Origin of the sequence: Fibrobacter succinogenes, assembly GCF_902779965.1 — a bacterium.
GTDB lineage: Bacteria > Fibrobacterota > Fibrobacteria > Fibrobacterales > Fibrobacteraceae > Fibrobacter > Fibrobacter succinogenes_F.
Map to the genome: position 1 here is coordinate 114,014 of NZ_CACZDK010000001.1, position 57,671 is coordinate 171,684.

The following is a 57,671-nucleotide window of genomic DNA, read 5'->3' on the forward strand; positions in this document are numbered from 1 at the left end:
ATCTTGAACGAAGACGGTACAATCCAATGGGCTTGCCGCCGTTCGTTCCCGACAATTGTTTCTGCTGTGTCGAAGACGATTGGCCTTGCGGCAATGTTCCCGAAGAGCAAAACTCTTGCCAGCTATAACATGACGTACGCCGATCCGGACGAGATGATTGAAGTCGATGCCATTAGCGGCTCGTTCTTCTGTATCCGTCGCGACGTTTTCGAAAAACTGAATGGCTTTGATGAAGATTATTTCATGTACGGTGAAGACTTGGACCTCTGTTTCCGTACAAAGAAAATGGGCCTCAAGAACTACTACACGCCGGTCACGAACATTTTGCATTTTAAGGGCCAGAGCTGCCGCACGCGCCGTTGGGGGTCCTATGTGGACTTCTACAAGGCGATGCTTATCTTTGTGAAAAAGCACAGGGATCTTTATTTTGTCCCGAATTTCATCGTGTCTTTCGGTATTTTGTTCGCAGCGTTCGTGGGCATGTTCTCTCGACTCATCCCGAAGTTCTGGAAGATGTTCCTCGATTTGGGCGTGATTGCCGTGTGGGCGTTTACATTCTTGAATGGCAGTTCTGTGATTTCTCATGCTTGTTTCTGTGATGGAACAAACCCTTGCCCGGAAGAATTGGTCGTCAGGTATCCAATTTCTGATTTCGCACAGTTCCAAGACTGGTGGCTTGTAGGTTTGGTTGCCATTATCAATATGGTATTCCTTATTTTCCGTGGAGAATATACAGCATCAAGTCTCAAAGGTGAAAAATTCCTGCGCTATCTTGTTCCGCTGAACTTGCTTACCGTGGGTGGATATTCTGCATTCCGTTATTTTACCCAGATGCCTGTCGTCTCTGAAGATGGAATCTCTTATTGGCCGTATGATTTGCAATGGATTACCCTGTTCCTTTGCTCCAGCCTCTTTATCCCGTTTGCACTTTTGGCCTGGCGCCGCATTGCGTTCTGGATAAATTATTTCTACCGTATTTTTGCAAAAAAACGTCATCGTTCCATCTTGCTTGGTGGCCGCGAAGATTCCCTCAACAACTGGTTCGACAGCTACAACGTCATCCCGGGGATTGAAATCCTCGGTTGCGTGAGTTCTGAACCCGAGAACTTGAGTGAAGAAAACCGCAAGCATTTGTTAGGCCCTCTTTCTCAAATGGAAAATATCTGTAACCGCACCGGTTGTCGCGAGCTTCTCGTTGTTTCGAATTTTTCCGGTTATCGCGAAAATTTCGACATCAACTGGCTCGATAAACTGGGAATGTGCGTCTATTTGTTGATTGGAAATGGCAAAAATGGCAATTTTGCCCTCGTAAACCTTAAATATCTTCGTTAAAAACGCCCTTTTTTGTAAAAATTGTGTTATTTTTTTTATGAAAAATCGCAATAAAAAGGTTTTATGCTCGATTCTAAATTGTTAAGTATTCTTTGCTGCCCGGAAACGCGTCAGCCTCTTTCGCAGGCTGATGCGGATACCATCGCTCTTGTGAATAACGCTATTCAGGCGGGTTCGGTTAAGAACGTTGCCGGTGAAAATGTGGCCGATATTTTAACGGAAGCCCTTGTGACACCAGACGGATCTCGTCTCTATCCGGTTCGCGAAGGAATACCTGTACTTTTAGCGGATGAAGCTGTTCTTCTTCCATTGGAGAAATGATGGCTGTAACGTTGGATTCTCTCAAAAAGGCTATAAAAAAGAATAAGGGGCGTTCTCAGGCTATGGCCTGGCTTGCCGATATGGAACGCGCTTCTGGTGATTATGAAGCTGCCCTTAAAACTGTCGATGCTGCTCTTGCGGCGTATCCGTCCGATGTTCCGGCTATGTTGGTCCGAGCCAAAATCTTGGCCGGTCAGCAGGATTTTGCGGGAAGTATCACCGAATACAAGAAGGTGATTGCCAAGGATCCTTTCTGCCTCGCTGCACACAAGAGAATGGGCGAGTCCTACGATAAGCTGGGCAAGGAAACCGAACGCAATGCCTGTTTCCGCCGTGTTCACGACATGGATCCGCTGGACACGTTCTGGAAAGATGAATACGATGTACAGATCGAAGAAGATCAGTCTGTCGCTACTATGGCTCCGCCACCGATGGACGATGAAAGTTCGTTCACGATGGATTTGGGCAATGAACCTGAAAATACGGAAACGTCTGAAGAAGAAGACAATGTCTTTGCCGATCTGGCTTCGTCACTTTCGAATGCGGACGATGAAGACAGTTCTTCAATGGATGCTTTACGCGATTCCTTGGATATTGCTTCGGATGAACTCGCTAAGAGTGGTGCTGTTTCTGAAACCTCGAATTTTGACGACAATGCCCTAGATTCAAGCGAAGTGACTTCGGCTATTTCTGGAATTTTGGGAGGGGACGAAGATTTTGATTTGTTAGGAGGGGCTTCCAAAAAAGAAGATTCTGCTGCGTCATCTTTGTTCTCTAGCTTCTCGGATGACGAGGAAAAAAAAAATCTAGATGAACCGGCTGAGTCCGATAATCCGTTTGAAAGTCTTGTAGAAGATAAGCCTAGTGAAGTTGTCGAAGAAGCTCCAAGTGAAAATCTTTTTAGCTTGGATAGCTTGGACGAACCTCAGGTGGCAGAAGAACCTGCGGAAAAGCCTGCTGAAAGCGCTGCTTCTCCTATGCACATGGAATTTTCGGATGAAGAAGCCGAAACTGAAAGTGCGGAAGCCAATCTATTTGATTTAGATGATAGTTTGGATGAAACGCCGAAGACCGAAGAACCTTTGATGTTTGAAGAAACTCCAAAGGTCGAAGAATCTCCGGTGGTTGAGGACGCGCCTAAGGTTGCGGAAGCTCCGAAAGCTGAAGAACCTGAGACAAACGTCAATGACGCATTTTCTTCCATTTTCGGAGAAGATGATCTTCCGGAAGAATCTATACCGGTAGCTGAAAAACCGGTAGCAGATAAACCAGCATCCGAGGATTCTGATTTCAAATTTGAAGAACCTGCTGCTGAACTTGCTGAATTTGCGGCTCCGGCCGAACCGGCTGTAGAAGAGCCTGTCGCTGAAAAAGCTGCTCCAATATCGTTGGATGAACTTGCTGAAGAAGACTCCTTTAGTAGCTTGTTCGAAAAGTCCGCAGATGCAGACTTTAGTATGGATGAAAAACCTGCTGAAGAACCGTCCGTTACTGAAACTGTAGAAAGTGTAAAACCGGCAGCTCCTGCCGAAGAAGAATCGTTTGGTGGTTTGTTCGAAAAGTCTGCTGATGCAGATTTTAGTATGGACGAAACTCCTGCAGAAAAGCCTGTAGAAGCAGCACCCGAGGAAAGTAAACCTTCGGAAAACGATGTGCCTGCAACGCACATGGCTTTTTCCGAAGAGGAATCTCCATCTAAATTAGATGATAACTTTGTTCTTGATTTAGATGAACCGGCAGAAGAAACTGCTATTGAAAAAGCTCCAGTCTTTGAAAATCCCGCTGCAGAAGTTGCCGTCGAAAAGAGCCCTGTAGTTGAAGAATCTGTTGTTGAAAGTGCTGCTCAAGCAGCTCCTGCAGCGGCAGAAAGTTCTGCTGATAATGTGGATGGCGCTTTTGATGCTCTCTTTGGTGAAGACGAACTCTTTGAAGAGCCGCCTGCAAAGGCTGCTGCTGTCGAAGAACCAGTTGCAGAAGCTCCAGTGATTGAAGAGGCTGTTTCAGAAAAGCCAGTCATAGAGGAAACTCTTGCTGAACCTGCTATTGCTGAAAGTGCAGCGCCTGCAGAAACCGTTCAAGAACTAGCTCCTGCTCCAGCTGCGGCAGAAAGTTCTGCAGATAATGTGGATGGTGCTTTTGATGCTCTCTTTGGTGAAGACGAACTCTTTGAAGAGCCGCCTGCAAAGGCAGCTGCTGTCGAAGAACCTGTTGCAGAAGCTCCCGTGATTGAAGAGGCTGTTTCTGAAAAGCCAGTCGTAGAGGAAACTCTTGCTGAACCTGCTGTTGCTGAAAGTGCAGCGCCTGCAGAAACCGTTCAAGAACCAGCTCCTGCTCCAGCAGCGGCCAAAGAAGAAGATGTCGCTAAGGAAATGGGGGGCGCCTTTGCCTCCATGTTTGGCGATGAAGATGACTTGGATTTGCCTGAAGAAAAAACTTCGTCCAGTTCTGCTCCGTCGTCGGAACCGGCTGAAGTTGCCTTGGCTGAAGAACCGTTGAGCCAAGAAGCAACTGGTGCCGAAATCGAAGAAAGCTCTGTAAAAGAAAGTGCAAAGGATAACGTCGAAGACACTGTTGAAGAATCTTTTGAAAACATTTTTGGTGCCGATGCCGACGACGATCTTCCTGAAGAAAAAGTTGAAACGGTAGCAAAAGCAGCGCCTGCCGCAGCACCGGCTGAAAAACCGGCTCCGGTAGAACATCCTGTTGAAGCCGAAAAACCGGTTGATGAGGTCCAGAAGCCGATTGAGGAATCTTTCGACAACATCTTTGGAAGCGCTGACGACGATCTTCCTGAAGAAAAAGTTGAAACTGTAGGAAAAGCAGCGCCTGCCGCAGCACCGGCTGAAAAACCGGCTCCGGTAGAACAGCCTGTTGAAGCTGAAAAAAAGGTTGCCGAAGTCGAAAAGCCTGCTGAAAAGGCTGAAAAAGCTCCTTCTGCAGAATTAGATTCCATAGACTCCGAAGTTTCAAACGCTTTCGCAGGCTTGTTTGATGAAGATGATTCTTTGCCGGAATCGGATGTGCCGAACAACAAGGGCGTTGATTATCTGATGTCCGGTGATTCTGATGATGAAGTTTCTGCAAGTCTTGTCAATAATGCTGAAGCTCCGTTGTCTCGCGGTGCTCCTGATTTGGACGACAGCCTGAATACACGTACGCTTGCCGACATTTATATGGAACAAGGTGTTTACAACAAGGCTCTTGAAATTTATGCGGATCTTGCAAAGAAGGATCCGAACAATGCTGAAATCAAATCGCGGTTGAGCGAAATAGAAAAGCTTTGCCGTGAAAAGTTTGGAGAAGGCTAATATGGCAGAACTTCGCATTGAACAGCTCTTGCGTGAAATGGTGAACCGCAAGGCGTCTGACTTGCACTTGCGAGTTGGCGTTCCGCCGGTTTACCGTATCAATGGTACATTGCAGAAAATTTTTGACGTGCGTATTGATGGTGCCATGATGGATTCTTTCTTGGATGATATCATGAACCGCGACCAAAAGCAGCGTTTCGAAACGAACAAGGAATGCGACTTTGCTGTGGGCGCCCGCGATATGGGCCGTTTCCGTGTGAACGTGTTCCGTCAGCGTGGTACGATTGCCGTTGTGATTCGTCATATTAAGGCTACGATTCCTCCGTTCGAAGAATTGCATTTGCCCGAAATCATTCGCGAGTTGGCTTTGACAAAGCGCGGTCTTGTGCTTGTTACGGGTACGACGGGTTCTGGTAAGTCGACGACGCTTGCGTCCATGATTGACTACATCAATCAGAAAGAATCCGTGAACGTCATTACGGTTGAAGACCCGATTGAATACCTTTATAAAGACAACGTAGCGATTATCTCGCAGCGTGAAATCGGCGTGGACACTCTTTCGTATGCAAACGCACTTCGTGCGGCGCTTCGTCAGGACCCGGACGTGCTCCTTGTGGGTGAAATTCGTGACTTGGAAACGATGCAGATTGCTTTGACTGCTGCTGATACGGGCCACATGGTGTTTGCGACCATCCATACGACGAACGCTGTAGAAACAATCCATCGTGTGCTTTCGATGTATCCGCCGCACCAGCATGACGAAATTCGTCTCTTGCTTGCTGAAGTTCTCGCGGGCATTATTTCGCTTAGACTTTTGCCGACCAAGGATGGCAAGGGCCGTGTGCCTGCTGCTGAAATCCTCGTGAATACGGGTGCCATCAAGGAATATATCCAGGACAAGGATAAGATTGACATGGTGGAACAGGCTGTTGCCGAAGGCCACATCCAATATCATAGCCAGACGTTCGACCAGGCGCTTTTGGAACTTTACCAGAACGAACAAATCTCGCTCGAAACGGCTATGAATGCTGCAACGAATCGCGATGACTTTGATCTTAAGATTCGTGGTATTTCTGGTACATCTGACCGCGGCTGGATGTAGTTAGTAGACAGTAGGCGGTAGGCAGTAGACAGAAAATTGCAATAAGAAATTTTTTGTCATGTCGATTTAAAAGATGTTTGTAATTGAAAAAGGCGAGCAAAAATGCTCGCCTTTTATCTTTAGTCTTTCGTCTGTAGGGCCTCTACGGCCCGTTCTTTCGTCTACTTCGTATAAACGCATCTGTCGTTACTGTTTCCGAAGCAGGTCTTGTTCATGCCGCTCACGCTGTTTACGACACTTGGCTTACCAACGCTAGACACCATCTTGCTTCCGGAGAAGCTTGGCTTGAACGCGATTTCGGAAGTGCCATAGTAGTCGTTAGCTGTGAAGTTTACGCTATACTGCGTGCCTTCTTCGGAGTTGTTTGTGCCGAATCCGAGAAGTTTTGCGTTTGCAGAAATGTTTGTGGTTCCGTCGGAATCGACCATGCCGCCCATACCGCCGTTCATGCGGCATTCCACGACGATTACACCGCCAGAAATCGTAATGTCACCATTGCTGTCGACACCGTCTGTATCGCCTGTGCCTACGTAAATGTAGTGGTAACCGCCCGTAACCGTGAGTTTGCCGGTGCTTCCGCCACCGGGACCGAAGCCTCCGCCGCTGAATCCGCCTGGGTCGCCGCGACCTGTGTTGCCACCGGTCGATGTAGACGTTCCGCCAGCAGCATTCCAGCCATCATCCGTGGTGATGACGCTTGTAATGCCGCCTTCAAGGTGCATGTCCGGGGATTCCATGCCTTCGTAGGCGAGGGTGACGCTGATGTTGGCTTTGTCCTTGACATAGAGCGCTTTTTCGGCATGGACTCCATCGTCATCTGTAGCAACGGTAACGGATCCGCCTGAAACAGTAATGGTTCCGCTGCTGTGGAGGCCGTCATCGCGGCTGTTGATATCGATAATGCCTGCGCTGATGGTGATGCTCGAATCGCCCTTGATACCCTTCATGCTTTCGGTCGGAGAGCAGGAACTGCCGCCCATTCCGCCTGGGCCACCGCGACCAGAGCTGTTTCCTGCGTTGTTTGTGGGATCGCTAAGGCAGCTGTGGCCGCCGCCTGCTGTAACCTTGATTGTCGGGGATGTCGATTCGCCATTAGCAATGACAACTGCATTGGCAGCGGTGATGCCGTCGAATGCAGAATTGATGGTGATTTCGCCACCCGTGATTTCGATAGAACCCTTGCCGGATGCTAAATCTGTAGCATCTTCGGTATCGCTCTTGATGCCATCGCCTTCAGTCGTAGTGATATTGATTGTGCCACCGCTAATGGCTACAGTTTCTTTGCCTTTAAGACCGTTGTTCTTGGCTTTGACCGTAATGAGGCCGTTCTTGATTCTCAAATCGTTGCTGGTGTGGATGCCGTTATTGTAGTTGCCGTTGACAACGAGCGTTCCTTCGCCTTTGATGGTGAGGTCGTCCTTGGCGTAAATGCAGGCTCCTGTTGTATCGATTTTGACTTCGCCGTTGTCGTTGGTGTAGCTGTAATTTTGGGTTCGGGTGGCGGCATCGCTGAAGGTATTGGTCGTGCCGTTCTTTGCCACAACGAAAGCTTTGTTTGCCTTCTGGATGTAAATTGGAGCGTCTACCGTATTGGTGAGCGTGAGTCCTTTCATGTTCAGGTAAACGGTGGTATCGCTTTTTGCGGTTGAAACTAAAATTTGTGCATCGCTTCCGGAATAGCTTCCGCTAAAGTCGTATTCACCGCCGCAGGTGATTTTTACGGAACCGCCCTGAATGTTTACGCAATTCCCGCCGTTGGCAACTGTTGCGCCGCCTGCGGCGTAGGTGATGACCGGGCGCTCGCCGGTATTTTTGTTAATTTGTTCGCTTTGCTCGCTAGAGGAACTCTGTGCCGTGGGCGTTGCGGAACTGCTGGAATTTATGCTTGGAGTTACGTTGCTCGAAGAACTCTTGCCGCTCGGCTTTGTGCCGTTGCTGCTTGAAGATGCCGTGGTTGCGCTGCTTTCCGGTGATTCTGTTGGCGTGCCGGTTTCGGAATCGCTAGAAGTAATATCAATGTAGCCCTCGTCTGCTGTAGAAGAGGAACTTTCGCTATCAATCCCTGCGATGGGGTTGCCTGTGTTGTATAAATCAGAATTCGAGTCAGAACAGCTCGTGAGCATTCCTAGCGAAAATCCTGAAATGCAGCCCATGATCAAGATTCTTTTATTCATGTTTTATATCTCCCATTCATCATTTCTTCAAAACATATATTTCGTCAAGGAACATTAGAATAGAGGATTTCTGCTTTTTGGGTGACGTTTCTTTTTAAAACGGAACAAAAGGTTCCGAACGGGACGAAATGGGTCAAAATTTTCATTTTTCGCGGAGAATGCGTATGAAAATGCTACATTATTGCAATGGATTTTAAGAAAATTATTCCCTTTTTATCATCTTTCTTTCTTTTTGCTGGCGTAAGCGGTTCTATGGCTGCTTCGCCGGTGATTGAACCCGAACGCACGTTCAATTTGCGGACGCTCGAAACGGCACCGATGCTGTTCGAGTACCACCGACAGACGGTTGGAAACGAGCGCCAGTATTTTACCTACCCGCGTAGGGATACGACGTTCCGCAAGAACTTCGTGAAGACTGAAGGGAATGCGCTCTTGTACTATGATAACTTGCGCGGCGCAGGTATTTTAGGCAACGGACTCCAGTTCAAATGCGACTCTGCGGATACCGCTTGTGCGGCAAAGGCAACTGCTCTTGAAAATGCCATTCCGCGTGCTGCTATTGCGGCAAGCATTGTCGGTGGTATTGATTATCGCGGTGGCGAGCATATCAACGATGTGGATCATAGTAGCAGCAGGGTGGGGAAGACTGCCGGCGACACGATTTGGCCGGGAATTGACGGGGGCCTTTATGTGCGTGGCTTTGTTGATTCTGTTGACTTCGTTTTGGATGCCCGTATTTATAGTGAAGGTCATTCTGCGAAAAGGCCTCGCTCTTTTGACCGGGAATTTTTGGAAATTCAAAATGATGATAAAAAGTCCGGTGCAGACTACACAAGCTATGCTCGTTATCGTACGCATTTTGCGTTTAACTACGATTGGCTGCGTCTAGACTTTGGCCGTGACGTGATGCATTGGGGCCCTGGTTATTACAACAACCTCTCATTAAACCAGTTTGCGATTCCGTACAATATGATGAGCTTGGACTTGATGATTGGTCCTTTGCGCGTGATGAGTTTTTATGCGGACTTGCGTATTTATAGTAGCATGGATCTTCGAAATAAGGATAGTACGCGAAATCTCTTTGGTCACCGCTACGAACTTGCTGTAGGGAACGCTACGTTTGGTATTAGTGAACTTACGGTACTTCATGATGATATGAAACCATGGCTGTTTGTTCCGACGGCTCCGCTGTTCATGGAAAAAGGGAATTATGCGGAATCCAGCAACAATGGTTCAATATCTTTTGATTTCAACTACCGCTTGTTTAATTCTGTTCGTCTTTATACAGAATTTTTCTTGGACGATATGGATTCGCCGATTAGCCTAATCAGAAATGACAATATCGAAGCGAAGTGGGCTTGGATGGCGGGTTTCCAAGCAGGGCATGATTTTTATATCAAGGGGCATAAGCTTGAAACGGGAACGATTTTTGAATATGCCCGTGTAGAACCTTATGTTTATACGCATTTTAAAAAGAATACCGCTCAAGTGGCTCACTTAGGTTATCCGCTTGGAAATCAGGGCGGGCCGAACAGCCGCACGATTGACTGGAATCTCTTTGCTCGCTTGGATGGTCACATTTTTGCATCGGTCCGTCAGACTTGGTTCTGGAAAGGGACTGATTATGGCAGTTCCGTGAACGATACGACTCCGGATTCGGGTCATATGTTAAAGCATAAGAGCTTTTTGAAGGGTGCTAAGCTCAAGTATTCGCTCACTCCTGCAATCAGCTATGACGGACAGCGTTTCTCGTTTATGGGCGAGTTGACATTGATTGACGACCGTAAAACCTACATCCGCGCCGGATTCAAATTCTAGACGATAGGAGTAGACTGTTAACAGTAGGCAGCCCTTCGACAGGCTCAGGGAACTGATTAGGTTGGTGTGCTTGCCGAACCATGCCGCGATTATAAAACTTTTCACTTTCTACCGACTACTTCCTACTGTCTACTAATCACTAACCACTAACCACCAACCACTAGCCTTTGTTTATGAAAAAGCCTGAACTTTTAGCACCTGCGGGTGACCTTGTGCGAATGAAGTATGCGTTTGCTTATGGTGCAGACGCTGTATATGCAGGGCAACCTGCTTTCTCGTTGCGCGCTCGCGAAAATGGTTTCAAGAACTTGGACGACCTTGCCGAAGGCATCGCCTATGCGCATGAACATGGCAAAAAGTTTTACCTTACAAGTAACGTCATTCCGCGAAATGTGAAGGTGGAATCGTTCCAAAAGGCTTTGAATGCAGCTTTGGAACTCAAACCTGATGCGCTTATTGTTGCGGATCCGGGCTTTGTGGGTTGGCTTTTGAAGGAACATCCCGAAACGGAAGTGCATTTGTCTGTGCAGGCGAATACCACTAACTACTTGGCCGCTTCGTTTTGGAAAAATCTAGGTGTTCGTCGAATTATTTTAAGCCGTGAACTTCGTCTATCTGAAATTTTAGAGATAAAGAAGCAAGTTCCAGACCTTGAACTGGAAGTGTTCGTCCATGGCGCTGTTTGTATGGCAATGTCTGGCCGTTGCATGCTCTCGAACTGGGTGACGCACCGTGACGCCAATCAGGGCGCCTGCGATAACAGCTGCCGCATGCCGTATCGTTTGTACGCGAACTCCGGTCCACAGGTTGAGGACTATCGTGAACACGAAGGCTCGTTTACGCTCCAGCGCACGGATCGCCCTGAACTGGACCCGATTGCGCTCGACGAAGACACTTGGGGAACGTACTTTATGAGTAGTCGCGACCTTTGCGCCTTGGATGTAATCCCGGAACTTGTGGCGGGCGGGCTTGATTCGTTCAAGATTGAAGGCCGTACGCGCTCGGTTTACTACTTGAGCCAGGTGGTTCGCGCTTACCGTATGGCTATTGATGCGGTTGCTGCCGGGAATCCGGTGCCCGAAGAAAGCCGCCGTGCAATTCGATTTGTCGATGGGCGAGGCTTTATGCCGGGATTCTTGCGTGGTCCCTTGCCGCAGAATTACGAGGCAACGCATGTGGATGCCGAAGGCGGCTGTGTTGCAGCTCAGGTCAAGGATTTTGATGCGGCTACTGGCGCATGCCTTGTGAACGTGAAGAACCCGTTTTCGATGGATGATACCTTAGAACTCATGACTCCCGACGGAATGAACCCTGTTGAGGTCGAAGAACTACTAGATTTTAGGGGCGCTGCCGCTGATAGATTGAATCCGGGAACTGAAGGGCGAGTTTTTCTGGGAAAAAATACCTTAAAAAACGAAAAAAACGCCAAATTCAGCTTTCTTGTGAAAAAATCGAAGGCTTAGCAGTGCATTAATAAAATAGATTTGTGTTATGGCTGTCGATGAGGCGACAAAAAAGCAGGACGAGTTAGAACTTTATCAAATTGATGATAAAGCTATCGTCCCATTCTTCCAGAAACATCTGGAGGAATTACGGCAGTTCATTCACGATCACGAACACAACAATCTTTGCTTGTTGGTGTTGCTGAAACAATTTATTCGTACTTACCGCATGCCGTTCAATATGCAGCGCTATATGGAAGTCCAGAGGACTTTTATCCAGCGCTCTTTGCACGACAAAATTCAGGACCGCCAGCAGGCGGTAAGCCATTGGATTCAGGAATTTGCAGGCCGGCACCGCAACCGCATGATCCAGCTGCAATGCTTGTATCTTGATCGCGTTAAGGACCGCTTGCTTCCTGAAATCGAAAAACTGCTCGAAAACCGGATTGACCATCTGCAAGAAAAACTCGGTGAACAAGGTTCTGAACAAACTTCGCACGATTCCACGAATCCATAAATGAAAAAAATATGGATTCCTGCCAGTTTATCCTGGATTTGTTCCGGGACGGGGATGATGTTGTTTTATGCTAGTAACATAAACTAGTTTTGTTCCACAATCCGCTGCGCTCTTTCGACTGTAAATTACGTTCTATGATACAGCATGTAACTCAGTGAAAATCAACAAGTTACATTTTTCTTATTCGTAAAAAGTGCCTTTTTTACGCAAAAATCGCCGTTTTGTGTAAAGTTTGTATGTTTAATGTAAGAAAAATCTTGTCAAGGGATGTTTGAAAAAATACCTGTTGATAACTTGTGCTAATAATAAGTGATAATTTTGTTGCACATACGTTCGTAAGGATGGTGTAAATTGGAAAAATTTGGATAAAAATTGTTTTTAAAAAATTATTGCCGATTTTGAACAAAAAATGGACATTTAATTTTTTTTTCGTTTGTGGCGCTTGTTCTTGCAAAATCCTTTCTTATTTTTTGCTTGCTCTTTTATAATCTTGACTGGTTTTTTAGATCGTGGATAATACTGTTTCTTTGTTGGATATTGCAGAGTCGCCCTGGCAACAGGTGCTCGACCGCGTGCGTTCGGAATGTAAGGACTTTTTTGGTGCCGTGATTCTTGACGCTCTTGGTTACGAGGGAATGTGCAATGGCTATGCCATGCTTACAGTTCCTGACGAGCTTCGCGAAAATTGGGTAAATTCCCATTATGGGGATTTATTGCGCAAGTCCTTTACGACTGTATTCGGTAGTGAATTTGTTGATTATCGCATTCGCCAGATTGCGCCTTCGGATCCGATTCCAGAAATCAAGCTCACGATGCCTGTTATCCCGAAGGTTGTACAAGCTCCGAAACCGGTAAAGCGTCCGAAACAGGCTTTATCGCTTTATGCACGATATACGTTTGAAAACTTTGTCGAAGGGGAGTGCAATTCTACCGCATTCCGCGCTTGTCAAGCGGTTGCCGAAAATCCGGGCGATCCGTCCTTGAATCCGTTGTTCGTGTATGGCGAAAGCGGCCTCGGCAAGACTCATTTGTTGCAGTCTATTGCTGCTAAGATCCAGAAAAGCCGCCCTGAAGCTTCTATTGTTTATTGCCATGCTTACGATTTCTTGCGCGATGCTACTGCGATGGCTTCTGCCTTGCACAACAAGACGGGCAATGTGCGTGAACTTGCTCAGAAGTTCCGCGAACGCTATGAACTTTGCGATGTCCTTTTGCTCGATGACGTGCAACTCTTGGAAAAGGGCCTCTGGACGCAGGAACGCCTTGCCATATTGATTAGGCATTTGCGTGCCGAAGGCAAGCAGGTGGTGATTTCTTGTGACCGTCATCCGTCCAAGTTCAAGGTTGTCGATACGGATTGCGATCGCAGTGCTTCGAAATCTTCTATCCCGAGCATTTCCAAGAAGCTTTTGACTCCGCTTGAATCTTGTGTTGCCGTGGGTATTGACGAACCGGATCTTGCAACCCGCATGCATTTGATTAGTAAAAAATCTGAGGACTTGCCGTTTGCAAAGGCAGACCGCGAAGAAATTTGCCGTTACCTTTCGATGCCGCCTCGCAAGAACGTGCGCTTGATTGAAGGTCTTTTGAATTTCCTCGGCGCGATGAACATGTTCTGCAAGGCTGATTTGAACTTGAATAGCGTCAAGCGTCTTGTGGCTCCGTCAGAACATGGTGGCCATGTGGAACTGACGGCCAAGAATATTATTGAAGCAGTCGCGCTGGAATACCGCGTTGAAGTTTGCGAGCTTTCGTCGAAGCGCCAGTCTGCTTCGATTTCTACACCCCGCAAGGTGGCGATGTTCCTTTGTCGTGAATTGACGACGGACTCGCTCCAGAATATTGGTGCTATGTTCTGTAGGGACTATGCCACTGTAATCGCCGCCATAAATTCCCTAAAAAAGCAGATGGAAAAGGATGCGTCCCTTGCAAGACGCATTCAAGATATCCGTTATATGTTGGAAGCCTAGCATGATTGCTTTATTGACGGGTGGCGCCGGCGTCGTAGGGAAGGCGTTGTGCCGGGAACTTATAGCACGGGGCGTGTGTGTCCGCGTCTTGACGCTTCCGGGCGATTCTTTGGCGAAGTCCTTACCGAGCGAGGTGGATGTTCGTTACGGCGATGTGACCGATTTTGATTCTATTCGAGGGGCGTTCGAAAACGTTGATGTCGTCTATCACTTGGCGGCAATTCTTTTATCGACAAAACGCGGTGCGTTTGAACATGTGAATACGGACGGCACGCGAAATGTGTTGGAAGCTAGCAAGCTTGCAGGTGTTCGCCGTTTCCTTTATGTTTCGAGCATTTCGGTGACGTATCCGGTGCTCACTCCTTATGGCGAAAGCAAAAAGAAGGGCGAGGCTTTGGTGCAGGCGTCTGGACTCGACTGGACGATTGTGCGCCCGACGCTTGTGATTGGCGATGGGGGCGGTGTCGAGTTCAACATGTTCCGCGATTACGTAAAGCGATTCCCGGTTTATTTTATGCCGGGTGGCGGTAAGTGCTTAAAACGCCCGGTCCGCAGTGTGGACTTGGTCAAGGGAATTGCCGTGGCAGGGCTTATGTCGAGTGCGGTGGGGAAGACTTACGCTCTTGCTGGCTCGACCGTGATGACGATGGCGGAGATGGCGGCGCATGTTTTGAAAAATGCCGGGATGCGCCACTTGATGATTCCGCTGCCGTGGTGGATTTCGAAACGGCTTGCCGTCTTGAAAAACTGGATTGGCGGCGAGCGCGTGTCTGCCGAGCAGGCTTTGGCGGGATTCTTGTACGATGCCGCCCCGTCCATCAAAGAGGCTGAATGCGACCTCGATTACCATCCGGGCAGCCCGTTTTGAGTGCTTAGAACTTTGGTTCGGCAAGCTCACCAACCTTATCGAGGTCCCTGAGCCTGTCGAAGGGCCAACTAAGTTCTAAGAGCGCAGCGGGCTAAGTTCTGCCAACTTAAAAAACTTCTATATAATACATTTCTCTCAAAATTGGGCGCTTTTTGGCATTTTCCCTGTATAAATAGTAAATATATATTGGTCTAAATTAGACTAAATAAATTATATTAGTTACCATGAATAAGAAAAAATTGCTTGCTCTTTTGGTTTCCTCCGCATTCCTTTTTGCTGCATGCGGTGAGGACGATCCGGTTTCTCCCAACAATAAAGAAATTTCGTCATCTTCTGTTGCTGAAGACGATGATTGCGATTCCGCTAAATGCAACGAAAAGTCTTCTTCTTCAAAATCCGTAGATAAGAAGTCTTCGGATTCAAAGGATGGTGACAAGAAATCTTCAGATTCCAAGGACGAAAAGAAATCTTCTTCCTCCACTAAGGATGAAAAGTCCTCTTCTTCTGTCAAGGATGAGGCGAAGTCTTCTTCGAGTGCTGATGCTCCTAAGTCTTCTTCATCTTCTGCAGCTGTTCCTGAAGGACCTCGTGCTGCAAAACTTACGGACCTGGAAAAGAATATTGAACTAAAGCTGTTCGATCAGACGGTTTACCTTTCTACCGGTAGCAAGCTGGGTCTTGTCGCTCTCCGCATTCCGGATGAAATGTGGTTGGTGACCTATACGGATTTTGCAAATGGCGAAGTGAAGTTTGTCGATGGCAATGTCGGCAAGCAGTATGCAGAAACGGATGCCGTTAAAAAGATTTTGGAAAAAGTCAAGACCGGTATAACGATTTCGTTCATTGTCGATAAGGATGGCGTCGTCAAGTATGCGGTCAATGGCTCGAAGGAATATAGCGAAGCTGTAAAGGCTAGCGTTGCGGTCCTGAAGGGCAAGGTTTCCAAGGCCGAAGATATTAAGGACAAAATTTACAAGTGCACCGATGGCGACACCACAAGAACTTTCACGTTCTTTGACAATTCGTATATCGTTGAAAATGGAGTTGGTGATAAAGTTGCCTATTGGATTGGCGGCCATTATGATATCCAACGTAGCACGTTGTTGATGCGTCCGGCGTACTATAACAAGTCTGTTTATTCGATGTTCACCTATTCTGTTGGAACGGATAACACTATCGCTCCGTCTGATGGCAAGGCTATGAACTGCAATGTCGAAGCTAGCGATTATGCATATGAAAAGGCTAGCGATTTTGTCGGTGAATGGCAGGCTTCTAATAACGGCATTGATTGGGAATTCTCGCTCAAGGCTGATGGAACGTTCGAACTGGCTGCTTTTGAAGGCAATAAGAATGTCGAATCTAAGACCGGCGTTTGGGAAGTTTATGGTTACCACATGATGATGCGTAACACGGGCTGCTTGCATCGTGAAACGTGTACATCGAGCATTCATGGGCAACTCCAGACAGGACCGATCGATAAAGCAACCAACAAGATTAGCGGATTCTCGTTCATCCATAGTGACCCGGATACGCCGAAGATTCCGACCTCCTTTGACGCCCCGCAGTACGAGTAGTTGTGTTTAGAACTTAGACAACTGCGTAAGGCGAGTGAAGCAGGATTGCTTGCAAGCCTATTTAACGCTAAAGCGTTGTCTCTTGAGCTCTCAGAAATAGTCAAATATTTTTTGACTGCTTCATTCGCTTTTCGAGACTTTCCGAGCCTAGCAGTTGAGATTAGAGCGAAGTGATAATCGCACTTAGAACATTACTCTTCCCTCTAAGTTATGCGAACTAAGTTCTAAGAGCGGAGCGGTCTAAGTTCTGCCAACTTGCATTTTATAATGCGTTTGAAAAAAGGCATCGCTCATGTGCGGTGCTTTTTTTTATTTTTCCAGCATAGAGGATATTGAAATGAAACTTTATGTGGTGCAGATGAAAATTCTGCCGGGTAATGTGCCGGCGAATATGCAAACGATGAAGGCTGCTTTTGACCGTGCTAAGGCTGCCGAAGTCGATTGCGTTGTGTTTCCGCGAAATGCTTTGACGGGCCCTTCTAACAAGGCTCTTCCTGTCGATTGGGCGGAAATCCGTAAGTATGCAGGCAACATGCCATTCTTCTTGTGCGGCGACGTGCTCGATGATACTCCGCTTTTGAATATAGCGCATGTGACGCATGGCAGCGATTTTTATGTAGTGGGCCGCCGTGAAGTCGAAAATAAGGAACTTTCGCATTTGGCAAAAGACTGCGCGATGCCGGTCGTGTGCTTGAACGGTGTTGGGACCGACAATACCGGTAAGAACATTTATGCGCTCTCTGGTGGAAGCCGCGTGTTCGATTGCGATGGTAAGGTTGTCTTTGAAATGCCGCTCTTTAGCGAAGCTGAAGCTGTTGTTGAATTTATCGATGGCAATGTGCAAGTTTATGCGGAATCGGCAAAGCCATACCCGAGCGAAATTGCCGAAATTCATGATGCGCTAGTGTTCATGATTCGTGAAAACTTGAAAATGTTCCACATTTCGCGCATGGTGATTGGCGCTAGTGGCGGTATCGATAGTGCTGTTTCAGCCGTGCTTTATTCTGAAGCGATTGGACCGGAAAATGTGTTCCTCGTGAACATGCCGACGCGCTTCAATTCCGATACGACGAAGAATGCTGCTCGCGACTTGGCCGAGAACTTGGGAACGCCTTACATGGTCGCTCCGATTTCTGACATTATAGAATCAGTTTGCCATACACTTGAACGTTGCTCTTTTGTGCGTAACGATACCGTGATGAAGGTCGCGGGAATCAACCACGAAAACTTGCAGGCGAGGACTCGTTCCGCTTCTATCCTTTCAACGGTCGCGTCAGTAGTGGGCGGTGGCGTCACTTGCAATGGCAACAAGAGCGAAGCGATGGTTGGCTACTGCACGTTGTACGGCGATTCTTGCGGCGTGATGTGCGCTATTGGCGACTTGTGGAAAACGCAAGTCTATGAACTCGCTCGTTATATCAACCGCGATAAGGAAATTATCCCGAAGGCATCGATTGATATTCCGGCGAGCGCAGAACTTTCCGAAGCGATGAACGTGGACGAAGGCAAGGGCGACCCGATTCTTTATCCGTACCACGACAAGCTTTTTGCGATGTGGGTCGAGAAGGGGGTAAGTCTGAACTTTACCGAAAAACTGTTGCTGGAAGGGACGCTTTGCGAAACGCTCGGTGTCGATGCGGCTTACTTCAAGTCGAAGCTCCCGACGGTTGAAGCAGCCCTCGAAGACATGCGCCTTTGGTACCGCCGTTTCAAGGGACTTGCATTGGCGAAGCGTATCCAGTTCCCGCCGATACTTTCTGTGAGCGGACACGCCTTCGGCGGCGAATACCGCGAAAGCCAGGTGAGTGGTTAGTGATTAGTGGTTAGTTAACAGGGTTGCTGTCATCCTCGCTTTGGCGAGGATCCATACGATTCCAATAGCGTTTACAAAATGTATGGATCCTCCTTCGGAGGATGACTTTGCCGCAATAGAAGCCTCCCTTTGAGATTGTGGGGACTGAACTCAACTTTTACAAGCCAGCTTTTTATACCTCAGAGGCGCGAAGTGCCGATCTCATTCCTCAAAGCGAGCTAACTTCTAGTAGCTTAGAGCTTAGAACTTAGAACAATGCACTTCTCTCTAAGTTCTAAGAGCGCAGCGGTCTAAGTTCTGCCAACTAAGTTCTGCCTACTGACCACTTCCTACCGTCTACCGTCTACTGTCTACTTCCTACTTCCTACTTCCTACTAATTTTTCTACATTTGTGCTTCAATGTTCAACCGCGGGTTCGCCTGCGATTATAAAGGATATTTATGAAAATTGCTGAAAAAACAGTCGTTCAGATGCATTACACCCTCAAGTCTGACGAAGGCGCCGTGATCGATTCTTCGGAAGGTCGCGAACCGCTCCAGTACATCCAGGGCATGCACATGATCGTTCCGGGTCTCGAAAAGGCAATGGTCGGTCACGATGTGGGCGACAAGTTTGATGTTGTCGTGATTCCGGCCGAAGGTTACGGCGAATACGATGAACGCATGACTCAGGAAGTCCCGCTCAACGTGTTCCAGGGAGTCGACAAGGTCGAAGCTGGCATGGCTTTCTTTGCCCAGACTCCGGGTGGTCCGATGCAAATCCGCATCAAGTCCGTTGGCGAAAAAACTGCTGTTATCGATGCTAACCACGAACTTGCGGGCAAAAACCTCAACTTCGCTATTGAAGTTGTGAGCGTGCGCGAAGCTACCGAAGATGACCTTAAGCCGTTTGAACACCATTGCTGCTGCGGTGGCCACGAAGGTGAAGATCACGAATGCAAGTGCGGCGAAGAAGGTCACGAATGCGAATGCGGTGGTCACGGCAACAAGGAAAACTGCGATGGTAACGGTGGTTGCGGTTGCCCCAACCATGATAAGCATCACGGCAAGTAATGCTTCGGGCTTGGCCCGCTAGTATTGCTCAAAAAAATTTGAAAAAAGGCTTGAACTCTTTGTACGTTCTGGCCTTTTTTTATTTAATTTAAAATAAGGAGTGTGGTTAAAATCACTAGAGGATGCCGTATGCGCTTTGCTAAAATCTTATCTGTGGCCGCGTTGCCAATGTTCCTGTTTGCTTGTAGCGATGACAATTCGTCGCTTAAAGTCAATAATCCTGAAGGCGAAACTCCGCAGGACTCTTCAAAGGTTGAACCGCCTCCTAATATCCCCGATGAAGATTTGAAACCGATTGCTAGGGATTTTTCCTCGATTTGGAGCGGCAATGGTACGGTCGAAGATCCGTTCCTTGTGACGAATGAAAAACAGTTGGCTTCGATTGCTTTTTATGTCAACGATTCCTCGATGACTTTTAAGGACAAGTTCTTTAAGGTAACAGCGGATATCGCTCTTACAAAAGCTTGGAGCCCGATTGGAATTTTTGGAAAGAATCCTAATGGTTTGGGTAACCGCGTCTTTAGCGGTTCTTTTGATGGCGCCTCCAAGACTATTTCTGGATTGACGATTAACGATACTGCTGCGTATACAGGTCTTTTTGGACTTGTTCGCGGTGCTCGTATTAGCAATGTTGTCATTAAGGATGCCAAGGTGAATGTTGGCTCTGTTGCTGGTGTGCTTGCTGGTTTGGCGGATTCTGTGACGGTAGAAAATTGCACGATTGATAATGCCGAAATCAAGGGTACGGAACATGTCGGTGGCTTGGTTGGCGAAGCCAAGTACGTTACTGTAACGAATATTGCGGTGACGGGTTCTGTAAGTGGCACAAACAATGTTGGTGGTGCTATGGGCAGCGTGCAAAACGGAACGCTCACGAATTTGACAAATTCTGCTACTGTGACTGGTAAATCTACTGTTGGCGGTGTTGTCGGCGGTTCTTCGAGCGTAGGCGACGAAAGCTCTATTTCCATGGCTTTGAACTATGGTGCTGTGTCGGGAACAAAGGATGTCGGTGGTGTTGCTGCAAAAATTTCAACGACCAAGATGGAACGTGTCGGCAACTATGGCGCCTTGACTGCGGACGAAAGTTCGATGAGCAATGTCGGTGGTGTTGTCGGTGTGGCTTCGAACAAATCTGTTATCAATGAAGTATTCAATGCAGGAACCATTACGATAACGAAGGTGATGGCTGCTGGAGGCGTCATTGGTAGCTTGAAGGCTGTTACGGCAACTAATGTGTTTAATCAGGGTGAAATTTCTGGTCAAGCATCCAACTTAGGAGGCCTTGTTGGTATTGTAGATAATGATGCTAAACTGGAATCGGGTTATAACTCGGCTAAGGTTCCTGATAATAATCTTTCTGGAATGGTGGCTGGCAAGGTTGCTTCGACCGCAACGGTTACGAACGTTTATTATGACAAGACCGTTGGCGGCTCGTGCCTCGTTGTTGCAAACCAAATGGGTATGGAACTTCCGACCGGATTTACGACCGAAGAAATGAAGGCGGCGACGTTTGTGGCGACTTTGAATGGCGCTGGCGCCGTTTGGGCAATCGATCCAGCTAAGTTTGGCGGCTATCCGTCCTTTAGCTGGGCCAAGTAATTTCTACATTTAGAACATGGCTAAAAAGAAAAAATTTTGGAAGTCGCCTTCTGCCGAGGCGGCTTTTCGTGGTAAAGAAGACAATCTCCGCAAAACTCTTCGCGAGATTGTAAGTGGTCAGAGCAGTTTGTTGCACCGTCCGGACGATTTGTACGAGGCGATTGCGAACGGTCTTGATGAAATCGAAAAAATCAAGGATGTCAAAGTCCAGCTGGAACTTTTGGCTTGGACGCTTCGTGCCGATTTCTTGGCGTTCAAGGCGGATGACGAAGAAATGGATACGTGGAACGATTTGTTCTACGATGCAGGAACATTCTTTATTGAAGTCGCAAAAACTTATGACGACAAAGATTACGTTGCCGACTTGATTCACGATTTGGCAGTGCGCCATGTGGGTGGGGAAGGCCGCGAGGTCGTGTTCCTCTCGATTGAAGATGTGATGCCGGTTGAACGCGCTAAGGCTTTGATTGTCGAACTGCTTGGCGTGATTGACGCCACGGAACTTGAAAATCGCGAAGATGTTCTCGATGCCATTTGCGACATGGCCGATGCTATCAAGGATACCGAAAATTTTGCGAAAGCTTCGCTTTACAAGGATCCGGACAAGAGCAATGCTACGCTTATCGACATTGCGAACTCTTACTTTGTCGCAGGCGATATTGCGATGGCCAAGCAATGGCTTGGCGATGTGAAGGATCCAGGCGCTGAAGACGAAGAAGCGTTCCTCGATTTGCAGGCCGCCATTGCCGACCGCGAAGGCCGCAAGACGGATTGTCTCAAGTTCGCCACGCGTTTGTACGAATGCTTCCCGAAGGTCATGAACCTTTCGAGACTTTGCATGCTCAAGAGCGGTTCGGAACTCGATAAGCTTTTGATTGACCATGTGAAGTACCGCAGCAATGCTTGCGACACGAGCTACATGATGCTCCTTGCGAACCTCAAAAAGTTTGAGTTGCTGGGCCAATACGTCAATCACTTCGAAAAGGAATTGCCTGCGCAAGACGCCGCTGAATTGAATGCGATTTCGGATGAACTCGAACGTGCGGGCGAAAAGGAACTCGCGAAGCACATCCGCGAATGGACCGTCGAAGAACCCGAAGACGCTGAAGCCTTTGACGACAAGGAATAGCGATTACTGCGATAAGCCGGGCGTTGCGGGCTGGCGTCTGAAGCCCGCTAGAGAGGGTGATGGATGGTTCGGCAGGCTCACCAACCTTTTCTATGTCATTAGCCTGACGAAACAGAAATCAGGGGGAGACTTCCCCCACCTAACAACTTCCTACCGTCTACTTCCTACCGTTTACTCTAAGTTCAGCCAACTTTCTTTCGTCTTTGACCTTTCGCTTCGCTCAAGTTCCAAATGCTAACCTCGGTCATGTCAAAACAAGTTTTGCCGCGACTCTCGGAGGACGCATTTGTCGTCTATCCATAATCACTTTCTACTTCCTACTGTCTACTAATTACTATTTTTATAACATGAATTCTTCTAAAAAAGTCCTTTTATACGATACAACTCTCCGTGACGGTAACCAAGACCGTAAAATAAGTCTCTCTTTAGCCGACAAGGTGCAGATTGCACGAATTTTGGACCATTTTGGATTTGACTATATTGAAGGCGGTTGGCCGAACCCCAGCAATCCGACAGACGAAGAATTTTTCAAGCTTATCAAGGATGTAAAGCTCAAGCACGCAAAGATTGCCGCTTTCGGTTCTACGCGTCGTCCTAAAATTTTGCCGGAAAATGATCCGCTTTTGCAGGCTTTGATCAAGTCCGAAGCTCCGGTCAAGACGATTTTTGGTAAGAGCTGGGATTTGCATGTAACGGATGTGATTCGCACGACGCTTACGGAAAACCTCGACATGATCGAGTCTTCTGTGGCATACCTCAAGGAATATTCTGAGGAAGTGATTTACGATGCCGAACACTTTTTTGATGGCTACAAGGCAAATCCGGAATACGCGATTGAAACGCTCCGAGCCGCAGAAAAGGGCCATGCCGATTGCATCGTGCTTTGCGATACGAACGGTGGAACGATGCCGTGGGAAATCGAAAAAATCATAGCGGATGTGCAAAAGCATATTTCTACTCCGCTTGGCATCCATGTGCATAACGATAGCGGACTTGCTGTTGCGAACTCGCTCTACGCCGTGAAGGCCGGTTGCTTGATGGTGCAGGGCGTGGTAAACGGTTACGGTGAACGTTGCGGTAATGCAAACCTTACGACGATTGCTGCCGATTTGAAGTTCAAGATGGACCGCGATTTTGCTGCCGCTAAAAAGTTGAGCCATTTGCGCCAGCTGAGCGGCAACATCGACCAGATTGTGAATTTGCCGAGCGACGTGCATGCTCCGTATGTGGGCGATGCCGCATTTGCCCATAAGGGTGGTGCGCATATCGATGGCGTCATGAAGGTTTCTCGCAGTTTTGAACATATCGACCCGCATTCCGTGGGTAATGATCGCGTGTTTGTGACGAGCGACCAAGCGGGTGGTTCTCTTGTTGTGGAAAAACTCAAGGCTATCAAGCCGGGTATCGACAAGAAGGATCCGCTGGTAGCAAGCCTCCTCAAAGAAATCAAGGAACGCGAAAACGCTGGCTGGCATTTTGACAGCGCCGAAGCAAGCTTTAAGTTGCTCGTTTATCGCCACTTGGGAATGGTCAAAGAACCGTTCAAGGTGCTCAACTACCGCGTAATCGAAGATAAGACTCCGCAGGGTGTTTCTGTATCGCAGGCAACGGTCAAGCTTCAGGTGGGTGACAAAATCAGTCATCAGGTGAGCGAAGGGGATGGTCCGGTGAACGCTCTCGATGCAGCTCTCCGCAAGGCACTTTTGCCGTTCTTCCCGTGCATGGAAAGCGTACGCCTCGACGACTTCAAGGTGCGTGTGCTCGGTTCCAACGTGGCATCCGATGCGACGGTTCGCGTATGGACAACGTTTGGCGATGAACACGGCTACTGGAACATGGTCGGTGTTTCGAGCAACATCATTGCTGCTTGCTGGACTGCTTTTGTCGATGGCCTTACATACAAGATTCTGATTGAAGACAAGGTCATTGCAAACGCTTACAAGCACATTGATGTGGCATCCGCGTCTGGTGCAAAATAGAGTTTTAATAGAAGGTTCGTGAAAATGAAAATCGTAAAAGTTACTCCGAAGTCTCAAGAGATTGACAGAATTTGTGGTCGTGAAGTTGCTCCGAGCAAGGAAATTCACGACAAGGTCATGGATATTCTCGCCGACATCAAGAACGGCGGTTATGCGAAGGCTGTGGAATACGCCCAGAAGTTCGATGGTCTGAAGGGTAAGAACCTCCGCGTCTCCGAAGCCGAAATCAAGAAGTCTGCTGCCAAGTGCCCGCCCGAAATGCAACGCGCTCTTAAGCAGGCGATTAAGAACGTTCGCGATTTCCACGTGAACCAGATGGAAGATTCCTGGCTCATGGAAGGGAAGGACGGCGTGGTTCTCGGTCAGCGAATCCGCCCGATGAAGCGTGTTGGCCTTTATGTTCCGGGTGGTGCAGGCATTTACCCGAGCACGGTGATTATGAATGCGGTTCCGGCCATTGTCGCTGGCGTCAAGGACATCGTTGTCGTGACTCCGATCAAGGGCGAAATCAACCGCGCTGTGGCTTTTGTGCTTTGCGAACTTGGCATTACCGAAGTTTACCACATCGGTGGCGCTCAGGCTATCGGCATGCTTGCTTATGGTGCCAAGGATGCTAAGGGCAAGGTTGTCGTGGAACGCGTCGATAAGATTGTGGGCCCGGGTAACGTCTTTGCCGCTGTCGCGAAGAAGGAAGTTTTTGGCATTGTCGATATCGACATGGTTGCAGGCCCGTCCGAAGTGCTCGTGCTTGCTGATAACACCTGCGATCCGGATTTTGTCGCTGCCGACCTCTTGAGCCAAGCAGAACACGGTTCTGGCTTCGAAGCCGCTATTTGCATTACGGACAACATGGAAACCGCACAGATGATTAGCGAATGTGTGGACATCCAGGTTGAAAATTCCCCGAAGAAGGAACTCCTCACGAAGGTGCTCGACAACTTCGGTCGCATCCTCGTGGTAAAGGATTGGTTCGACGGCGTTGCCATTGCTAACGCCATTGCTCCGGAACACATGGAAATTATGACGGACGAAGCTGAAACGATGGCTGCCCAGATTGAAAATGCGGGCGCCGTGTTTATCGGTCCGTGGTCTTCTGAACCGGTGGGCGACTACTTTGCTGGCCCGAACCACGTTCTCCCTACAAACGGCACGGGTCGCTTCTTCAGCCCGCTCGGTGTTTATGACTTCCTCAAGCGCATGAGCATCATCAAGTATTCCGAAAAGGCCATCAAGAAGAACGCGAAGGCAATCGCTGTCGTGGCAAACGAAGAAGGCTTCATCCACCACGCCGCCGCTGTCCTCAAGAGACTTTAATCGCGAATTGTCATGCCCGCCGGAGCCTGTGCTGAGCGCAGTCGAAGTAAGCGGGCATCTCCCGGCAGTGATGTCATTCCGGCCTCCGAGCCGGAATCTCCTTACACAGTTCTATTTTCATTTTATGAAACGGCTCCGCATTTTGCGGAGCTTTTTCCGTTTGAAAATATCCTCAAATTGCTATATTTGGGGCGGTAAATATTTAGGCTAAAAGAGGTCAAAATGCTCATTCTTCGTGGTACTCCGGCTCTGTCGGATTTCCGTCTGCAAAAGCTTTCATCTGATTTTAAGGCCGCTGGGATTCCGGTTGCATCTGTCTATGCCGAATTCCTCCATGTGGTGGATCTGTCCGCCGACCTGACCGCTTCCGAAAAGGAAACGCTCGAAAAGGTCCTTCATTACGGCCCGATGCGCGAAGTCAAGGCGCTCGAAGGTGAACTCTTTGTGGTCTGCCCGCGTCCGGGTACGATCAGCCCGTGGAGCTCGAAGGCTACCGATATCGCTCACATTTGTGGCCTCCCGGCAATCAAGCGCATCGAACGCGCTATTGCTTATTACGTGAAGTTTGAAGGTGCTGCTCCAGCTGGCGCCCGCGAAAAGATTACGGCCAAGATTCATGACCGCATGACGCAGGCCGTGTTTGCCGATACTGCATCTCTCGAAGTTTTGTTCAGCAAGGAAGAACCGCGTCCGCTTAACGTTGTGCCGGTGCTTACCGAAGGCCGCGACGCCCTCGTGAAGGCCGACAAGGAAATGGGCCTTGCCCTCTCCGCCGACGAAATCGATTATCTCGTCAAGAATTTCACTGAACTCAAGCGCAACCCGACCGATGTTGAACTTTACATGTTCGCTCAGGCCAACTCGGAGCACTGCCGCCACAAGGTGTTCGGTGCCGAATGGACCATCGATGGCGTGAAGCAGGACAAGTCCCTGTTCCAGATGATCAAGAACACTTACCAGCTCCACAATTCCAACATCTTTAGCGCCTACAAGGATAACGCTGCTGTGATGAAGGGCGCTACGGCTGGACGTTTCTACGCCGACCCGCGCAACAACAAGTACGACTTCCACAACGAAGAAGTCGATATCTTGATGAAGGTCGAAACCCACAACCACCCGACGGCTATTTCTCCGTTCCCGGGTGCAGCAACGGGTAGTGGTGGCGAAATCCGCGACGAAGGTGCAACGGGTAAGGGTTCCAAGCCGAAGGCCGGCCTCACGGGCTTTAGCGTTTCGAACCTCAAGCTTCCGGGTGCCGTTCAGCCGTGGGAAAAGGACTTTGGTAGTCCGTCTCGCATTGCTTCCGCTCTCGACATCATGATTGATGGCCCGCTCGGTGGTGCCGCGTTCAACAACGAATACGGCCGTCCGAACATCCTCGGTTACTTCCGTACGTTCGAACAGGAAGTTTCTTCTGAAAAGGGTACCGAAGTCCGCGGTTACCACAAGCCGATTATGCTTGCTGGCGGTCTCGGTAACATCAAGCACCAGCATATTGAAAAGGGCCACATCGACCCGGGTGACCACTTAATCGTTCTCGGTGGTCCGGCTATGCTCATCGGTCTTGGTGGCGGTGCAGCTAGCTCTGTTGCTAACGGTGCCGGTAACGAATCTCTCGACTTTGCTTCTGTGCAGCGTGAAAACCCGGAAATGGAACGCCGCTGCCAGGAAGTCATCGACCGCTGCTGGGCGATGGACGAAGAAAACCCGATTACGTTTATTCATGACGTGGGTGCAGGTGGACTTTCTAACGCCTTCCCGGAACTCGTGAACGATGGCGGCCTCGGCGGTAAGTTTGAACTCCGCAATGTGCCGAATGACGAACCGGGCATGAGTCCGTTCGAAATCTGGAGTAACGAATCCCAGGAACGTTATGTGATTGCAATCGCCGGCGACAAGCTCGATGTGTTCGACGCGATTTGTAAGCGTGAACGCTGCCCGTACGCAGTGGTGGGCGAGGCTATCCCAGAAAAGCACTTGACCCTTACGGACAAGCACTTCGGTACGACTCCGATTGACATGCCGCTGGGTGTGCTCCTCGGCAAGCCGCCTCGCATGATCCGCAATGAAAAGTCTCAGAAGCGCCCGCTCTCTTCTCAGGTGGTGCCGGCTGGCGTGACGGTGAAGGACCTTGCACATCGCGTGCTTGCTAACCCGACCGTTGCAGATAAGACGTTCTTGATTTCTATCGGTGACCGTTCCGTGACGGGTATGATTTGCCGCGACCAGATGGTTGGTCCGTGGCAGGTTCCGGTGGCTGACTGCGCCGTGACCAGTGCTACGCTTGATACTTACGAAGGTGAAGTCATGAGCATGGGCGAACGCGCTCCGATCGCTCTTATTTCTCCGGCTGCCGCTGCCCGCATGACGGTCGCTGAATCTCTTACGAACATGGCTGCCGCTTGCGTGCCTGATATGGGCCGCGTGAACTTGTCCGCAAACTGGATGGCTACGCCGAACTACGAAGGCGATGGCGCTGACTTGTACGAAGCCGTGAAGTCTATCGGTATGGAACTCTGCCCGGAACTTGGTATTACGATTCCGGTCGGTAAGGACTCCATGAGCATGAGTACCGTGTGGCAGGATGAAAAGGGTAGCCACCGCGTGACTGCTCCGATTTCTCTTGTGATTAGTGCCTTTGCTCCGTGCGCTGACGTTCGCAAGACGCTTACGCCGCAGCTCCTGCAGGACAAGGATTCGACCCTCGTTCTCGTGGACCTCGCTCGTGGCAAGAACCGCATGGGCGCATCCATTGCCGCTCAGGTTTACAACCTCCTCGGTGACAAGGCTCCGGATGTCGATTCCGCTAAGGAACTCCGCGCCTTCTTCGAAACGATCCAGAAGCTCAATGCCGATGGCAAGATTATGGCTTACCACGACAAGAGCGATGGCGGCCTCTTTACGACGGTTGTCGAAATGGCTTTCGCAGGCCACGTGGGCGTGACGCTCGACGCTACTGCTCTCAAGGGCAATGTGATTGACGCTTTGTTCAACGAAGAACTCGGTGCCGTTCTCCAGGTTGCAAACGCAGACCTCGCTGCTGTGAAGGCCGCATTTGAAGCTGTCGGTCTCGGCGATACCGTTTCTGAAATCGGTAAGCTCAACGATACGTACAACATTGTGATTGGCGACTACGCCGAAGGCCTCTCTGACCTTCGCGCCATCTGGAGTGATACGACTCGCCGCATTGCCGCTCTCCGTGACAATCCGGAATGTGCCGAAAGCGAATACAAGCTCAAGCTCGAACAGGACGATCCGGGTATCACGCCGAAGGTCACGTTCGATCTCGCTGCTAGCGCCAAGGTCATTAAGGATTACGCAAGCCGCCCGAAGATGGCTATCCTCCGTGAACAGGGCGTCAACGGCGAACTCGAAATGGCTGCTGCATTTGCAAAGGCTGGCTTCGAATCTATCGACGTTCACATGACGGACATTCTCGAAGGTCGCGTAAGCCTCAAGGACTTTAACGGTCTCGTCGCTTGCGGTGGCTTTAGCTACGGTGACGTTCTCGGTGCAGGCGAAGGCTGGGCCAAGAGCATCTTGTTCAACCCGAAGGCTCGCGCTGAATTCGAAGCTTACTTCAACCGCAAGGATACCTTCACGCTCGGCGTTTGCAACGGCTGCCAGATGGTCTCGAACCTCAAGGATTTGATTCCGGGCGCCAAGCATTGGCCGCGCTTTGTGCAGAACATCTCCGAACGCTTCGAAGCCCGCTTCTGCTCTTTGAAGGTCGAAGATACTCCGGCTGTGCTCCTCAAGGGAATGGCTGGTTCTGTGCTCCCGATCGCTGTTGCTCACGGCGAAGGCCGCGCGGAATTCGCTAGCCGGGTCGCCGCCGAGGAATGCTTAAAGACGGGTCTTGTGGCGCTCCGCTATGTGGACGGCAGGCACGAATACACCGAACGCTACCCGCTCAACCCGAACGGCTCTCCGTTCGGCATTAACGGCCTCTGCTCCGAAGACGGTCGCGCACTCGTCATGATGCCGCACCCGGAACGTGTGTTCCGTACTTGCCAGTACTCCTGGCATCCGGCTGAATGGGGTGAAGACGGCCCGTGGATGCAGCTCTTCCGCAACGGCCGCATTTTTGTGGGGTAATTAATTTGTCATCCTCGCGACCTGTGGTGAGCGAAGTCGAACCAAGGCGAGAATCCATACATTTCCTCAGTTAATACAAAACCGCTTCCTGCTTCACCGCAGGGGCTTTTTTTTTGTATAGCTTATTGTTAATAGTTTATGTGCTTTGTATAATAAAATATTGCTTACAAGGTTTTGTTATATTTTTGTTACAATTATCCAACAGTGAAATTTTTTTTTATGATAAATGATGAATTTTCAATAATTCACCAAAAAGAGGTAATTTATGGCAAATGAAATGGTTGTATTACAGGGTCAATCTTTCTCGATTGAACTGCAATCAATGCTTGGTTCCACTAATTATGGGTGGACTCTGACCAAACTTCCGCAGGGAATCGCCCTGCTGAGTACAGAAACAGCTCCGTTGGCTGCAGGGGTTGCACCTGTTATCCAACGATTCTGGTTTGGTGCTGTTTCCGCAACGGAAGATAAGGCTGAACTTGAATTTACGTTGGTTAATTTGACGGATATGTCCGCTGCGAAAAAGACGCATACAGTGCTTCTGAATGTGATTCCAAGCGATTCCGAAGAATTTGCAAAATTTAGCGAAAACACTAACGCTTCAATCAGAGCTGTCGCCGGCCCTGCAATGCCCTATGGCCTTGTTCTCGGTTCGGCCGAAGCTGTTGTTAAGTACGGTTATCCCTGCGGCGCAAATGAAACTGCTTTGATGAAGTACGGCTACCCTTGCGGTGTCAGTGATTTGCCTTTGATGAAGTACGGCTACCCTTGCGGTGTTAGTGATTTGCCTTTGATGAAGTACGGCTATCCTTGCGGTGTCAGTGATTTGCCTTTGATGAAGTATGGCTACCCTTGCGGCGCACAAGATGCAGCATTAAATAGAGAAGCCGCAATGATCTATGGCTTCAAGAGCAGTGCAAATGAAGCTGCTTTGAAGTACGGCTATCCCTGCGGTGCGAATGACGCTGTTTTGATGAAGTATGGCTATCCTTGCGGCGCACAAGATGCGGCTTCAAATAGAGAGGCTGCTATGATCTATGGCCTCAAGAGCAGTGCAAATGAAACTGCGTTGATGAAATATGGTTATCCTTGTGGTGTGCAGGACGCAGCTGTGAAGTACGGTTATCCCTGTGGTGCTCAGGATGCGGCTTTGAATAGAGAAGTTGCTATGGCATACGGTTTCAAGAGCTGTTCCAGTGAAGCTGCTTTGAAGTACGGTTATCCTTGCGGTGTTCAGGATGCTGCTTTGAAGTACGGTTATCCTTGCGGTGTTCAGGATGCTGCCTTGAAGTACGGTTATCCTTGCGGTGTTCAGGATGCTGCCTTGAAGTACGGCTATCCTTGCGGTGTTCAAGATGCTGCAACGAAAAAAGATGCTGCAATAATCTATGGCTTCAAGTGTGATTCGCAGAAGTCTGACTGTTAAATAAATCAGAATACATGATCAAAACAGCCTGCTGGCAATGGATGCTGGCCGGCTGTTTGGAGGTTTTTTAAATGGCAAATATTGGGTATCAACCCGTCACTGCAGTCTGGGAAGTAACGATGGGCTGCAACTTTCGCTGTGGGCATTGTGGTTCATCTTGTGAGGGCGCTCTCCCGGGACAATTGAGCACCGAAGAAGCTCTTGATTTATGTGATCAGATTGCAGATATTGGATTGAAATGGATTACCTTGTCTGGAGGCGAACCTCTTACGAGACAAGATACACCTGAACTGGTGAAACGACTTTCCGGTAATGGCGTTATCGTGAATATGATCACGAACGGTTGGCTCCTTGACGCAAAGATGGCGAAAAAGTTAAAAGAAAATGGTATTGCCACTGTTGCGATAAGCATTGACGGAACGCCCGAAATCCATGACAAAATCAGGAAAAAAGGTGCCTTTGAACATGCAAGGCAGGCTTTTGCTGCAATGAAGGAATTGGGAATAAAGACCGGTGCTGTTACGACCATTACGAAGCAGAACATGGATATTCTCCCGGAATTGAAGGAAGAACTTATTCGCATGGGCGTTAACACGTGGCAGGTTCAACTCGGTTTGCCTATGGGTAATTTGAAGGAACGCCCTGATTGGCTCCTTGAACCGAGACAGGTCAAAGACATCATTGATTTTTGCTACGATACGGCAAAAGAAGGGCGAATTGATATTTATCCTGCCGATTGTATTGGATATTATTCAATGAAGGACCTTGAAACAAGGCGTATGTCCTACAAGTCAAATGGTTATTCCTTGTGGGATGGCTGCAATGCTGGAATTCGCGGTTTCGGGATATTGCATAATGGCGATATCTTGGGTTGCACCTCGATTCGATCCAAGGAATTCATTGAGGGAAATATCCGCGAAAGAAAGCTCCGTGAAATTTGGGAAGATAAAAATGCATTTTTGTGGCGTCGTCAGATGACAAAGGACAAACTTTCTGGCTCTTGCAAAAAATGCATTTATGGTTCCAAGTGCCTTGGCGGCTGCCCGAATACGCGTCTCACGATGAAGGGTAGCATTTATGAGGAAAATGAATATTGCGCATACAACCTTTCTCTAAAGGAAAAGGAAACAAAGTATGGCAAGTGCGACAGTGCTGCTGCTTTGCTCAAACTGGCAGAAGCGTTGATTCCGCAGGGCAACTATCAGGAAGCCTCCTTTGCCTTGAAGCGTGCACAAGAACTGGAACCCAATAACGCCGATGTTTACAGGGCGATGGGTTACAGCGAATTCATGTGCGGTAACTATGAATCGTGCCTTGAAGCAAACGAAAAGGCTTTGAATATCAATAGCATGGATACTTATGCTATGGGTGGTCGAGCACTTGCCTTGTTTCGACTCGGGCAGACTGATGAAGGTTTGCGTGTTATGCAAGAGGCTGTCTCGTTGTCCGGAGGTCAGGATCCGAATCTTATCCAAGATCTCAGATATATGACATCCGACATGGCTGCAAAAGCTGCATACGCAAGTAAATAGCTTTGTTGCATTATGTCATCCCGGATTCGTCATCCTCGGAGCGAAGCGTAGGGGATCCATACTTGTCATCTCGGCCTTGTGTCGGGATCGTCTTCTTGCTTGAAAATCCGCTTCCTGCTTCACCGCAGGGGCGGTTTTTTGTATCACATTCAAACTATTTTAAAAGAATGCTTTTTCCATTCGTGAATCCATTGTGTTCAACACTGACTACATAACGATCGGCTGGCGCATTGCTAGAATCCCAGGAGATCCTATTTACCCCTTTTATAGCATGAGAAATTCGAACATTTGATACAATGATACCACTAGAATTTGTCACCGTAATAAGGGCTTCTCCAGCTGATTCTAGTTCAAAGCTAATGGATTTACGATCAACACCTTTCACTTTAATCTTTTCAGGTTCTTTTCCCTGGGCATCCGAGTTCGGATTCTTTTTGATCACATCCTTGTCAACATAAATGCAGTCCACTTTTTTTGTTTCTATGGTTGCATCTTCATCAATGACTTCACCTTGGTTCATAATTGCAACAAGTTTCTTGTCCGATTGAATAGTGCTAGCGTAAGATTCTAGATCGTCTCGCTTGAAGCCTTCGTTGTTCAGATTTTTTACAGTTAATTTTTCACGACGAATACTAGTTTCAAGAGTATCGCCATTATTGATAAAAACAATTTCTACCGGCTTATTTTTTTCACCACGTAGCAAATTCTGGACAACATCCATCTTTTTACAATATGTACTATTTCCGTTCACGGAAATAATTACATCACCTTTCTGTAACTTTGAATCAGCAGCAGGAGTTCCCGGAATAACACTCACAACCTCAGCACCTTTTTCAGCTGGTGTGATTGCAATACCAATACCATAAAATGTTTCATCTGCAATTGCGGAAGTTGCAACAACAGCTGCGATTGATACCATTTTTTCAAAACTATGCTTCATTATAATAATTCCTTTTTATCATCTGATTATTCATCTTTTCAGAAAAAATCCTTTTCGTTAGCGATAATGCGGTCTAGATTTTTCAAGGGGATTTTGTACAACCCCTCGTAAGATGCGGCGTAGAGCATACCATCTATCACATCACCACCATATATAAGCGCATCTGGAAGGATATGCTTTCCATTGATGGTTGCACCGACAATCTTTCTCCATCCTTTAGGAATATTACCATAGGGTTCTCCGTAATCGCCCATATATACCTTAGGATAGGATCGATTACCGAAAGAAAACAAGTGCACTCCATCAGACACTAGTGCGTGTTTATAAAGTATTGAATTGACATGAATTGTATAATCCAATGAATCCTTTGCAAAACTGTCCTTGTCATGAGGACTTAGAAAAAGACTATCCATTGAAACCCATTTATTATTGGAATGATCCCATTCATATACCAATCCACTCCATTCATCGGCGATAACCAATTTGTTTTTATGAATAAGGATGTCCATAATTGGGTTTGCAACAGTTTTTTTTGTATAATGAACTTTAGGAGGAAATGGCAATAATTTCCACGTTCTAGATCCTGATTCGAGTTCAAAAACGCCGTCTAGAGTTGCTGCATAGAACTTTCCATTCCACTCTACACCCTTATGAAATTGCAAGGGGATAATATCTGCATCATAAGTGTCATAATGAATAGGAGGAGTTTCCAAATCTATCCATGAGTCTCCATTCTGCAATCTCAGAACAGATTTGACTTCTTTTGTGACAGTATCTTTGAATCCTGCCAGGCAAACAATCAGGTTGTTTTCAAATTTGGCGATTCCATAGACCCCATATTCAATACCGTCAGAGGAATCGAGAACATTTATCTTTATCCACTCTTTACTATCCGGCAAATATTTCAACACATCACCCGTTGTTGTTCCAATATAGAATGCGGTTGAGTCCGAGTAAAGCGTATGTACAAAGCCTTTTGAAGGCACTGAAAGAGTATCCCAGTGATTTCCATTTACGGTAGATATAAAAAGGCGTGGAGCATGCACAAAATATCCGGGTTTTCCTTCTGCAGGAATACTCCAGGCATCTTCAACCATAATCCATGAACCTGAATGCAACACCTTTTGCAGGCCGCTGCCTCTTGTGTTGAGTGTTTCCATGTCAGGGGTAAAAACATTTACCCATCTATCTTGCGGAGTTTCCGTGGGTTCTGGATTCACACCAGGATCTTTAGTGCATGCAACATACAGTATACAAATAAATACAAGGTAAATAAGATTTTTCATACTAGTATCTCCAAGTGTAAAGAGGTGTCAACATGCTCGGTTCATCAAATGATTTACAACGTTCGACCGTAGGTACACTACCGAAAATAACATTATCTTCAGCATCGAGTAATGCCATACCGCAAACAGTCTTGTCTAAAGTACTCCAATCTTTCAAATGAATGCCAACATCGCCCTCATTTACGGATTCACCTGGGTACAGAATGAACTTTTTGAAGCTCATGACTAATTCCCATACATTTTCACCCATATTGGTAAGTGATGGAATTGAATTTGGTGTGTACCAATCATCTGTGGGAATATAAAGTTCCTTACCTTCGGGTACACGGAACCAAATCTTTGCCTTATAGTTTTGGAGAGATACAGAACCCGTATTCTTGATAGTAACTGCTGGTTTTAGATAATTCGTTTCATCAGGAGCTGAATCATGCCATGTCATGGTTGCTGTAGCTTGCGGGATTATTCTTTCATTAACACTCTTATAAGCACTAGGTTCCAGACCCCAAATAATATTATCATTTAGGTCGTAAACAACAATCTTTGAGTTTTTGGCTGGAATCCCATAACTATGGTCGGCTGACCAATCATTAACAAACTTATAGTTTGTCCAGTCTTCATAATGGATACGAATTTGCCAACCGTCAATATTAGGGAGAATACTACCTGCTGTTAGAACCTGATCGCTTGCATCAAGGACGAATCTCCATTGATCTCCCCCAAGGTTTTCTAAGGACACGGGAATCTTAGGATAATCAACCTCAACAACAGGCTTATGTGCAGGATCTGCTGTAAAATAATACGCAACCTTAAAACCTGCAATATCCTTTTTACTGTTGTTTGCAACAAGAATTCTGGGACGAGATGTGTTCTTTTCGTGTTGTTCGCGTGCTTCGCGATGGAGTACATATAAAGGACTGTTCTTAGTGACTTTATCCTTAGGAGAAACAGGTGGTGTCTGTGTAGAGGGATTTGCTGCGGTGCCTGTAGCCATTATTACATTGGGGGCGATTTCACCAGCTCCAACAACAACTGTAAAAGTAGTTGTTGCGGACAAATTGGAAAGCTGATAGTCCTTTTCGAAAGTTTTACCCGACTGGTTGGTGAATGTCACATGAAGAACTTGTCCAATACGTTTAATAGAAGGGCTGGTTGCTACAGAACCATCAAACAACGTTTCTTGGTGTTCTACTCCATTTTCATCTGTAAAGCGAACTATAGAACCTGTATCTGGAATATAACTTGCAGTAAGGGCGTAAGTTGCGTCACTAACTTTGATTTCATGGATTCCTTGGTTCAAGAAAATCGGAGCTGCATCAAAATCTCCTACAAAATCAACTGTTCCCATATTGAGGTAAATAATTTTCGAGGCATCATTATGTGCAACGTCGTCACAATGCTGATCCAATGCACATACAATATCAAGTCCCTGCATCGTAGCTCCCGCGATGTTTATGTTCAGTTCGTCTGAGCTAAAGGGACCATGAAGAATATCTTCCCAAGGAGCCATTGCATCATGGAAAACAAATCGTCTAGGATCAGTAAAAGCCGGGATGTTTTTTGGAGAAAGACCTTTACTGGGATCAACAAATTTTTGGCTAAATTCCGTCACAAGAGCATCGCTCTGGCCGAACCAAGTGTCTTGAATATCAACAAGAGCTTTCCACAATTCAGAATTTACTGTTTTTATAGAAGCTTTATTAATGTCAAAGCCTTCCTTCTTACTCATTTTTACAACAACATCATCAAAAAATTTACCAATAACAAAACACCCACTTGCATCATCTTCATAATCTTCGCACAATTTTTCTGCAGTATAAGAAACAGAACCTAGTAATGAAGAGAGAACTTGTGTTGATTTCGGAGAATACAATGGTAACATATTAACTTGTTCACCATTTGGCTTTTCTGGATAAGGAGGCTTTCCATTCATCACCATGTTAATTGTTTTTACAAAATCACCTTCAGGGTCCAAATGAAGTCCATTATGGCGAGAATAATAAAGGTCATTAGCTAAAGGTTCGAGCGTATCAATTTCTATAGTTTTAGCATTAGGTTCATTAATTATACCTTTAAGAGACACATTTGCAACATATTTCCCGATATAAGGGCCTTTAATAGTCAAATAAACTTTGTCAAAAGGATATGTGCTTGAGCCGACAGCCAAGCCAAGGACATTACATGATGGCATACCGCTAATCAAAAATATTTCACAAAAGCCTGTATTATCAGCTGTTATTTTTTCCGTAATGGCGGAGACATAGTTTATCCAGTCCATGTCTAATTCTGCTTTAACAAGTTCATGTTCTGGAGGATTTGCTGTTTTAGAAGCATCTAAATCTTTAACAATCTTTTTCAAACCAGAAAATTTTTCTGAAATATCATCAGGATTAGTAGTAGCTAATTCTGATCCAAAATGAGGCGTATCTACGGTAATAACTTTACGGACATGATTTGCTGCATTTGCTGTTCCTGTACCATCTTCCCCTGGATCTATTTTTAAGCCGCGAAACATTTCTCTAATAGTAAGGCCGCCTTGACTATGTCCAATCAAGTCTATATAAGTTTTTTCATTAGTTGTCCAGTCAATATCCTTTGACCCATAAAAATCATTCAGAACCTCTTTAATTCTTTCGTATAATCTCTTGGATTGGGAAGGTGTTGCATCCCAAGATGGCCTTGCTTCTATCCAATTTCCGTCCTTATCATATTCACCAGGCGTTTGGTAGAAATAAATACCGTTTTTATTGATTGCATCACCGGTATTAGGAATATTGTATGTTCTTGCAAGAATATCTGGTGCAGATCCGTTTTCATAGGATTTTACAAGAGCTTTCATGAATTCTGGCTGCGCTTTTTTTTCGCATCCATCGCATGGCTTTGGTGCATTTGATTTTACACCCCATATTTCATAATCACTATTTAAACCGTGTACAAATAAAATCGGATGTGCAAGAGTTTTTCCCGGTTCACCTTTATAGGTCCACGCAGGAAATTCAACTTGTCTTCCTTCCCATGCCTTAATTAGGTTTTTGATGGGAGTAATATTTTTTCCATATGTATTTGCTTCTTTAAAGGATTCAAAGGAGTTCGTTGTGTAATTATATGTGTTGATATCTAGATTGTGAGGCTCCATATTATGATCTTTTTCAGTGGTGCAACCTGTCATACAAGTCCACAAATATTCCCTCCACTTAAACTTACCTTTATATGTAATTCTGTTTCCGCAAGTTATAGTATAATTCATAGTGTAATGAGCCATCCAATACTTGCGAGGAATTTTATAATGAATGTTGCCGATTTGACCCGAAATTTTTTCCACTTCTTTTTTGAGTTCTCCGACTAATGACTCAACATGGAAAACTCCATCTTTAAAATTATCTCCTGTCATGTTAACGATATCACGACAATAACCTTGTGGAAGGTAATGATTATCATCGTATGTAACAATCAAATCCTTGGTAACCTTCACACCCGGTCTCACAATTTCTTTTATCCAATCAGGATTATCTGAATTACCGGAACCTGGCAAAATTTCTGACACGGCAAAGTCCCATTTTTCCAAAGCATTACTAGTGCTAACAAGGAATAGTAATGCAGGAATAACAATTTTTAATAAATTTTTAAACATAAAATATCCTCAAGGATTAGTCTGTTCTAAAAAATAATGGAGGATATATATAAATTTATTTGGAATGTGTCAATTTTTTTTTGTTGTTGTTTGTAAAAAATAGTTTATTTTAGTGTTAGGTTTAGATGGCGTAAGCACTAAGAAAAAATGGCGTGAAAAAAGTGAAAGTACAATGAAATCTCTCGTTATTTATGTTCACGGGAAAGGCGGCAACGCCGACGAAGCGAATCACTACAAACCCCTTTTCCTGAACTGCGATGTCATCGGTTTTGATTACAAGTCCGTAACTCCTTGGGACGCCAAAAAAGAATTCTCGTCTTACTTTGATTCCGTTTCTGCGGGCTATGACGAAGTTTTCTTGATTGCAAATAGCATAGGGGCGTTCTTCTTGATGAACGTGCTTGGCGATAAACGTATCAAGCAAGCCTTCTTCATTTCGCCGATGGTCAACTTGGAAAAGCTGATTTGCGATATGATGGCATGTGCGGGCGTTTCGGAGGCTGAACTCCGCGAAAAGAAAACGATTGCGACATCTTTCGGTGAAACGCTTTCGTGGGAATACCTTTGCTACGTGCGGGAAAATCCAATCCAGTGGAACATTTTTACTTTCCTTTATTAAATCTATGAAAGGCTATGTTGCTATATTGCAAACATGGCTTATTATAAATATTTTTTGCTGTTGCTTGCAGTTTCTTTTCTGCATCCTTGTGATGCGAAGCAAACGGAATCTGTTGTCGAATTATCTTCGGATGTAACACAAAGTTTTGAAGGCTTTGTTCGCGATACAAGCGCGTATGTCATGGTTGTGGATTCGAACGTTCACGATAGTGCCTTTAAAGAGACTCTAGTCCCTGTGGAAAATGGCGGCTTTGTAGAGTATTTTTCCAGATATCCGTATAAAAAAGAGACAAATAGAAATAAAATTTTCTTCGCCTATTCTGATTCCTTAAGCCCTTTTGTAAAAAGCCGTTCCGAAACATTTTCGTTCCTTGATGTTCTTACGTTTGCGTATGTCAATCGTTATCCAATGGAGATTTGCCCTGATGATATTTGGCTTATGATATTAGATGGCTTTCGCCTTCATGTAAAGAATAATCACAAAGCTTTGAAAAAAGTTTTTTTTGCCCCGGGTGCAGATTCTGTAATCTCAGTTCGTGATAAATCTTTGACGTATGAATCTACGCATCGGGAATGGTTTTGGACATTTGCAAATTTGTTTGAATCATTGCAGTCTAAATTGCCTTCAAAAACGGGGAATCCGCTAAAAACGAGGTTCTCGACAACGAGTCCGATAGATTACAATATTTCTCTGTCTATGGGAATGGCTGAACCTTCGCATTTCTATCCATATATCGATTGGACTACTTTTGGAATCCCCAAAATCAAGGTTAACGGAACTAAAGAGGATTGGATTCTGCTTAAGGAATCCTTTAACAAGTTGGCTTTGCAGTTGAATATGAAGTGGTGGGCAAAAGTCCTTAATCCAATTCTTGATGAATTTATCAAGATTTTTGACGGTAAAATAAATTTAGAACATTGGAAAGAAATTTACAAATATTATAAACGAGATGGGTGCTGTAGTACTCGCTTTGGCGGGTGGATTTCTAGGTTTTTCCCTTATAGGGACCGACTGATTCGCGATGGAAATGTACGCTCTGTAAAGCGTACGAATTGGAATGAAAGTATTAACTTTGATGACATTTCGCAGGGAATCTCGGTTGTCGATGTAGCTTGGCATTACTTAGATAGAACGATTCCTTTAAAGCTCTATACTGGTATTGTAGGAATCCAAGTCGATAACACGACTAAAATGTTGAAAGCGGCTAGAGGGTATGCTCTGATGTCCTATGGATTGCTGAATTTTAAGGAAATTGCTAAGGGAACGAAATATATTCCAGGAAAGACTCAACGCTTGCATGAAACTTTAGCGATTTCGGACTCTATGAATATTTATGGTGATAAAGGCTTGCTTTATTCAACCCATGACCTTGAAGAAATTGAACGCTTTGCGGAAATGTCTTATTTAGATAGGGAATATCTTGATTTTGATCTTGATTATGATAGTTGGGAATCTAAAATGAAGTTCGATTTTGGTAAACCAAATTTGGCGATTAATTTGTATCGAAATGGAGAGCTGCAAGACCATTTGTTTTATTATGCCCATCCTCAAATAGATGGTGATGGAGCAATGGTTTCGTTCAAAGGGGTTGGGTATTGGGAAAAAAATGCTGCCATCAAAAAGTTTTTTAAACAACGGAAAATTCCTATAAACGGAACAGTTAATGAATTTCCAAATGAAAAGACTCTCCCTAAATTCAATCTGGAAATATTTATCGATACGGTTATTTTAAAAGAAGGGAAAAAGTTTAATAAAAACATGGATAATCTTAGATTGGGGATAATTGGGACTTTGAAAAAATCATGTGGCTGGCGGATTGAAAGAGCTATATATCGTCATCATAAATATGATTTTAATGATTCTATTGTGGCTACAATTTCGTATAAGGATGAAGGACGCGTTGATTCTGTTTCTATGAATTTAAAACCTGAAATTAGTTCTTTTCAAGAAGAAATTCGTTCTATCTTGAAATATGCGTGGATGCCTCCAAATGTTCGCTTCGTTGTAGGTAGTGAAATTGCACAAGAAATTGTTGATAAGATCAAAGTCCGAATAACATTATCTAAAGATTATCGAATGGTATGCAAACAGAATGGGCTTATTTCAAAGGATTCTGTTGATGTGATTTCGAGGGCTTGGCATTTAAGTAAAGGAAAAGCCAAATCTCTTTGTAACGCAATTGATTTTTCGAAAGACCTTGCTACTGGTGAAATTTATCGCTATCAGTGTGAAAAGTTCGATGAAAAGGATGAAAAATTAAAATCGTCCAAAAATATTCAAGGTTTTGCAATTTTTAGTTTCGATAAATATAGCGGCTACGATCGTGAAATGTCGAAGAGAACTCTGAAAGACCTGTTCGTCTCTCTTAAAATTCCACCCTGCTTTGTGGAGGAATAAAAGCGTAATTGCTGATATGTGATCACTGTTGCCATGCCTGCATAAATATTGTTATATTGCATGTTGCGAAAAAAGTGAAAGTACAATGAAATCTCTCGTTATTTATGTTCACGGGAAAGGCGGCAACGCCGACGAAGCGAATCACTACAAACCCCTTTTCCCAAATGGCGACATCATAGGTTTTGATTACAAGTCCGAAACTCCTTGGGACGCCAAAAAAGAATTCTCGTCTTACTTTGATTCCGTTTCTGCGGGCTATGACGAAGTTTTTTTGATTGCAAATAGCATAGGGGCGTTCTTCTCGATGAACGCGCTCGCTGATAAGCGAATCAAGAACGCTTATTTCATTTCGCCGATGGTCAACTTGGAAAAGCTCATTAGCGACATGATGATGTGGGCGGGCGTTTCGGAGGCGGAACTCCGCGAAAAGAAAACGATTGCGACCGCTTTTGGCGAAACGCTTTCGTGGGAATACCTTTGCTATGTGCGGGAAAATCCGATCCAGTGGAACATCCCGACGCAGATTCTGTACGGTTCGAAGGACAACTTGACTTCCATCGAGACGATGGGCGAGTTCGCCAAGAGAATTGGCGCTCCGCTCACTGTAATGGAGGGTGGCGAACACTGGTTCCATACGGACGAACAGATGCAATTTTTAGACAGGTGGATTGAAAAATGTCAGAACAAACATTAACTCGCGAATCCTTAATTGAATTTTTCGGTGAACAAGAATTTGAAAAACTTTGCCGCCACGAGGCGGGCCACGCTCTAATCGCATTCCTGTTCAAGCGCCAGATTGATTACGTCAGAATCAACAATTCCAAGGAAAAGCCGAGCGTGACACGAATGCCGGGAAGCTCACTCGAAGGCTCTGCCCACATTGCTATTGCAGGCCATATGTCGGACTTTTTGATTCGCAAAAATTTCGCTTGCGACCTCGATACGGTCATGAAAGAATTGCCGATGGAACTTTACAGGAGCGATCCCGATTACCAGAGCTTTCAGGCAGCTTGTTATTACTACCAGCTTGCCGAAACAAACGTCGTCGAACAGGTTTACAACCTCATGATGGCTTGCCAAAAGTCGCTTACTGCAATCGTTGCCACCCTCAACGAAAAGACGAATTTGAGTGGTGCCGACCTTGCCGCCATAATGAATGGTAATAGATAAAGTCTCTCAGGTCCGTCATCCTGAGCAATGCGAAGGATCCAGTTAATTTCTGCTTTCGCATTACAAGAATTTATTGGATCCTTCATTTCGCTAGCGCTTCATTCAGGATGACGAAATGCAGTATGTCATTCTCGTCCCGGAACAAGTCCGGGATGACTGTCGGGCATCTCCTTTTTATACATTATTTTACTTTCCCTTATTAAATCTCTGCAAGGCTATGTTTTTATATTGTTTGCATGCATCGCTTTTACAAATTCCTTCTCCTCCTCCTTGCCGCATACGTTCTCTCTTCTTGCGGAGACGAAAAAGTCATCAAATTGTCTTCGAACGTGAAGCAAAGCTTCGAAGGCTTTGTCCGCGATACGAGTGCGTATGTCATGATTGTTGATTCTAGCGTTCAAAGCAAACCTTTTAAAGAAAAACTTGTTCCTGTTGAAAAGGGTGGTTTTGCAGAACATTTTTCTAAAAATAAAGATGAAATAGGGGGACGCAAGATTTTTTATGCGTATTCCGATTCGATAAGTCCTTTTGTCAGAGGATGGTCTGATAAATCATCTTTCTTTGATGTCGTTAAACTAGCGTTTGCCAATCATTATTCCTTGGAAATAAATCCGGATGATATTTGGCTTATGATTTTGGATGGTTTCCGCTACCATGTCAAAAGCAATCGCGAAGCTTTGAAAGATAAGTTTGTTGCTCCGGGAACGGATACTATAGTTACTTTTGAGGATAATTCGCTGACCACCGAATCAACGCATCATGAATGGTTCTGGACGCTTGCGAATTTATTTGAAGTCTTGCAGTCCAAGTTGCCCGAAGAGACTGGGTTGCCGCTTAAAACAAAGTTCTCGACGACAAGCCCGGTGGATTACAACATTTCTAGTGCGATGGTCATGGCTGTGGCTGCGGAGTATTATGTTTATTTGGTTTCTACGCTTTGCGGAATCCCCAAAATCAAGATAAATGGTAAAAAAGAAGACTGGATTTTGCTCAAGGATTCTTTCAACAGACTTGCATCGCGTCTGGATATGGATTGGTGGGCTGTTGGGCTTAATCCTGTTCTAGATGAGTTTATCAATGTCTTTGATGGCAAGATAAATATGGATCATTGGAGAGGAATATACAAGCATTACATTCCGGAAGGGTGTGGCAATGTGACTTTTAACGGTTGGATTTCTAGATTTTTCCCATACACTGGATTAGATTTAAGCGCGAGTAATTTAGACGAAATTGTTGAAGTTTATAAAAGGCATTCTCCGGATTGGAATGAACGATTGGATGTTCGGAATGTTCCTAGAGGTGTGACCTCGATACGGATTGAATGGAAATATTTTGATGAAATGATTCCTTTGAGGCTTTATACTGGTTTTATTGGTGTTCAAGTTGATACCACCACGAATATGTTGAAAGCAGCCCGAGGCTACGCTCTTTTTGAAAGCCTTGAGGAAAAATAATTTTCTTAAAACGAGATGGAAATTCCCACTTAAGCGTGTGTAGCTCATAGCTCAGAGCGTAGCGACCCCATAGCCCATACCTCGTTTGACAAATCGTCAACACTTTTCTTCTTACATTTTGCGATTTAGCCCATCATTGATATATATTTAAATTCGGTGTTATGGGCTTTCGTTGTTTGGGGAATAAACGCGAATGGCTTAGAACCAAAGGATTAACTATGAAACAGCACATTCGCGTCGCCGCGCTTTGCAGTGCGCTTTCTTTGACATTGGTCTCAAATTCTTTTGCGGCGGATTTGCCGACGGCAAACGAAATGTTTGCCAAGATGGGCTTTGGCATAAACATCGGGAACACAATGGAAGTTCCCCAGAATCCGACATGGTGGGGCAATAAGTTCCCGACCGAAGCGTACATAGATTCGGTCAAGGCGGCGGGCTTCAGCACCATTCGCATTCCGTGCGCGTGGTACAGCCATTCAAACGCATTGTCTCGCGATTCCAGCAGGGCTGATATTGTTCCGGGCGGTGGCCCGAACGAGATTGCTTCAAGTTGGATGGATTCGGTGCAGACGGTCGTGGATTATTGCATGCGTGCAGGGCTTGTGACGATTCTGAACATCCACTGGGATAACGGCTGGCTTGAGGGCAACTTGAACGATCAAGAAAAGGACAAGGTGAATGCTCGCCAGAAGGATTTCTGGACGCAAATTGCAACGCACTTCAAAAACTACAACGAAAATTTGCTTTTCGCCAGTGCGAATGAACCCGCGACAACGGATGACAATTACAAGCACGAAACTGAAATCCTGATGACGTATCACCAGTCGTTTGTGGATGCCGTGCGTGCCACGGGAGGCAATAACGCAAGTCGTACGCTCGTGATTCAGGGGCCTTCGACAAGCATCGACCGCACGAGTGAAGTGATGCCGGTGAGCAAACTCCCGAAAGATGTAATTGCGAACCGCTTGATGGTCGAAGTGCATTTCTACGACCCCTATACGTACACGCTCTTGAATGATGTGGTCGATTGGGGCGCTCAAGTCTATCCGCAGTACTACTGGGGCGACGACCTCGCGACTGGTGCGGATATTGTGCATAACTGCGGCTACAACGCTTGGGCAGGTGCCATGGGCGACAAGTGCACCAGTGCCCAGATTCAGGACCAGTTTGGCAAGATGAAAAAGAACTTTGTCGATAAGGGCGTGCCTGTGATTATCGGCGAGTTCGGTGCGAATGACCGCGTGGGGGTGTTGACCGGCGACAATTATGCGAAACACCGCAAGGGCCGCCTCGCTTATTACGATGCTGTTATGAAACTTGCAAAACAAAACAAGGTGGTGCCTATCGCTTGGGATACGGGCCACGAAGGCGAAAACAACATGACGATTATCCGCCGCCAGACAGACCCGGATGGCTCCGTGTTCGACAAGGACGTTCTGAACATCATGCGTCATGCGTACGGCCTTGCGGATTATGTGAACAACGGCATTACGCATGTGGAAAATTTCAAGACCGATGATGGATCGATTTCCATATTCAAGCGCAATCGACCGGCGCTGTCTCGCAGTTTGCGCACCTCCCGCACTTACGATTTGCTTGGCAAGCAGAACCCGCAAGCAAGAGTCGTGAAAGTCAAAAAGTAAAAGAAATAGCCTCGTAAAACAACGAGGCATTTTTTGAAATTAGTGATTTCCTTTCACAATGCGGTAGAGTTCTTCGAGTTCCTTTGCGTTTAAAATCTTAGGCACGGGGTAAAGCGGATTTGCTTCTTTGCTGGCTGATTTTGCAAGTGTTGGAATGTCTTCGGTTTGGATGACGTCCAAAAATTCTGGAATGCCCATAGATTGGTTGAGTTCGCGGATTTGCGCAATGAACAGAGTTGAAGCCTCGTGATTGTCTATTTCGGCAGGCACGGCTCCAATGGCTTTCGCGAAAAATCCAAGGCGTTTTTCGGCGGCTTCACCATAGTATTTTAGGACATGCGGTAAAATAACTGCGTTTGCAAGGCCATGCGGCGTGTGGTACATGCCGCCAAGGCTATGAGCAATGGCGTGTACGTAACCGACGTAAGCTCGTGTGAAAGCGAAACCCGCAAGGTACGAGGCCTTTTGCAAGTTTTCTCTTGCCTTGATGTTGTGCCCGTCGTTATAGGCGTTCTGGATATTTTCGATGATGAGGCGGCCTGCAATAATGGCTGCTTCGGCGCTCCCGTTAAAATTGCTGTAACCGATGTACGCTTCGATGGCGTGTGTGAGGGCGTCCATGCCTGTTGTTGCTGTAAGGTGTGGCGGTAAATCGAGCGTGATGTTTGCATCGAGAATCGCAAGGCGCGGAATGAGAACAAAGTCGTTAATCGGGTATTTTTCGTGTGTTTGCGGATTCGAAATGACTGCGGCGACAGTCGCTTCGCTCCCGGTGCCTGCGGTTGTGGGAATGGCTACAAGGTATGGGATTTTGTGCAATACCCGCAATGTCCCGCGCATCCATGAAATCGGAGTCCATGGCCTAGCAATGCGTATGCCGACTCCCTTTGCACAATCAATTGCGGAACCGCCGCCAAAAGCGACAAGTCCCTTGCATTTGTTTTTCTTGTAAATGCGCGTGGCATCCTTGATGTTGTCTATAGTTGGATTGGGAATGGTTCCGTTGTAAATGGCATAGCCGATGTTTGCATCATCCAAATACTTTTTAATGTTTTGGAAATGTTCTGTCTGTTCAAGAATTGTGTCTGTGACAAGAAGAACTTTGCCAATGTTGTGTGCCTTGAGATGGTTAGGGAGTTCGCGTATACGCCCTGCGCCATGAACAATCTGCGGTTCGCGCCAAGGCATAAAATGGACGCCTACGAAAAAAACTTTTTGAAAAGCACGACATGCGAATCTGTAAAGTATGGATGCCATAGTAAACCTTCATTACATAGACTTGATGAATCGTAAAGCCTTCTCTGCAAGTCCCTGAATCTTGGAATGTAAAGAGCCAAAGTGTTTTCCGTAAGGCGGATGGAAGAACGTGACTGCGTCAAAGCCTTTCTGTTGCATGATGTTGCGTTCGTGGCTAAACGTCTTGAATCCGTAAAAGCCGTGGTAATTGCCGGTTCCGCTCATGCCTACGCCGCCAAAAGGTACGTCTAAATTTTCGATTTGGATAATCGTGTTATTTACGCACGAAGAGCCCGATGTTGTGTTGCTTAAAACGTAATTGATTTCGCTCTTGTTTGTTCCGAAAATGTACAATGCAAGCGGTTTCGGATGACTTTGAATAAATTGTATGGTTTCTTCAAGATTCTTGTAGGCGACAATCGGAAGAATCGGTCCGAAAATTTCGTTTTTCATGATTTCCATGTCGGGCGTGACATTTGTGAGAACTGTAATAGGCGTATAGCAATTGTCGATATCGCTTACGCCTCCGATGACTTGTGTTGCTCCTTTGGCTATGGCGTCTTTAATAAGCGCTGCATGACGTTCTGTAGCGCGTTTGTCTACAATATGGACAAAGTCTTTGCATTCGTGGCGCTTGGCGTCAGTATCTCCGAACATGTACTTGATTTCATTTGCAAATGCTTCTGCAAGTTCTTGAACTTTGTCTTGCGGACAAAGTGCGTAGTCCGGTGCGATGCATGTTTGGCCCGCGTTCAGTGTTTTGCCCCAAGCGAGCTGCTTGATGTGGCGCTTGATATTTGCTTTCGGGAGTATAATTGCAGGCGATTTCCCACCGAGCTCAAGCGTAATGCTTGCGTGATTCTTGGCTGCCATTTCTGCAATGTGTGCGCCGACATTTGGACTCCCTGTGAAAAATACATGGTCGAAAGGAAGTGCTAATAACTCGTCTCCGATTTCAGATCCGTTGCCTTCGATGATGGCAATTTCGTTTTCGGGGAACGTGTCTGCAAAAAGCTTCGCTAAAAAGGCGCTCACATGCGGTGTCTTGTGCGATGGCTTTGCCATAATGACATTGCCTGCGGCAATGGCCGAAATAATCGGATTGACAAGCAGCAAATACGGATAATTCCAGGGCGAAAAGATGAGCACGCGCCCTTTGGGCTCGTAATGGAGAACGCTTTTGGATGTTGGCAAAAAGAACACTCGACTTGCTTTTTTGTCGTTCATCCAGCGATTCAAATGACTAATGGTGTAATCAATTTCTTCGATGATGGGAAAAACTTCACTAAGCCAAGCCTCAAATTTGGGCTTGTGAAAGTCCAGCCAAACGGCGTTGTAAAAGTCAACTTGCCTTTGGATTACGGCATCACGGAGTTTTTTCAGTTTTTCTATGCGCTCTTTGGCGGTCGTTTGCGCAATTTTCCAACGATTTTCACCTTGTGCGTCGAAAATCCTTTCAATGTCTTTTTTTTGTATTTCGTTCATACTCAATAAGATAGAACATATTAACTAAAATGTTGTTTTTATAACAGCAAAAAACAAACCTTTTTTAAAAGTAATTTGATTCCTTTTTTACATGTATTTTTATAAATTGGAACTATGGGTTCCTTAATTAAGTATAAAGGCAAAGTACCTCAAGTGGGCGAACGGGTCTTTTTGGCCGAAGGCGCTTGCTTGGTTGGCGATGTGAGTGTCGGCGATGATTCGTCAGTATTTTATAATGCGGTTATTCGTGCAGACCTTGCTGAAATAAAAATCGGTAAGCGCACAAACATTCAAGACAATGTATGTATCCATGTGTCCACGGGTGTTGGTGTGAATATTGGCGACGAGGTGACTGTTGGTCATGGTGCGGTGCTTCACGGATGTACGATTGAGGATAACGTTCTCATTGGCATGGGAGCCATTCTCATGGATGGGTCGCATATCAAAAAGAATTGCATTATCGGTGCTGGTGCGCTTGTGACGCATGGTAAAGAATTCCCAGAAGGATCGCTTGTTATGGGCGCTCCGGCGCATGTCGTCAGAACATTGACGACAGACGAACTCAAAAACGTAAAGATAGGCGTAGAACACTACTTGGACGCAAAGGATGAACTTTTAAAAGATGTATAAGTTCTTTTTCCTCATTAATCCGGTGAGTGGAGGTGGTCAAGGTAAAGTTATCCATAAGTTCCTTCCTGAAATTATGGAGTCGATGGATTTTAAATCCGACGAATGGAAGGCTGAATTTACACGTAAAGAAGGGATGGATGAACAAATCCTGAATGCCCTTGCATCGACCGAAACACTTGTTGCTGTTGGTGGCGACGGAACGGTTTCGTCGGTGTTTTCTATTATGCTAGCCTCTGAATATGCAAGTAAGGTGCAGATTGGGCTTATCCCGCTTGGTACAGGGAACGATCTTGCTCGTGTGCTTGGCTTGTATAAACCGTTTGTAGACAAAGGACTTTTGTATCTGGTGCGCAGGCTGTTGCTTGCAAAGTCCAGGCCTTTTGATATTTGGATGGTGAATGGCAAGTACGCCTTGGCGAATTATTTTTCGGCAGGCATTGATGCTCGTATTGCACACGATTTTAATCAAGACCGAGCAACGGGCGTAATCTCTTCGAATTCTGTTGTTGCAAATAAATTGCATTACGTCAAGCGTTTCTTTGCCGATAGAGCTTACTATTTAAAGAGTGGTCGCATTTCGATGGTGGACCGCGATTCACAAGATGTTGAAAATATCGATTTGACGGGGCACAAGACTGTTATTGTTGGCAATATTCCGAGCTTTGCCAGTGGCGCAAATCCGTTTTTTAAATCGGATATGGCTGATGGATATTTGGAAGTTGTCTGTGTGCCGAACATGTTGAATTTTTTGCTTGCGATTGCAATGGGTGGCGTTCCTGTTTTGGGGTACTTGCTGAAAAAGTACTTGCTCAAGTCGCGCAAAGTGCGTTCTTTGAAACTCGAACTCGCTGATAACGAGTACATTCAATTGGATGGCGAAGATTTGAGCGGTAAAGCGGGCAATCGCGTTTCGATTGAATTTGCGACTCAGGTGCGCATGCTCTCGTTGGAGGAATAATGCTTTCGGTAAAAATATCGGAAGTTCTTGAACAAATGAATTTAAAGAAGCCTTCGGATGAGGGCTCTTTAAATTTTGAACTGACTGGATTTTCTTCGCTCGAACAGGCGGGACCGCACGATGTCTCGTTCTGGACGGGAGACGCTAAAACGGAAACCGGACTTGCCGGGAATGCGGGCGGCGTGAGCGCTGGTGCTTTTGCTGGCGTTACGGCCGGTTTGCTTTTTGTTCCGAGTTTGTATGAAAAATATTGCGCTGATGGATGTTCTGAACTTTTGCCCAAAGTGCAATTTGTCTGCCCGGTCGAAAATCCGTACCATGCGATGGTGACGTTCATGCGTGAATTTGTCGAACGTCGTGAATTTTTTGAAGAAACTAATATCGCGCCATCTGCGCAAGTTCATGCTTCGGCTGTTGTTGAAGGCGTGGTGGGTGAAAACGCTGTGATTGGCCCTAATTGCGTTGTGATGAAAGGCGCTACAATTGGGGCTGGGACGATTCTCGAAGCGAATGTGACCGTTTATCCGCGAGTGACGATTGGCGAAGATTGTGTGTTCCAGGCGGGGACTGTAATTGGCCCGCGCGGCTTTGGATTTTATGAGTATCAAGGCAAGCGTCGTATGGTGCCGCATTTGGCGGGCGTTCGCATCGGGAACCGCTGTAGCTTTAGTGCAAATGATGTCGTTGCGGCAGGCTTTATTTCGCCAACCGTAATCGGCGATGATTGCCATTTCGATACGTTCGTGCAAGTGGCGCACAATTGCCGTCTCGGTAACAATATCATGATGGCGTCGCAGTCTGGAGTGGCGGGTTCTGTCGTGATGGAAGACGATGTGGAATTTGCCGGCGGCGTGCAGTCCGCTGGGCATTTGACGATAGGGAAGGGCGTGAAGGTTGCCGCGAAAGCGGGAGTTACCAAAAGCCTTAAGGCGGGCAAGGTTTATGCCGGTTACCCAGCCGAAGAAATCGATGTGTGGCGTCGTTCTGTCGTGAAACTCCGCATGATGGGAAAGCGGTAGGGTGTGGGGTATGGGGTCGCTCGTAAACTCGCTATGGGGACGCTACGCTTTGGGCTTTAAAAATATTTTTTTATGCCCATAGCCCATAGCTCAAAGGACCGTAAGGTCCGCGCCCATAGCTTAACAAGCTCTAAGTTCTAAGTTCTTGACTTTCAAGAGTGCAATATTTTTGTAAATTCCCGTTACCTAAATGAAAAAAGATTCTCGAAAAATCCCGCAACCATGGGAATTTAATTCTGCGTCTTTGTCTTATGGCAAAGCGAACGTAAAAATTGAAGTTCAGGAGCGAAATCCGCAACTGGAGCCTCGCGTTGAATGGCGTGTGGGCGGTCGTCATTTTTACAGTACTGATTGTGCAAAATGTTTTGCCGATTTGAAGTACAGCGTTGCTCGAACTTCGATTTATGAATCCAGCGAAGGCGCGCATGCTTTAAAGCTTGCGTCCTCTGAACATCTGGCTCCCGTTTTCTTGATGTGGCCGTCACGCAGTTTTGTGGTTGATGTCACTTGCAATGAAAATGGAACTGCGGAGGTTCCGTTGATGGATGGTAGTGCGCTTCCGTTCTTTTTGGCGCTTCGCAAGAATGTGGGCGTTCCCGAAGAACTCGCGTTTTATGATGCTCCGGTGCATGCTGCGTGGGATTTGTTCCGCACGGATCGCCATGATTCCAAACCTTACGGTTCTGTGAAAATTACACCGAGCGAAGCTTTCGAAGTGGAATATGTTTTAGATCGCAACGATGGCGAGAGGCGTTTTACGTCCGCGGCTAGCGTTTCGATTTATTCGGCAGAACATTTGTACAATGTTTTTGCTGCGAGAACTTTTATCTTGAAAAACGAATTTGACGAAGCCCGCAAAGCAGGTTTGCTTGGTGGGGTGGATTCTTCCTGTGGGTTGTTGCTCGATGATTCTGCGGAGGCTAATGTTTCGTTCAGAGTTGCCGATGAACCTGCTCGTCATAAAATCCTCGACCTGTTGGGAGACCTTTGCTTTATGAAGCCTAAGCTCCCGAAAGTTCGTTTGGAAATCATTAACGGTGGTCATTTGAGCCACAGAACAATCTTAGAAAAGGTGTTGCCTTATGCTTTATAATGAAGAACAAGTTCATGCCCTCCTCCCTCAGAAGGCTCCGTTTGCTTTCGTAGATGAAATTCTCGAAATCAACGAAGGTGACCAGCCGTCTATCGTTGCTGTGTGGCACGTGACCGGAAAGGAAAAGTTCTTTGATGGTCATTTCCCGAACAATCCGGTGCTTCCGGGCGTGATTCAGATTGAATCCATGGCTCAGGCTGCTACGCTTTTGACGATGATTGCTAGAAAGACTGATGTCAATGGTAAGCGCCCGGCATTCATGGGTGTCGAAAACTGCCGTTTCCGCGCTCCGGTGATTCCGCCGCAGGATTTGACTCTCAAGGTGACGCTTTTGATGTCTCGTCATGGAATTTATAAGTATTCCGGAGAAATTTATCAAGGCGAAACACTTATTTGCAAGGCGGATTTTAGCGCAGCGATGGTTTAAGTGTTATGACGCGGACTGATGATAAATTGAATGTTTTGATTCTTGCGGCGGGGCTTGGCACAAGGCTAAGGCCGTTGACGAATGAAATCCCGAAACCATTGGTTCGCGTTTATGATAAAAGCATTCTCGAAATCCAGATGGAACGGGCGAAGTCTCTCGGAGATATTCGCCTGCATGCCAATGCTCATTACTTGGCGGAACAGATCGTTTGTGAAGGCGAACGCCTTGGTTTTGAACGAGTTTGGGAAGAACCCGAAATCCTTGGAACGGCAGGACCCTTGCGCCGGATTTATGCGGCGGGGTATCGCGGCGGTCTCTTGATTATGAATGGTGACGCGTATTGTAATTTTGACTTGAAAAAGTTTGTTGCAAATGCACGTGCCGCATATGAGGCGGGGAAGGCTGATGGCTCGAATCGCTGTGAAGTGGCTCTCTTGGCGGTTGATTTCCCGAAGGTGAACACGTTCCGCGTGGGTGCAGATGGTTGCCTTGTGGGCGTTGCCGGACGATTCGGAAGCGAAGATGGTTTGGCGGCGACATTCTCTGGAATCTCGTGGTACAGCGATGAAGCTCTTGCTAGAATCCACGATGGTGAATTCGATATCCGTGAATTTTGGAAGCAAGAAATTGCTGCTGGCCGTGCGCCGTTCGTTGATATGTCGCAGTTGCATGCAACGTGGATTGATATGGGATCGCCCGAAGGCTTGATGGCTGCGGTGGATGCCCGCAAACAAGAACTTGGCCGTGAAAAAAACGAAGCGGTTGTAGAACCTGGCGTGAATGTCCCCGCTTCTGCAAGAGTTGTTCATTCTGTTTTATATAAAGGTGCTGTAATTTCTGAAAACGAAGTCGTTCAGGATGAAATTCGAGGGAAAAATTTCTTCTGGCAAATTCCTCCTAACCACTAAACACTAACCACTGTCTACTTCCTACTTCCTACTTCCTACTTCCTACTTCCTACTTCTTACTATCCTATGCGTAAATTTAGAGTTGTTTTAGTAGAACCGGAACATCCACACAATGTGGGGTTTGTCGCACGTGCCATGCACTGCTATGCATTGCCGGAGCTTTATATTGTTTATCCCAAGCGCGATAAGGTTTTGGATAAATCTTACCATACGGCTGCTAATAGCCATGACATCTTGGATAACGCTAAGGTCGTCCACAAGTTTGAAGATGCTATTGGCGATTGCTCTTGTGCGGTCGCTTATAGCCGCCGTATTTTTGCAAGCTCCATCAAGCATACGATGGTGCAGAATTTGTCTGACATGCTTCCGGAAGATGGAACGATTGCGCTTGTGTTCGGTCGTGAATCTTGCGGCCTTGCGCTTGAAGAAGTAAATGCTTGCACGTACCAATGCGAAATTCCGGTGCCGGGACTCATGAGCTTAAATTTAGGACAAGCTGTTTCGATTAGCTTGTACGAGCTTTGCCGTTCCGGGGCTCTCGCGAATGGCGAGGGCCGCGCGAAGCGCACAACGCGAGGCGTTGCCGAAACGGGTCCTGCAACAATCCAGCAGATTGATGGCTTCAAAAAGTTCCTCGACCGCTATTTGACTGGCCAATACCACGACCAAGCTTGGCGCGACAGTTTCCTCAACACGCTTTTGCAGCGCTTGCACCCGACGCGCAACGAACTTTCGGCGCTGTTTGGACTCTTGCGCAATTTGGCAGGCAAGCCTGCTCGCTTGGAACATGCCGCTGAAAAAGCTGCCAAGCAAGCCGCGCAAAATGCAGAAGGGAAGGATTCGTCGAAATCCAAGTGACGCTTAACGCCGGAGATTTGACATGTACGAAATATTGCCATACAGCCCGGAAATAGAAAAACGTTGGGATCGTTTTGTAATGAATGATTCCGTGAACGGTACATTTCTCCAAACGCGTAAGTTTTTGAATTATCATCCCGAAGGCCGATTCACGGACGCTTCGTTCTTTGTGGAAAAGAGCGGTATTGTTGTTGCCGTTGTTCCGGGCTGTAATGTAGATGGCAAGTTTGTTTCGCATCAAGGTTCAACTTTTGGTGGCCCTGTCATTTCAAAAGATTTTTATTCTGGCCACAAAATTCTTGAAATTATCAAAACTATTGACGATTATATTGTTCGAAATTTCAAGGGCGTAAAGTTAAAACCGACTTCTTCGATTTTTGCAACGATGCCAACGGATCTGCTTGATTATGCTTTGGAACATTCGGGATTCTGTCGCCATACGGAACTGAGCTGTTATACGCCGCTTGCTAAAAATATTGATCCGCTTGAAGCCTGCAAACGTGAATGTCGCCACAACTTTAAACAAACTGAAAAGCTGAACTTGACCTACGGCGAGATTCCTGATAGCGAAATGGAACAATTTTACGATTTTCTCGTGCTGTCAAAGGCTCGTCATAATACGACTCCAGTTCATTCTTTAGCGGAATTGCGGGACCTCAAGCAGAGATTCCCGAGTGAAATTTTATTTCGCGGTGTTTGGTTAAATAATGAAAATGGTCAAGACCGTGTTTATCTTTCGGGCATGATGATTTTCGTTTTCAATCAAGCGAAAGTGTTTCATTTCCAGTATCTTGCGCCCGATGACTCTAAACGCGATACGAACGCAACGACTGCTTTGTTTGTAAATGCTATGCGCGAAGCCGCTGAAACAGGCTATGAAAAATTCTCGTGGGGGATTTCCACTGAAAATGGCGGCGACTACCTGAACGAAAATCTCTATCGTTTCAAGGAATCGTTTGGCGCGCTCCCATGCGTAAACGCTAGATACGAGAAATGAGTTGGTAGAATCCGGCTAGTTCTGTGCTAGGTTCCGGCTCAAGGGCCGGAATGACGTATCGGAATGACATGGGAGCCGAATACAGCGACAAGTTTACTTGTTCATTGTTGAGGCGAACCTGTCATGCGCTCAGCGCAATGACGTCATGGCGGACCAGATCCGCCATCTAAGCTTTAAGTTCTAAGCTTTCTTTCAAAAAATCTTCATACTCATAGATGTAATCGCTTTCGTCGTAATGCTCCGAGGCAAGCACCATGCACACGGCTCCCGAAGAGAAATTCTCGATTTCGCGCCAGTGCATTGTAGGAATATAGAGCCCGTGATAGGAACGGTTCAGCGAATACTTGGATCGAGTTTTTCCATCGTCCAGAATCACATCGAAGCTACCGCTAGCGGCAATGATTAACTGGCGAAGCTTGCGATGGGCATGGCCTCCACGTGTCGTTCCGCCTGGAACGTCGTACAGATAATACACGCGCTTGATATCAAAGGGAATTAACTCGCCGCCTTCGACTACGCTCAAGTTGCCGCGCTGGTCGTGGGCGATGGGGATATCAATCAAACGGGGTTCTTTCAACTGTTGTTCGTTCCATTCCATACCGCTAATATAACAAAACCATCTCGAATGAGATGGCTTGCTTGAAAATTATTTCCAGTGTTTCAGCTGCGAAAGGTGCGAATCAAAAAAGGCTCGTCGTTCGTTGTCGGGCTTGTTTTCTGGATTCGGCATGTGCGAAATAAGAAAATCAAGCAACGAGTCTTTGCTGGTGTAGGCGAACTTGCCGTCTGCATAGCACCATTTGCAGTAATCTTCGTTGAAACTGCCGTCGATTTCGCGGCTGATGATGGCGTCGTCACCGAGGGGCATTCCGCAGCATTGGCAGAAAAGCTGGCGCGGAGCGCCTAGCAATGTGTTGATTGAAACGTTAAATTCCTTGGATAGAACTTTAAGCATCTCGGTGTTTGGCTGTGTTTCGCCAGTTTCCCAACGGCTTACGGCTTGTCTCGTCACGTGTACGCGTTCGGCCATCTGTTCTTGAGTCAGGTTGTGTTTTTCGCGAATATTCTTGAGTATTTCTGGGACGTTCATAAAATTTCCTTTTTGTTGATGGCTCAAATATACCTAGAGCTTTGTGTTAAATCAAGAAACAGTCTGTTGCCTTCTGTAAAAGATAAAGGGTTTCTTTGGGGTAAAAATACTCTTCTTTAAACGGTTTGTAAAACGTAATGTTAACAATTTTTAATAATAAATTTGTAACGAAAAGTTTAATGAAAAATGCGGTTTACGTAACGGATCGTTCCACTTCAATATTGGCAAGAAATTTGCTAAGGAGATGAATGTTAAAATTAGTAGTGAGAAAAGTTACAAATCGTTAGGAAAAAAGAAAATATGCGTTTTGTAAAGTTGATTACTTAGAATATTTTTTACATATGTAAAAATTATCTTTTCGACGCAAGCCCGCTTTATTGCTGGCTTTAGCTATGAATAGTTGTTATTTTGTTTAAATTATTATAATACTTATAATTCAATTTTTGATTTTTGTTTACTTTTCAAATTTTTTAACTATATTCAAATACAGGATTGGGGGCGCTTGCGAAATTGGACGATGCGAGTGTCTTTGCAGTTTAACACTTTATCTATTCCAACTTGGAATACTAGAAATTGGAGTAAATAAATCATTACTAAATGCTTTCGTGATGCTCTTTTTATAAATATTGTACTTATTTTAGGTGTAAATAAAAGATTGGGTTGACATGAGATTATTTGATGAACATGTAGTATTGCGTTTCGCGCTGTTGCTGGCGTGTTTTTTGTTCGCAGAATCTATTCCAGATATTCTGAACTTTTCTGAGCACGCTTATGATTTCGTGCCGTATTTCTTGGCAATAGTGTTTCTGGCGTATGTTGCGCTATTTTACAAGTTCCCCCTAGATAGTCGCAAAATTAGGAACGATGTGGATATTCCTGAACCGAAAGTGGTTGAGCCTATTCGTGACCTTAAAAAAGATCTTCTCGAAAAAGATGAAATGTTCCAGATGATGATCGATGTATCGTCGGATGGTTTTTGGACGTTTGATGTAGCGTCGGGTAAGGTTTATTGGTCAAATCGCATTGCCAAGTTGCTTGATGCCGAAAATACAAGCCTTGAAGATTCCTTTGAGCCTTTGCAAAAACGTGTGATTGAGAGCGACTGGAATGCGTTCCGTGAACAGCTGAATGCGGCATTGCAAAAGGCTGGCACATTCTCTTGCAATTTAACTTTGCTGGATGCTTCTAAGAAAAATGCTAAGTTTGTTATTAGCGGACGTGTACAAAGTAATGACTTGGGCCGCCCAATTCGAGTGATTGGTTCCTTGACCGAAAAGATTGAACGCAAGTCGGAAGAACGCGAAGCTTATAATTTTGTTTATCAAGATGCGTTGACGGGTGTTTATAATCGCAAGTATTTCCTCGAAAAACTCAAGATGGATGTTGATATTGCTGCTAAACGTCCGGATTATGTTTTTGCAGTTGCGCTTTTAGATATCGATAGTTTTGGTGCTATCAATGC

The 57,671-nt window shown here is 46.2% G+C and carries 41 protein-coding genes and 1 pseudogene (2 of these 42 running past the window's edge); 34 read left to right on the top strand and 8 right to left on the bottom strand.

The features are described 5' to 3' along the window. From HUF13_RS00540 to HUF13_RS00555, 4 genes are all read left to right on the top strand, one after another. On the top strand, positions 1 to 1,332 hold the 3' portion of the coding sequence (locus HUF13_RS00540) for a glycosyltransferase family 2 protein (protein WP_173473309.1). Its footprint begins 351 nt before the window's first position; only the last 1,332 of its 1,683 coding nucleotides appear in the window; the start codon falls outside the window, past its left edge; its stop codon occupies positions 1,330 to 1,332. A 63-nt stretch (positions 1,333 to 1,395) separates the two neighbouring features. After that, the gene (locus HUF13_RS00545) at positions 1,396 to 1,653 is read left to right on the top strand and encodes a Trm112 family protein (RefSeq protein WP_173473310.1); all 258 of its coding nucleotides are present in this window, start codon (positions 1,396 to 1,398) and stop codon (positions 1,651 to 1,653) included. Next, positions 1,650 to 4,961: a lipopolysaccharide assembly protein LapB gene (locus HUF13_RS00550; RefSeq protein ID WP_173473311.1), complete on the top strand. Its 3,312-nt coding sequence runs from the start codon at positions 1,650 to 1,652 to the stop codon at positions 4,959 to 4,961. Before HUF13_RS00545 ends, HUF13_RS00550 begins: the two co-directional genes overlap by 4 nt. Position 4,962: 1 nt before the next feature. Next, complete coding sequence (locus tag HUF13_RS00555) at positions 4,963 to 6,063, top strand: type IV pilus twitching motility protein PilT (protein ID WP_173389544.1); 1,101 nt, start codon at positions 4,963 to 4,965, stop codon at positions 6,061 to 6,063. 161 nt (positions 6,064 to 6,224) lie between these two features. On the opposite strand, the gene HUF13_RS00560 is transcribed toward HUF13_RS00555, so the two are convergent. Next, on the bottom strand, positions 6,225 to 8,237 hold the full coding sequence (locus HUF13_RS00560) for a carbohydrate-binding domain-containing protein (protein ID WP_173473312.1): 2,013 nt from the start codon (positions 8,235 to 8,237) through the stop codon (positions 6,225 to 6,227). Between the two features lie 252 nt (positions 8,238 to 8,489). On the opposite strand from HUF13_RS00560, the gene HUF13_RS00565 reads away from it, so the two are divergent. From HUF13_RS00565 to HUF13_RS00635, 15 genes are all read left to right on the top strand, one after another. Further along, a complete protein-coding gene (locus tag HUF13_RS00565; RefSeq protein ID WP_304038666.1) occupies positions 8,490 to 10,055 on the top strand; it encodes a hypothetical protein in 1,566 nt (521 codons plus the stop codon). Positions 10,056 to 10,228: 173 nt separating this feature from the next. Then, positions 10,229 to 11,518 (top strand): U32 family peptidase C-terminal domain-containing protein, encoded by a 1,290-nt coding sequence (locus HUF13_RS00570; protein WP_173473314.1) that lies wholly within the window; start codon positions 10,229 to 10,231, stop codon positions 11,516 to 11,518. Between the two features lie 28 nt (positions 11,519 to 11,546). Then, complete coding sequence (locus HUF13_RS00575) at positions 11,547 to 12,014, top strand: hypothetical protein (RefSeq protein WP_173473315.1); 468 nt, start codon at positions 11,547 to 11,549, stop codon at positions 12,012 to 12,014. Positions 12,015 to 12,523: 509 nt separating this feature from the next. Further along, positions 12,524 to 13,984, top strand: a complete 1,461-nt coding sequence (locus HUF13_RS00580) for a DnaA ATPase domain-containing protein (RefSeq protein ID WP_173473316.1) — start codon at positions 12,524 to 12,526, stop codon at positions 13,982 to 13,984. A gap of 1 nt (position 13,985) precedes the next feature. Beyond that, complete coding sequence (locus HUF13_RS00585; RefSeq protein WP_173473317.1) at positions 13,986 to 14,852, top strand: NAD(P)H-binding protein; 867 nt, start codon at positions 13,986 to 13,988, stop codon at positions 14,850 to 14,852. A 224-nt stretch (positions 14,853 to 15,076) separates the two neighbouring features. Then, positions 15,077 to 16,426 carry a hypothetical protein gene (locus HUF13_RS00590; RefSeq protein ID WP_173473318.1) on the top strand — a complete coding sequence of 450 codons (1,350 nt, stop codon included), beginning with the start codon at positions 15,077 to 15,079 and terminating at the stop codon, positions 16,424 to 16,426. Positions 16,427 to 16,763: 337 nt separating this feature from the next. Further along, positions 16,764 to 18,239 carry an NAD(+) synthase gene (gene nadE, locus HUF13_RS00595; protein ID WP_173473319.1) on the top strand — a complete coding sequence of 492 codons (1,476 nt, stop codon included), beginning with the start codon at positions 16,764 to 16,766 and terminating at the stop codon, positions 18,237 to 18,239. 440 nt (positions 18,240 to 18,679) lie between these two features. After that, complete coding sequence (locus HUF13_RS00600) at positions 18,680 to 19,291, top strand: peptidylprolyl isomerase (RefSeq protein WP_173473320.1); 612 nt, start codon at positions 18,680 to 18,682, stop codon at positions 19,289 to 19,291. A gap of 129 nt (positions 19,292 to 19,420) precedes the next feature. Further along, a complete protein-coding gene (locus HUF13_RS00605) occupies positions 19,421 to 20,893 on the top strand; it encodes a hypothetical protein (protein ID WP_173473321.1) in 1,473 nt (490 codons plus the stop codon). A gap of 16 nt (positions 20,894 to 20,909) precedes the next feature. Continuing rightward, positions 20,910 to 22,022 carry a hypothetical protein gene (locus HUF13_RS00610; protein WP_173473322.1) on the top strand — a complete coding sequence of 371 codons (1,113 nt, stop codon included), beginning with the start codon at positions 20,910 to 20,912 and terminating at the stop codon, positions 22,020 to 22,022. A gap of 347 nt (positions 22,023 to 22,369) precedes the next feature. Continuing rightward, positions 22,370 to 24,001, top strand: coding sequence for a citramalate synthase (gene cimA / locus HUF13_RS00615; RefSeq protein ID WP_173473323.1), 1,632 nt, complete (start codon positions 22,370 to 22,372; stop codon positions 23,999 to 24,001). 24 nt (positions 24,002 to 24,025) lie between these two features. Beyond that, positions 24,026 to 25,315: a histidinol dehydrogenase gene (gene hisD, locus HUF13_RS00620; RefSeq protein WP_173473324.1), complete on the top strand. Its 1,290-nt coding sequence runs from the start codon at positions 24,026 to 24,028 to the stop codon at positions 25,313 to 25,315. A 222-nt stretch (positions 25,316 to 25,537) separates the two neighbouring features. Next, positions 25,538 to 29,413, top strand: a complete 3,876-nt coding sequence (purL, locus tag HUF13_RS00625) for a phosphoribosylformylglycinamidine synthase (protein ID WP_173473325.1) — start codon at positions 25,538 to 25,540, stop codon at positions 29,411 to 29,413. A 265-nt stretch (positions 29,414 to 29,678) separates the two neighbouring features. Further along, the gene (locus tag HUF13_RS00630) at positions 29,679 to 30,839 is read left to right on the top strand and encodes a hypothetical protein (RefSeq protein WP_173473326.1); all 1,161 of its coding nucleotides are present in this window, start codon (positions 29,679 to 29,681) and stop codon (positions 30,837 to 30,839) included. Between the two features lie 71 nt (positions 30,840 to 30,910). Then, positions 30,911 to 32,371 (top strand): radical SAM protein, encoded by a 1,461-nt coding sequence (locus HUF13_RS00635; protein ID WP_173473327.1) that lies wholly within the window; start codon positions 30,911 to 30,913, stop codon positions 32,369 to 32,371. Positions 32,372 to 32,525: 154 nt separating this feature from the next. On the opposite strand, the gene HUF13_RS00640 is transcribed toward HUF13_RS00635, so the two are convergent. From HUF13_RS00640 to HUF13_RS00650, 3 genes are read right to left on the bottom strand one after another with little or no spacing between them, the layout of a single operon-like run. Next, positions 32,526 to 33,311 (bottom strand): PDZ domain-containing protein, encoded by a 786-nt coding sequence (locus tag HUF13_RS00640; protein ID WP_173473328.1) that lies wholly within the window; start codon positions 33,309 to 33,311, stop codon positions 32,526 to 32,528. Between the two features lie 38 nt (positions 33,312 to 33,349). Further along, on the bottom strand, positions 33,350 to 34,597 hold the full coding sequence (locus HUF13_RS00645; protein ID WP_173473329.1) for a hypothetical protein: 1,248 nt from the start codon (positions 34,595 to 34,597) through the stop codon (positions 33,350 to 33,352). Between the two features lies 1 nt (position 34,598). Next, positions 34,599 to 38,225 (bottom strand): triacylglycerol lipase, encoded by a 3,627-nt coding sequence (locus HUF13_RS00650; RefSeq protein WP_173473330.1) that lies wholly within the window; start codon positions 38,223 to 38,225, stop codon positions 34,599 to 34,601. 172 nt (positions 38,226 to 38,397) lie between these two features. Here HUF13_RS00650 and HUF13_RS00655 point away from each other — a divergent pair. The 6 genes and pseudogenes from HUF13_RS00655 to HUF13_RS00680 all read left to right on the top strand — a co-directional run. Next, a pseudogene (locus HUF13_RS00655) lies at positions 38,398 to 38,841 on the top strand (alpha/beta hydrolase); the annotation flags it as partial. Between the two features lie 36 nt (positions 38,842 to 38,877). Next, positions 38,878 to 41,241 carry a DUF4419 domain-containing protein gene (locus HUF13_RS00660; RefSeq protein WP_173473331.1) on the top strand — a complete coding sequence of 788 codons (2,364 nt, stop codon included), beginning with the start codon at positions 38,878 to 38,880 and terminating at the stop codon, positions 41,239 to 41,241. An 85-nt stretch (positions 41,242 to 41,326) separates the two neighbouring features. Next, the gene (locus HUF13_RS00665) at positions 41,327 to 41,935 is read left to right on the top strand and encodes a carboxylesterase (protein WP_173473332.1); all 609 of its coding nucleotides are present in this window, start codon (positions 41,327 to 41,329) and stop codon (positions 41,933 to 41,935) included. Further along, complete coding sequence (locus tag HUF13_RS00670; protein ID WP_173473333.1) at positions 41,917 to 42,411, top strand: hypothetical protein; 495 nt, start codon at positions 41,917 to 41,919, stop codon at positions 42,409 to 42,411. The genes HUF13_RS00665 and HUF13_RS00670 overlap by 19 nt, the downstream gene beginning before the upstream one ends. A gap of 236 nt (positions 42,412 to 42,647) precedes the next feature. Further along, entirely contained in the window at positions 42,648 to 43,865 is a 1,218-nt protein-coding gene (locus tag HUF13_RS00675; RefSeq protein ID WP_173473334.1) for a DUF4419 domain-containing protein, read from the top strand. 218 nt (positions 43,866 to 44,083) lie between these two features. Then, entirely contained in the window at positions 44,084 to 45,508 is a 1,425-nt protein-coding gene (locus tag HUF13_RS00680) for a glycoside hydrolase family 5 protein (protein WP_173473335.1), read from the top strand. A 39-nt stretch (positions 45,509 to 45,547) separates the two neighbouring features. On the opposite strand, the gene HUF13_RS00685 is transcribed toward HUF13_RS00680, so the two are convergent. Together HUF13_RS00685 and HUF13_RS00690 are read right to left on the bottom strand one after the other, a co-directional pair. Continuing rightward, positions 45,548 to 46,696, bottom strand: a complete 1,149-nt coding sequence (locus tag HUF13_RS00685; RefSeq protein ID WP_304038668.1) for an iron-containing alcohol dehydrogenase — start codon at positions 46,694 to 46,696, stop codon at positions 45,548 to 45,550. Between the two features lie 81 nt (positions 46,697 to 46,777). Further along, a complete protein-coding gene (locus HUF13_RS00690; protein WP_173473337.1) occupies positions 46,778 to 48,229 on the bottom strand; it encodes an aldehyde dehydrogenase family protein in 1,452 nt (483 codons plus the stop codon). Between the two features lie 114 nt (positions 48,230 to 48,343). Here HUF13_RS00690 and HUF13_RS00695 point away from each other — a divergent pair, with 114 nt between their 5' ends. The 8 genes from HUF13_RS00695 (at position 48,344) to HUF13_RS00730 (ending at position 55,119) form a co-directional block, all read left to right on the top strand. Further along, positions 48,344 to 48,859, top strand: a complete 516-nt coding sequence (locus HUF13_RS00695; protein WP_173389286.1) for a gamma carbonic anhydrase family protein — start codon at positions 48,344 to 48,346, stop codon at positions 48,857 to 48,859. Further along, the gene (locus HUF13_RS00700; protein ID WP_173473338.1) at positions 48,852 to 49,817 is read left to right on the top strand and encodes a diacylglycerol kinase family protein; all 966 of its coding nucleotides are present in this window, start codon (positions 48,852 to 48,854) and stop codon (positions 49,815 to 49,817) included. Before HUF13_RS00695 ends, HUF13_RS00700 begins: the two co-directional genes overlap by 8 nt. Further along, a complete protein-coding gene (locus HUF13_RS00705; RefSeq protein WP_173473339.1) occupies positions 49,817 to 50,836 on the top strand; it encodes a UDP-3-O-(3-hydroxymyristoyl)glucosamine N-acyltransferase in 1,020 nt (339 codons plus the stop codon). The genes HUF13_RS00700 and HUF13_RS00705 overlap by 1 nt, the downstream gene beginning before the upstream one ends. A 190-nt stretch (positions 50,837 to 51,026) precedes the next feature. Next, the gene (locus HUF13_RS00710; protein WP_173473340.1) at positions 51,027 to 51,929 is read left to right on the top strand and encodes a UDP-3-O-acyl-N-acetylglucosamine deacetylase; all 903 of its coding nucleotides are present in this window, start codon (positions 51,027 to 51,029) and stop codon (positions 51,927 to 51,929) included. Further along, complete coding sequence (gene fabZ, locus HUF13_RS00715; protein ID WP_173473341.1) at positions 51,919 to 52,356, top strand: 3-hydroxyacyl-ACP dehydratase FabZ; 438 nt, start codon at positions 51,919 to 51,921, stop codon at positions 52,354 to 52,356. The genes HUF13_RS00710 and fabZ overlap by 11 nt, the downstream gene beginning before the upstream one ends. A 5-nt stretch (positions 52,357 to 52,361) precedes the next feature. Continuing rightward, positions 52,362 to 53,264, top strand: coding sequence for a sugar phosphate nucleotidyltransferase (locus HUF13_RS00720; protein WP_173473342.1), 903 nt, complete (start codon positions 52,362 to 52,364; stop codon positions 53,262 to 53,264). A gap of 66 nt (positions 53,265 to 53,330) precedes the next feature. Beyond that, positions 53,331 to 54,122: an RNA methyltransferase gene (locus tag HUF13_RS00725; RefSeq protein ID WP_173473343.1), complete on the top strand. Its 792-nt coding sequence runs from the start codon at positions 53,331 to 53,333 to the stop codon at positions 54,120 to 54,122. A 22-nt stretch (positions 54,123 to 54,144) separates the two neighbouring features. Continuing rightward, the gene (locus tag HUF13_RS00730) at positions 54,145 to 55,119 is read left to right on the top strand and encodes a GNAT family N-acetyltransferase (RefSeq protein ID WP_173473344.1); all 975 of its coding nucleotides are present in this window, start codon (positions 54,145 to 54,147) and stop codon (positions 55,117 to 55,119) included. Between the two features lie 166 nt (positions 55,120 to 55,285). Here HUF13_RS00730 and HUF13_RS00735 read toward each other — a convergent pair whose 3' ends face one another. Together HUF13_RS00735 and HUF13_RS00740 are read right to left on the bottom strand one after the other, a co-directional pair. Then, complete coding sequence (locus HUF13_RS00735; protein ID WP_173473345.1) at positions 55,286 to 55,717, bottom strand: FdtA/QdtA family cupin domain-containing protein; 432 nt, start codon at positions 55,715 to 55,717, stop codon at positions 55,286 to 55,288. A gap of 48 nt (positions 55,718 to 55,765) precedes the next feature. Continuing rightward, positions 55,766 to 56,209, bottom strand: coding sequence for a zinc ribbon domain-containing protein (locus HUF13_RS00740; protein ID WP_173473346.1), 444 nt, complete (start codon positions 56,207 to 56,209; stop codon positions 55,766 to 55,768). A 722-nt stretch (positions 56,210 to 56,931) separates the two neighbouring features. Here HUF13_RS00740 and HUF13_RS00745 point away from each other — a divergent pair. After that, on the top strand, positions 56,932 to 57,671 hold the 5' portion of the coding sequence (locus HUF13_RS00745) for a bifunctional diguanylate cyclase/phosphodiesterase (RefSeq protein ID WP_304038669.1). Its footprint extends 1,207 nt past the window's final position; only the first 740 of its 1,947 coding nucleotides appear in the window; it begins with the start codon at positions 56,932 to 56,934; its stop codon lies off the right edge, out of view.

Coding starts and splice junctions, on each gene's coding strand:
- HUF13_RS00545 (WP_173473310.1), top strand. CDS start 1,396: ATGCTCGATTCTAAATTGTTAAGTATTCTTTGCTGCCCGGAAACGCGT.
- HUF13_RS00550 (WP_173473311.1), top strand. CDS start 1,650: ATGATGGCTGTAACGTTGGATTCTCTCAAAAAGGCTATAAAAAAGAAT.
- HUF13_RS00555 (WP_173389544.1), top strand. CDS start 4,963: ATGGCAGAACTTCGCATTGAACAGCTCTTGCGTGAAATGGTGAACCGC.
- HUF13_RS00560 (WP_173473312.1), bottom strand. CDS start 8,237: ATGAATAAAAGAATCTTGATCATGGGCTGCATTTCAGGATTTTCGCTA.
- HUF13_RS00565 (WP_304038666.1), top strand. CDS start 8,490: ATGGCTGCTTCGCCGGTGATTGAACCCGAACGCACGTTCAATTTGCGG.
- HUF13_RS00570 (WP_173473314.1), top strand. CDS start 10,229: ATGAAAAAGCCTGAACTTTTAGCACCTGCGGGTGACCTTGTGCGAATG.
- HUF13_RS00575 (WP_173473315.1), top strand. CDS start 11,547: ATGGCTGTCGATGAGGCGACAAAAAAGCAGGACGAGTTAGAACTTTAT.
- HUF13_RS00585 (WP_173473317.1), top strand. CDS start 13,986: ATGATTGCTTTATTGACGGGTGGCGCCGGCGTCGTAGGGAAGGCGTTG.
- HUF13_RS00590 (WP_173473318.1), top strand. CDS start 15,077: ATGAATAAGAAAAAATTGCTTGCTCTTTTGGTTTCCTCCGCATTCCTT.
- nadE (WP_173473319.1), top strand. CDS start 16,764: ATGAAACTTTATGTGGTGCAGATGAAAATTCTGCCGGGTAATGTGCCG.
- HUF13_RS00600 (WP_173473320.1), top strand. CDS start 18,680: ATGAAAATTGCTGAAAAAACAGTCGTTCAGATGCATTACACCCTCAAG.
- HUF13_RS00605 (WP_173473321.1), top strand. CDS start 19,421: ATGCGCTTTGCTAAAATCTTATCTGTGGCCGCGTTGCCAATGTTCCTG.
- HUF13_RS00610 (WP_173473322.1), top strand. CDS start 20,910: ATGGCTAAAAAGAAAAAATTTTGGAAGTCGCCTTCTGCCGAGGCGGCT.
- cimA (WP_173473323.1), top strand. CDS start 22,370: ATGAATTCTTCTAAAAAAGTCCTTTTATACGATACAACTCTCCGTGAC.
- hisD (WP_173473324.1), top strand. CDS start 24,026: ATGAAAATCGTAAAAGTTACTCCGAAGTCTCAAGAGATTGACAGAATT.
- purL (WP_173473325.1), top strand. CDS start 25,538: ATGCTCATTCTTCGTGGTACTCCGGCTCTGTCGGATTTCCGTCTGCAA.
- HUF13_RS00630 (WP_173473326.1), top strand. CDS start 29,679: ATGGCAAATGAAATGGTTGTATTACAGGGTCAATCTTTCTCGATTGAA.
- HUF13_RS00635 (WP_173473327.1), top strand. CDS start 30,911: ATGGCAAATATTGGGTATCAACCCGTCACTGCAGTCTGGGAAGTAACG.
- HUF13_RS00640 (WP_173473328.1), bottom strand. CDS start 33,311: ATGAAGCATAGTTTTGAAAAAATGGTATCAATCGCAGCTGTTGTTGCA.
- HUF13_RS00645 (WP_173473329.1), bottom strand. CDS start 34,597: ATGAAAAATCTTATTTACCTTGTATTTATTTGTATACTGTATGTTGCA.
- HUF13_RS00650 (WP_173473330.1), bottom strand. CDS start 38,225: ATGTTTAAAAATTTATTAAAAATTGTTATTCCTGCATTACTATTCCTT.
- HUF13_RS00660 (WP_173473331.1), top strand. CDS start 38,878: ATGGCTTATTATAAATATTTTTTGCTGTTGCTTGCAGTTTCTTTTCTG.
- HUF13_RS00665 (WP_173473332.1), top strand. CDS start 41,327: ATGAAATCTCTCGTTATTTATGTTCACGGGAAAGGCGGCAACGCCGAC.
- HUF13_RS00670 (WP_173473333.1), top strand. CDS start 41,917: ATGTCAGAACAAACATTAACTCGCGAATCCTTAATTGAATTTTTCGGT.
- HUF13_RS00675 (WP_173473334.1), top strand. CDS start 42,648: ATGCATCGCTTTTACAAATTCCTTCTCCTCCTCCTTGCCGCATACGTT.
- HUF13_RS00680 (WP_173473335.1), top strand. CDS start 44,084: ATGAAACAGCACATTCGCGTCGCCGCGCTTTGCAGTGCGCTTTCTTTG.
- HUF13_RS00685 (WP_304038668.1), bottom strand. CDS start 46,696: ATGCCTTGGCGCGAACCGCAGATTGTTCATGGCGCAGGGCGTATACGC.
- HUF13_RS00690 (WP_173473337.1), bottom strand. CDS start 48,229: ATGAACGAAATACAAAAAAAAGACATTGAAAGGATTTTCGACGCACAA.
- HUF13_RS00695 (WP_173389286.1), top strand. CDS start 48,344: ATGGGTTCCTTAATTAAGTATAAAGGCAAAGTACCTCAAGTGGGCGAA.
- HUF13_RS00700 (WP_173473338.1), top strand. CDS start 48,852: ATGTATAAGTTCTTTTTCCTCATTAATCCGGTGAGTGGAGGTGGTCAA.
- HUF13_RS00705 (WP_173473339.1), top strand. CDS start 49,817: ATGCTTTCGGTAAAAATATCGGAAGTTCTTGAACAAATGAATTTAAAG.
- HUF13_RS00710 (WP_173473340.1), top strand. CDS start 51,027: ATGAAAAAAGATTCTCGAAAAATCCCGCAACCATGGGAATTTAATTCT.
- fabZ (WP_173473341.1), top strand. CDS start 51,919: ATGCTTTATAATGAAGAACAAGTTCATGCCCTCCTCCCTCAGAAGGCT.
- HUF13_RS00720 (WP_173473342.1), top strand. CDS start 52,362: ATGACGCGGACTGATGATAAATTGAATGTTTTGATTCTTGCGGCGGGG.
- HUF13_RS00725 (WP_173473343.1), top strand. CDS start 53,331: ATGCGTAAATTTAGAGTTGTTTTAGTAGAACCGGAACATCCACACAAT.
- HUF13_RS00730 (WP_173473344.1), top strand. CDS start 54,145: ATGTACGAAATATTGCCATACAGCCCGGAAATAGAAAAACGTTGGGAT.
- HUF13_RS00735 (WP_173473345.1), bottom strand. CDS start 55,717: ATGGAATGGAACGAACAACAGTTGAAAGAACCCCGTTTGATTGATATC.
- HUF13_RS00740 (WP_173473346.1), bottom strand. CDS start 56,209: ATGAACGTCCCAGAAATACTCAAGAATATTCGCGAAAAACACAACCTG.